General features: G+C 66.7%; 59 protein-coding genes (1 of these 59 running past the window's edge). 33 read left to right on the top strand and 26 right to left on the bottom strand.

Annotated elements, in window-relative coordinates:
• The 3 genes in view from QH168_RS12365 to QH168_RS12355 are tightly spaced (at most 20 nt apart) and all read left to right on the top strand, a layout consistent with a single transcriptional unit that may run on beyond the window.
• Positions 1-398, top strand: the final stretch of a protein-coding gene (locus QH168_RS12365) for a thiolase domain-containing protein (protein WP_280234737.1). It extends 772 nt beyond the left edge of the window; the window shows 398 of its 1,170 coding nt (coding positions 773-1,170); its start codon lies beyond the left edge, outside the window; it ends in the stop codon at positions 396-398.
• Positions 395-1,270 (top strand): TIGR03619 family F420-dependent LLM class oxidoreductase, encoded by an 876-nt coding sequence (locus tag QH168_RS12360; protein WP_280234736.1) that lies wholly within the window; start codon positions 395-397, stop codon positions 1,268-1,270. The genes QH168_RS12365 and QH168_RS12360 overlap by 4 nt, the downstream gene beginning before the upstream one ends.
• Positions 1,271-1,290: 20 nt before the next feature.
• Positions 1,291-1,722, top strand: coding sequence for a nuclear transport factor 2 family protein (locus tag QH168_RS12355; RefSeq protein WP_280234735.1), 432 nt, complete (start codon positions 1,291-1,293; stop codon positions 1,720-1,722).
• Between the two features lie 84 nt (positions 1,723-1,806).
• Here the strand turns inward: QH168_RS12355 and QH168_RS12350 are convergent, their stop codons facing one another.
• Positions 1,807-3,078, bottom strand: a complete 1,272-nt coding sequence (locus tag QH168_RS12350) for a cytochrome P450 (RefSeq protein ID WP_280234734.1) — start codon at positions 3,076-3,078, stop codon at positions 1,807-1,809.
• A gap of 188 nt (positions 3,079-3,266) precedes the next feature.
• Between QH168_RS12350 and QH168_RS12345 the strand changes: the two genes are divergently transcribed.
• Positions 3,267-4,430, top strand: a complete 1,164-nt coding sequence (locus tag QH168_RS12345; RefSeq protein WP_280234733.1) for a steroid 3-ketoacyl-CoA thiolase — start codon at positions 3,267-3,269, stop codon at positions 4,428-4,430.
• A 362-nt stretch (positions 4,431-4,792) separates the two neighbouring features.
• Positions 4,793-5,209 carry a helix-turn-helix domain-containing protein gene (locus QH168_RS12340; protein WP_014348820.1) on the top strand — a complete coding sequence of 139 codons (417 nt, stop codon included), beginning with the start codon at positions 4,793-4,795 and terminating at the stop codon, positions 5,207-5,209.
• A gap of 154 nt (positions 5,210-5,363) precedes the next feature.
• On the opposite strand, the gene QH168_RS12335 is transcribed toward QH168_RS12340, so the two are convergent.
• The 5 genes from QH168_RS12335 to QH168_RS12315 form a co-directional block, all read right to left on the bottom strand.
• Positions 5,364-6,392: a hypothetical protein gene (locus tag QH168_RS12335; RefSeq protein ID WP_280234732.1), complete on the bottom strand. Its 1,029-nt coding sequence runs from the start codon at positions 6,390-6,392 to the stop codon at positions 5,364-5,366.
• The gene (locus QH168_RS12330; protein ID WP_036532694.1) at positions 6,389-6,904 is read right to left on the bottom strand and encodes an ImmA/IrrE family metallo-endopeptidase; all 516 of its coding nucleotides are present in this window, start codon (positions 6,902-6,904) and stop codon (positions 6,389-6,391) included. Before QH168_RS12330 ends, QH168_RS12335 begins: the two co-directional genes overlap by 4 nt.
• A gap of 6 nt (positions 6,905-6,910) precedes the next feature.
• The gene (locus QH168_RS12325; RefSeq protein ID WP_280234731.1) at positions 6,911-7,993 is read right to left on the bottom strand and encodes a hypothetical protein; all 1,083 of its coding nucleotides are present in this window, start codon (positions 7,991-7,993) and stop codon (positions 6,911-6,913) included.
• 1,022 nt (positions 7,994-9,015) lie between these two features.
• Positions 9,016-9,927: an SDR family oxidoreductase gene (locus QH168_RS12320; RefSeq protein ID WP_280234730.1), complete on the bottom strand. Its 912-nt coding sequence runs from the start codon at positions 9,925-9,927 to the stop codon at positions 9,016-9,018.
• Between the two features lie 66 nt (positions 9,928-9,993).
• The gene (locus QH168_RS12315; protein ID WP_280234729.1) at positions 9,994-10,791 is read right to left on the bottom strand and encodes an SDR family oxidoreductase; all 798 of its coding nucleotides are present in this window, start codon (positions 10,789-10,791) and stop codon (positions 9,994-9,996) included.
• Between the two features lie 60 nt (positions 10,792-10,851).
• Between QH168_RS12315 and QH168_RS12310 the strand changes: the two genes are divergently transcribed.
• From QH168_RS12310 to QH168_RS12280, 7 genes are all read left to right on the top strand, one after another.
• Positions 10,852-11,616, top strand: a complete 765-nt coding sequence (locus QH168_RS12310) for an enoyl-CoA hydratase family protein (RefSeq protein ID WP_280234946.1) — start codon at positions 10,852-10,854, stop codon at positions 11,614-11,616.
• Between the two features lie 6 nt (positions 11,617-11,622).
• A complete protein-coding gene (locus tag QH168_RS12305; RefSeq protein ID WP_280234728.1) occupies positions 11,623-12,498 on the top strand; it encodes a CoA transferase subunit A in 876 nt (291 codons plus the stop codon).
• On the top strand, positions 12,498-13,304 hold the full coding sequence (locus tag QH168_RS12300; RefSeq protein ID WP_280234727.1) for a CoA-transferase subunit beta: 807 nt from the start codon (positions 12,498-12,500) through the stop codon (positions 13,302-13,304). The genes QH168_RS12305 and QH168_RS12300 overlap by 1 nt, the downstream gene beginning before the upstream one ends.
• Entirely contained in the window at positions 13,301-14,431 is a 1,131-nt protein-coding gene (locus QH168_RS12295; protein ID WP_280234726.1) for an NAD(P)H-dependent flavin oxidoreductase, read from the top strand. Before QH168_RS12300 ends, QH168_RS12295 begins: the two co-directional genes overlap by 4 nt.
• 377 nt (positions 14,432-14,808) lie before the next feature.
• Positions 14,809-15,864 carry a Gfo/Idh/MocA family protein gene (locus tag QH168_RS12290; RefSeq protein ID WP_280234725.1) on the top strand — a complete coding sequence of 352 codons (1,056 nt, stop codon included), beginning with the start codon at positions 14,809-14,811 and terminating at the stop codon, positions 15,862-15,864.
• Positions 15,865-15,994: 130 nt separating this feature from the next.
• On the top strand, positions 15,995-17,200 hold the full coding sequence (locus QH168_RS12285; RefSeq protein ID WP_280234724.1) for an LLM class flavin-dependent oxidoreductase: 1,206 nt from the start codon (positions 15,995-15,997) through the stop codon (positions 17,198-17,200).
• A gap of 11 nt (positions 17,201-17,211) precedes the next feature.
• Positions 17,212-18,579, top strand: coding sequence for an NtaA/DmoA family FMN-dependent monooxygenase (locus tag QH168_RS12280; RefSeq protein WP_280234723.1), 1,368 nt, complete (start codon positions 17,212-17,214; stop codon positions 18,577-18,579).
• 222 nt (positions 18,580-18,801) lie between these two features.
• Here QH168_RS12280 and QH168_RS12275 read toward each other — a convergent pair whose 3' ends face one another.
• Entirely contained in the window at positions 18,802-19,188 is a 387-nt protein-coding gene (locus tag QH168_RS12275; protein ID WP_280234722.1) for a MerR family transcriptional regulator, read from the bottom strand.
• Positions 19,189-19,253: 65 nt separating this feature from the next.
• Between QH168_RS12275 and QH168_RS12270 the strand changes: the two genes are divergently transcribed.
• Complete coding sequence (locus QH168_RS12270; protein ID WP_280234721.1) at positions 19,254-20,360, top strand: alkene reductase; 1,107 nt, start codon at positions 19,254-19,256, stop codon at positions 20,358-20,360.
• 91 nt (positions 20,361-20,451) lie between these two features.
• Here the strand turns inward: QH168_RS12270 and QH168_RS12265 are convergent, their stop codons facing one another.
• The 6 genes from QH168_RS12265 to QH168_RS12240 form a co-directional block, all read right to left on the bottom strand.
• On the bottom strand, positions 20,452-21,702 hold the full coding sequence (locus tag QH168_RS12265; RefSeq protein WP_280234720.1) for an NtaA/DmoA family FMN-dependent monooxygenase: 1,251 nt from the start codon (positions 21,700-21,702) through the stop codon (positions 20,452-20,454).
• Between the two features lie 113 nt (positions 21,703-21,815).
• Positions 21,816-22,970 (bottom strand): acetyl-CoA C-acetyltransferase, encoded by a 1,155-nt coding sequence (locus QH168_RS12260; protein ID WP_280234945.1) that lies wholly within the window; start codon positions 22,968-22,970, stop codon positions 21,816-21,818.
• A gap of 49 nt (positions 22,971-23,019) precedes the next feature.
• A complete protein-coding gene (locus QH168_RS12255; protein WP_280234719.1) occupies positions 23,020-23,628 on the bottom strand; it encodes a TetR/AcrR family transcriptional regulator in 609 nt (202 codons plus the stop codon).
• 36 nt (positions 23,629-23,664) lie between these two features.
• Positions 23,665-24,411 carry a hypothetical protein gene (locus tag QH168_RS12250; protein WP_280234718.1) on the bottom strand — a complete coding sequence of 249 codons (747 nt, stop codon included), beginning with the start codon at positions 24,409-24,411 and terminating at the stop codon, positions 23,665-23,667.
• A gap of 231 nt (positions 24,412-24,642) precedes the next feature.
• Positions 24,643-25,452 carry an SDR family oxidoreductase gene (locus tag QH168_RS12245; protein WP_280234717.1) on the bottom strand — a complete coding sequence of 270 codons (810 nt, stop codon included), beginning with the start codon at positions 25,450-25,452 and terminating at the stop codon, positions 24,643-24,645.
• Complete coding sequence (locus QH168_RS12240) at positions 25,449-26,624, bottom strand: acyl-CoA dehydrogenase family protein (protein WP_280234944.1); 1,176 nt, start codon at positions 26,622-26,624, stop codon at positions 25,449-25,451. The genes QH168_RS12245 and QH168_RS12240 overlap by 4 nt, the downstream gene beginning before the upstream one ends.
• Before the next feature lie 137 nt (positions 26,625-26,761).
• Here QH168_RS12240 and QH168_RS12235 point away from each other — a divergent pair, with 137 nt between their 5' ends.
• The 5 genes from QH168_RS12235 to QH168_RS12215 are packed head-to-tail and all read left to right on the top strand — an operon-like array spanning position 26,762 to position 32,753.
• Complete coding sequence (locus tag QH168_RS12235; protein ID WP_280234716.1) at positions 26,762-28,333, top strand: FadD3 family acyl-CoA ligase; 1,572 nt, start codon at positions 26,762-26,764, stop codon at positions 28,331-28,333.
• Positions 28,334-29,236: an enoyl-CoA hydratase gene (locus QH168_RS12230; RefSeq protein ID WP_280234715.1), complete on the top strand. Its 903-nt coding sequence runs from the start codon at positions 28,334-28,336 to the stop codon at positions 29,234-29,236. It abuts the gene before it with no gap.
• Positions 29,237-30,376, top strand: a complete 1,140-nt coding sequence (locus QH168_RS12225; protein WP_280234714.1) for an acyl-CoA dehydrogenase family protein — start codon at positions 29,237-29,239, stop codon at positions 30,374-30,376.
• Positions 30,373-31,701, top strand: a complete 1,329-nt coding sequence (locus QH168_RS12220) for an acyl-CoA dehydrogenase (protein WP_280234713.1) — start codon at positions 30,373-30,375, stop codon at positions 31,699-31,701. The genes QH168_RS12225 and QH168_RS12220 overlap by 4 nt, the downstream gene beginning before the upstream one ends.
• Positions 31,698-32,753 (top strand): acyl-CoA dehydrogenase family protein, encoded by a 1,056-nt coding sequence (locus tag QH168_RS12215; RefSeq protein WP_280234712.1) that lies wholly within the window; start codon positions 31,698-31,700, stop codon positions 32,751-32,753. The genes QH168_RS12220 and QH168_RS12215 overlap by 4 nt, the downstream gene beginning before the upstream one ends.
• 73 nt (positions 32,754-32,826) lie before the next feature.
• On the opposite strand, the gene QH168_RS12210 is transcribed toward QH168_RS12215, so the two are convergent.
• Positions 32,827-32,910: a toxin-antitoxin system HicB family antitoxin gene (locus QH168_RS12210; protein ID WP_280234943.1), complete on the bottom strand. Its 84-nt coding sequence runs from the start codon at positions 32,908-32,910 to the stop codon at positions 32,827-32,829.
• A 60-nt stretch (positions 32,911-32,970) separates the two neighbouring features.
• On the opposite strand from QH168_RS12210, the gene QH168_RS12205 reads away from it, so the two are divergent.
• Both QH168_RS12205 and QH168_RS12200 read left to right on the top strand, forming a co-directional pair.
• A complete protein-coding gene (locus tag QH168_RS12205; protein WP_280234711.1) occupies positions 32,971-33,438 on the top strand; it encodes a MarR family winged helix-turn-helix transcriptional regulator in 468 nt (155 codons plus the stop codon).
• A gap of 67 nt (positions 33,439-33,505) precedes the next feature.
• Complete coding sequence (locus QH168_RS12200; RefSeq protein ID WP_280234942.1) at positions 33,506-34,744, top strand: MFS transporter; 1,239 nt, start codon at positions 33,506-33,508, stop codon at positions 34,742-34,744.
• A gap of 95 nt (positions 34,745-34,839) precedes the next feature.
• Here the strand turns inward: QH168_RS12200 and QH168_RS12195 are convergent, their stop codons facing one another.
• Together QH168_RS12195 and QH168_RS12190 are read right to left on the bottom strand one after the other, a co-directional pair.
• Positions 34,840-34,983, bottom strand: coding sequence for a hypothetical protein (locus QH168_RS12195; protein WP_280234710.1), 144 nt, complete (start codon positions 34,981-34,983; stop codon positions 34,840-34,842).
• Complete coding sequence (locus QH168_RS12190; RefSeq protein ID WP_280234709.1) at positions 34,980-35,252, bottom strand: hypothetical protein; 273 nt, start codon at positions 35,250-35,252, stop codon at positions 34,980-34,982. The genes QH168_RS12195 and QH168_RS12190 overlap by 4 nt, the downstream gene beginning before the upstream one ends.
• Before the next feature lie 187 nt (positions 35,253-35,439).
• On the opposite strand from QH168_RS12190, the gene QH168_RS12185 reads away from it, so the two are divergent.
• Positions 35,440-36,633, top strand: coding sequence for a helix-turn-helix domain-containing protein (locus QH168_RS12185; RefSeq protein ID WP_280234708.1), 1,194 nt, complete (start codon positions 35,440-35,442; stop codon positions 36,631-36,633).
• Positions 36,634-36,653: 20 nt separating this feature from the next.
• Here the strand turns inward: QH168_RS12185 and QH168_RS12180 are convergent, their stop codons facing one another.
• Complete coding sequence (locus QH168_RS12180) at positions 36,654-36,968, bottom strand: putative quinol monooxygenase (RefSeq protein WP_280234707.1); 315 nt, start codon at positions 36,966-36,968, stop codon at positions 36,654-36,656.
• Between the two features lie 89 nt (positions 36,969-37,057).
• Here QH168_RS12180 and QH168_RS12175 point away from each other — a divergent pair, with 89 nt between their 5' ends.
• Positions 37,058-37,804, top strand: a complete 747-nt coding sequence (locus QH168_RS12175) for a DUF427 domain-containing protein (protein ID WP_280234706.1) — start codon at positions 37,058-37,060, stop codon at positions 37,802-37,804.
• A gap of 208 nt (positions 37,805-38,012) precedes the next feature.
• Here the strand turns inward: QH168_RS12175 and QH168_RS12170 are convergent, their stop codons facing one another.
• From QH168_RS12170 to QH168_RS12160, 3 genes are all read right to left on the bottom strand, one after another.
• Positions 38,013-38,879, bottom strand: coding sequence for a phosphotransferase family protein (locus QH168_RS12170; RefSeq protein ID WP_280234705.1), 867 nt, complete (start codon positions 38,877-38,879; stop codon positions 38,013-38,015).
• 85 nt (positions 38,880-38,964) lie between these two features.
• Positions 38,965-39,297 (bottom strand): hypothetical protein, encoded by a 333-nt coding sequence (locus QH168_RS12165; protein ID WP_280234704.1) that lies wholly within the window; start codon positions 39,295-39,297, stop codon positions 38,965-38,967.
• Positions 39,297-40,541: a Rieske 2Fe-2S domain-containing protein gene (locus QH168_RS12160; RefSeq protein WP_280234703.1), complete on the bottom strand. Its 1,245-nt coding sequence runs from the start codon at positions 40,539-40,541 to the stop codon at positions 39,297-39,299. Before QH168_RS12160 ends, QH168_RS12165 begins: the two co-directional genes overlap by 1 nt.
• 242 nt (positions 40,542-40,783) lie before the next feature.
• Here QH168_RS12160 and hsaA point away from each other — a divergent pair, with 242 nt between their 5' ends.
• The 7 genes from hsaA to QH168_RS12125 all read left to right on the top strand — a co-directional run bounded on the left by hsaA (position 40,784) and on the right by QH168_RS12125 (position 46,557).
• On the top strand, positions 40,784-41,947 hold the full coding sequence (gene hsaA, locus QH168_RS12155) for a 3-hydroxy-9,10-secoandrosta-1,3,5(10)-triene-9,17-dione monooxygenase oxygenase subunit (protein WP_280234702.1): 1,164 nt from the start codon (positions 40,784-40,786) through the stop codon (positions 41,945-41,947).
• A gap of 1 nt (position 41,948) precedes the next feature.
• Positions 41,949-42,821, top strand: a complete 873-nt coding sequence (gene hsaD / locus QH168_RS12150) for a 4,5:9,10-diseco-3-hydroxy-5,9,17-trioxoandrosta-1(10),2-diene-4-oate hydrolase (protein ID WP_280234701.1) — start codon at positions 41,949-41,951, stop codon at positions 42,819-42,821.
• 2 nt (positions 42,822-42,823) lie between these two features.
• Positions 42,824-43,723, top strand: coding sequence for an iron-dependent extradiol dioxygenase HsaC (hsaC, locus tag QH168_RS12145; protein ID WP_280234700.1), 900 nt, complete (start codon positions 42,824-42,826; stop codon positions 43,721-43,723).
• Positions 43,724-43,725: 2 nt separating this feature from the next.
• Positions 43,726-44,328: a 3-hydroxy-9,10-secoandrosta-1,3,5(10)-triene-9,17-dione monooxygenase reductase subunit gene (hsaB, locus tag QH168_RS12140; RefSeq protein ID WP_280234699.1), complete on the top strand. Its 603-nt coding sequence runs from the start codon at positions 43,726-43,728 to the stop codon at positions 44,326-44,328.
• Between the two features lie 59 nt (positions 44,329-44,387).
• A complete protein-coding gene (locus QH168_RS12135; RefSeq protein WP_280234698.1) occupies positions 44,388-45,659 on the top strand; it encodes a threonine/serine exporter family protein in 1,272 nt (423 codons plus the stop codon).
• Positions 45,660-45,804: 145 nt separating this feature from the next.
• Positions 45,805-46,371, top strand: a complete 567-nt coding sequence (locus QH168_RS12130; protein WP_280234697.1) for a YdeI/OmpD-associated family protein — start codon at positions 45,805-45,807, stop codon at positions 46,369-46,371.
• A gap of 18 nt (positions 46,372-46,389) precedes the next feature.
• Entirely contained in the window at positions 46,390-46,557 is a 168-nt protein-coding gene (locus tag QH168_RS12125) for an N-acetylmuramoyl-L-alanine amidase-like domain-containing protein (RefSeq protein ID WP_348537582.1), read from the top strand.
• Positions 46,558-46,588: 31 nt separating this feature from the next.
• Here QH168_RS12125 and QH168_RS12120 read toward each other — a convergent pair whose 3' ends face one another.
• From QH168_RS12120 to QH168_RS12095, 6 genes are all read right to left on the bottom strand, one after another.
• Positions 46,589-46,780 (bottom strand): hypothetical protein, encoded by a 192-nt coding sequence (locus tag QH168_RS12120; RefSeq protein ID WP_280234696.1) that lies wholly within the window; start codon positions 46,778-46,780, stop codon positions 46,589-46,591.
• A 202-nt stretch (positions 46,781-46,982) separates the two neighbouring features.
• A complete protein-coding gene (locus QH168_RS12115; protein ID WP_280234695.1) occupies positions 46,983-47,453 on the bottom strand; it encodes a hypothetical protein in 471 nt (156 codons plus the stop codon).
• 129 nt (positions 47,454-47,582) lie between these two features.
• A complete protein-coding gene (gene dmpG / locus QH168_RS12110) occupies positions 47,583-48,620 on the bottom strand; it encodes a 4-hydroxy-2-oxovalerate aldolase (RefSeq protein WP_280234694.1) in 1,038 nt (345 codons plus the stop codon).
• 12 nt (positions 48,621-48,632) lie between these two features.
• Positions 48,633-49,541 carry an acetaldehyde dehydrogenase (acetylating) gene (locus QH168_RS12105; RefSeq protein WP_014348785.1) on the bottom strand — a complete coding sequence of 303 codons (909 nt, stop codon included), beginning with the start codon at positions 49,539-49,541 and terminating at the stop codon, positions 48,633-48,635.
• 10 nt (positions 49,542-49,551) lie between these two features.
• Positions 49,552-50,337 carry a 2-keto-4-pentenoate hydratase gene (locus QH168_RS12100; RefSeq protein WP_280234941.1) on the bottom strand — a complete coding sequence of 262 codons (786 nt, stop codon included), beginning with the start codon at positions 50,335-50,337 and terminating at the stop codon, positions 49,552-49,554.
• Positions 50,338-50,409: 72 nt separating this feature from the next.
• Positions 50,410-52,041, bottom strand: coding sequence for an FAD-binding protein (locus QH168_RS12095; RefSeq protein ID WP_280234693.1), 1,632 nt, complete (start codon positions 52,039-52,041; stop codon positions 50,410-50,412).
• A 161-nt stretch (positions 52,042-52,202) separates the two neighbouring features.
• On the opposite strand from QH168_RS12095, the gene kstD reads away from it, so the two are divergent.
• The 4 genes from kstD to QH168_RS12075 all read left to right on the top strand — a co-directional run bounded on the left by kstD (position 52,203) and on the right by QH168_RS12075 (position 56,334).
• Positions 52,203-53,906, top strand: coding sequence for a 3-oxosteroid 1-dehydrogenase (gene kstD, locus QH168_RS12090; protein WP_280234692.1), 1,704 nt, complete (start codon positions 52,203-52,205; stop codon positions 53,904-53,906).
• A gap of 280 nt (positions 53,907-54,186) precedes the next feature.
• Positions 54,187-55,050, top strand: coding sequence for a MaoC family dehydratase (locus tag QH168_RS12085; RefSeq protein WP_280234691.1), 864 nt, complete (start codon positions 54,187-54,189; stop codon positions 55,048-55,050).
• Between the two features lie 241 nt (positions 55,051-55,291).
• The gene (locus QH168_RS27700; RefSeq protein ID WP_432421082.1) at positions 55,292-55,798 is read left to right on the top strand and encodes a hypothetical protein; all 507 of its coding nucleotides are present in this window, start codon (positions 55,292-55,294) and stop codon (positions 55,796-55,798) included.
• A gap of 197 nt (positions 55,799-55,995) precedes the next feature.
• Positions 55,996-56,334: a hypothetical protein gene (locus QH168_RS12075; RefSeq protein ID WP_280234690.1), complete on the top strand. Its 339-nt coding sequence runs from the start codon at positions 55,996-55,998 to the stop codon at positions 56,332-56,334.
• The last annotated feature ends 443 nt before the right edge of the window (positions 56,335-56,777 follow it).

The raw sequence follows: 56,777 nt of genomic DNA, 5'->3' as shown, positions 1-56,777 counted from the left end.
CCGGGCGCGATGCGGCGGCCGCACTGTGGAAGCAGGCCGGTATCACCGATCCGCTCAGTGAGATCGATGCCGCCGAGATCTACGTCCCGTTCTCCTGGTTCGAGCCGATGTGGCTGGAGAATCTCGGCTTCGCCGCACCCGGCGACGGCTGGAAGCTCACCGATAAGGGCGAAACCGAGATCGGTGGCACGCTGCCGGTGAATCCGTCGGGTGGGGTGTTGTCGTCCAATCCGATCGGCGCCTCCGGCATGATCCGTTTCGCCGAGGCAGCCAAGCAGGTGATGGGCCGGGCCGGGGCCTACCAGGTGGACAATGCCCGTAAAGCACTCGGTCACGCCTATGGCGGTGGGTCACAGTACTTCTCGATGTGGGTAGTCGGATCGGAGCGTCCGGAATGAAATTCACCCTCGGTATCGCGCTGAGCCCACTCGAGCAGTTGCCCGAGCTGGCCCGGACCGCGGAAGAATGCGGTTTCTCCTCGATCGCACTGCCCGATTCGCTGTTCTATATGAAGTCGGCGGCGGCGAAATACCCCTACACCCCCGACGGCAGCCGCTTCTGGGGCCCGGAAACACCGTGGGTCGATCCGCTGATCGCCGCGACCGCCATGGCCGCTGTCACCAGCCGCATCCGCTTCTACACCAATGTCCTCAAGCTCGGCTCCCGCAATCCGTTGCTGCTGGCCCGGCAGGTGGGTTCGGTGGCCAATATGTCGGGCAACCGATTCGGGTTCGGCGTCGGCATCGGCTGGGCGCCGGAGGAATTCGAGTGGTGCGGTGTGCCTTTCGCGCGCCGCGGCGCTCGGGTGGACGAGATGATCGAGGTCATCAAGCTGGTACTGAACGGCGGTATGGTCGAATATCACGGCGAGTTCTTCGATTTCGATCCTTTGCAGATGAGCCCGGCGCCCACCGAGCCGGTGCCGTTCTACATCGGCGGCCACACCGATGCGGCTTTGCGCCGGGCGGCCAGGGTCGGCGACGGCTGGACCTCGGCCATGATGAAGTTCGACGAACTGCGCGAAACCATCGACACCCTGGGACGGTTGCGTGCGGAGTGCGACCGCGCCGAGGAACCGTTCGAGATCCAAGCGGTCTGCATCGACAAGTTCGGCCGATCCGGCTATCAGGATCTGGCCGACGCCGGTGTGACCGATGCGATCGTGGTGCCGTGGCTGCTGGAAGGCATCGGATTCGATGGCGAGCTGGCCGCCAAACAGGAATCGCTGCGCAAGTTCGCCGCGGCGAATATCGACGATCCGATTCGCTGAGTCCGACCGGAAGGGCAACTATGACCGTCGACTCCTCCCCCATCACCGACCATCCGGCGCGCGCCGCGGGACTCGCCTCGCAGACGGCGGTGCGGGCACGTGACAAAGAAGCCTGGCTGGATCTGTTCGCGGCCGATGGCATCGTCGAGGATCCGATCGGCCCGTCGGGATTCGATCCGCAGGGCCTCGGCCACCGGGGTCGCGACGCCATCGCGGCCTTTTGGGACAAGGCGATCGCGGCGACCGAGTCGATCGAGTTCCTGTTCGACGATTCCTTCGCCTGCGGTTCGGAAGTCGCGTTCACCGGAACCATTCGTAGTACGGTCGGCGGACACGTGATCGATGCCGAAGGCGTGTTCACCTACCGGGTCGACGAGGCGGGCAAGATCGCCGCGCTGCGCGCGTTCTGGGAGGTCGACCGGGCCATGGCGACCGCGCGCCCGGTCGGCTGACCCGGTACCGCGCCTTCCACCGAACAAACGGCGATGCCCTCGATCCGCGGATCGAGGGCATCGCCGTTCGGCGGGCGGACCGCGTCAGCCAGCGGCGTCGCCGGTGACCGGGCAGGTCCGATAGTCGACCGGGAATTCCTTGATGCCGTTGAGCCACCCCGAACGCAGCCGCTTCGCATCGCCGAGCTTGCTGATATCGGGCAGATGATCGGCGATCGCGTTGAAGATCAGGTCGACTTCGAGGCGGGCCAGGTTCGCGCCGACGCAGAAGTGCGCGCCGGTGCCGCCGAAGGACAGATGCGGATTGTCGGCCCGCATGATGTCGAACTTCTCCGGGTTCTCGAAGACGTCCTCGTCGAAGTTGGCCGAGCGGTACAGCATGACCACCCGCTGCCCCTTCTTGATCTGCACCCCGCCGAGTTCCACATCCTCCAGTGCGGTGCGCTGGAAGGAGGTCACCGGCGTGGCCCAGCGGATGATCTCATCGGCGGCGGTGGCCGGACGCTCCTTCTTGAACAGCTCCCACTGATCGGGGTGGTCAAGGAACGCCATCATGCCGTGGGTGATGGCATTGCGGGTGGTCTCGTTGCCCGCCACCGCGAGCATGATCACGAAGAATCCGAATTCCTCCTCCGAGAGCTTGTCGCCATCGATATCGGCCTCGATCAATGTGGTGACGATGTCATCGGCCGGACACTTCTTGCGGTCGGCGGCCATCTGGTAGGCGTATCCGAGGATTTCCGCGGAGGCCACCACCGGATCGGCATCGCTGTCGGGATCGTCGTAAGAGGTCATCTCGTTCGACCAGTGGAAGACCCGCATGCGGTCTTCCTGCGGGACGCCGATGAGTTCGGCGATGGCCTGCAACGGAAGTTCGCACGCGATCTGGGTGACGAAGTCGCCCGAACCGGATTCCGCGGCCGTCTTCACAATGGCCTCGGCGCGCGCCGACAGCTCGGCCCGCAAGCCGTTGATCGCACGCGGGGTGAATCCACGCGAGATGATCTTGCGCAGTTTGGTGTGCTCGGGTGCGTCCTTGTTGATCAGAACGAACCGCTGCAACTCGATCTGCTCGCGGGTGATGTCGTCGTTGAATCGCGGAATCGCGGTGTTCTCATAGGTGGAGAACACCTCGCTGCGCCGGGAGACCTCCTTGACCTCGGCATGCTTGCTGACGACCCAGAAGCCGTCGTCATGAAACCCGCCGACCTCCGGTGGCTGCGGATTCCACCAGATCGGGGCGGCCCGACGTAGCTCGGCGAACTCCTCGACCGGAATACGGTGGGCATAGATTTCGGGATCGGTGACATCGAATCCGTCCGGCACATCGGGCCGGACCGTCCGAGGGGCTACCACCAGTTGCCTCCTTCGCGATACCGCGACCGCGGACACCACGGACCAGTGAATCCAATCGACCACGGAACTGGAACACGTTCTACAATTATTGAAGCACAGGCGGGAAAACTAGGAAAGAAACCGGACAGATCCGCCCGTGACAAGTGTCAGGAACACGTTTCATTTCTGTCCTCGAGGAAAGGTTGGAGATGGGTACACCCGTCATCGTCGAAGCCGCCCGCACCCCGATCGGCAAGCGCCGCGGCTGGCTGTCCGGCCTACATGCCGCCGAACTCATCGGCCTCGCCCAGCGCGGGCTGCTCGAACGCGCACATCTCGACCCCGCCCTCGTCGAACAGGTCATCGGCGGTTGCGTCACCCAGGCGGGCGAACAGTCCAACAACGTCACCCGGGTGGGCTGGCTGCATGCCGGGCTCCCCTGGCAGGTCGGCTGCACCACCATCGACGCCCAGTGCGGTTCGGCGCAGCAGGCCAACCACCTGATCGCCGGTCTCATCGCCACCGATGCCATCGAGATCGGCATGGCGTGCGGCGTCGAGGCCATGAGCCGGGTTCCGCTCGGCGCCAACGTCGGCGAGAACGCGGGGCCGCGCAGGCCCGCCGCATGGGATATCGACCTGCCCAACCAGTTCGAGGCCGCCGAACGAATCGCCAAGCGGCGCGGCATCACCCGCGACGACATCGACGCACTGGGCGTGCGCTCGCAGCGACTGGCCGCACAGGCATGGGCCGAGGGTCGCTTCGACCGCGAGGTGCTCACCGTGACCGCGCCGGTCGCCGATAAGGAAGGCAACCTCACCGGCGAGAAGATGGATGTCACCCGCGATCAGGGTCTGCGGGAGACCACGACGGAGAGCCTGGCCGGCCTGAAGCCGGTCCTCGAGGGAGGTATCCACACCGCCGGTACGTCCTCGCAGATCTCCGACGGCGCCGCAGCAGTCCTGCTGATGGATGAAAAGGCCGCGCGCCGTGAAGGTTTGACGCCGCGTGCGCGGATCGTCACCCAGTGCCTGGTCGGCTCGGAACCCGAATTCCATCTCGACGGTCCCGTGCAGGCCACCACCCGACTGCTGGAGCGCTCGGGCATGAGCATCGGCGATATCGATCTGTTCGAGATCAACGAGGCATTCGCCTCGGTGCCGCTGTCGTGGGCGGCGGTGCACAAGCCCGATATGGACCGGGTGAACGTCAACGGTGGCGCCATCGCACTCGGCCATCCGGTGGGCTCCACCGGATCCCGCCTCATCACAACGGCTTTGCACGAGCTGGAGCGCTCCGATCGCAGCATCGCAATGGTGCTCATGTGTGCCGGTGGCGCACTCGCGACAGGCACGATCATCGAGCGACTGTAAGCCTTTCAACCAATTCCCCCGTGCAAGTTGAACGTTCATCTCGGAGGCGGCAAAACGTGTCGTACGCCACACAAACTTCGGTACAGACGACTAGATGAAGTGTCAGCTATCTTGCGGCTACCGCCGGTCCGACCGGGAAGAACCCCGCGACGGGCTAGAACTTGCTGGCCGGACGGCTCCACAAGAGCCGTTGGTGTAACCCGCAAACGCCACGCTCGGAGCCTCTGCACTGGATACCGACCTGGAAGCTTCAAGGAAATTCGGAATCAGGCGTAGGTTTTCAGTTACTGAGCCGCTAATATCAATGATACGTATCCGAGATAACGACTGTTAGTACAGCGAAGGGAATTGGGCGGCTCACAATGGCTGATTTCGCGGCGCGGCTGAACAAGCTGTTCGAAACCGTGCATCCCCCGGGGCGTAAGCCGCACACGAACGCGGAGGTCGCAGCTGCGCTGACGGCCTCAGGGCATCCGATCTCCAAACCGTATCTGTCACAGTTGCGGTCCGGGCAGCGGACCAATCCGTCGGATGAGACGGTGGCCGCATTGGCGAAGTTCTTCAAGGTCAAGCCGGACTACTTCTTCAACGACATCTACGCCGCCAAGATCGATCACGACCTGGAACTGCTGTCGCAGTTGCAGGGTTACGGACTGCGTCGGCTGTCGAGCCGGGCATTCGATCTGTCCGAAGAATCCCAGAATCTACTGACGTCCATGGCGGAGAAACTCCGGGCGAGCGAAGGTCTGCCCGAAGTTCCTCCGGACGGGACCGAATAGACTCGCACATAAGGCAACACAGTGCGACCGATCGGTCGCACTGTGTTGCCTTATGTGATCGGCGCCACTCCGCAGCGAATCCGCCTGAAGACGTCCGAAAACCGCTGTCCCGGAGCGTGAGCCGCGCCAGGGCAGCGGAATCGACCCGTCGGGTTCAGCGCTGTGCCTCGGCCGGTTTCCGCTGCTGCTCGCGTGCGGTGGTATCGAAAGCCTGCGCGATCGCATTGACCCAGCCGCGCGGGCTCACCCCCTCGGGCGGTGCGATCCAGCGCGCATCGACCACCACATCACCGAGCGGATGACGTGCCCACCGGGCCACCCGATCGGCACGCAGGGTCACCGAGTCCGGCGGTTCACCGGCCGAGACGATCTCCACACCGCCACCGGACTGGAGGTAGAGCGCATCCATGATCTGCGCGACCCGGTCGGAAGCCTTCAACTGCGTTGACGTTCCGCCCTGCTCATGCGCGACCACCTCGGGGAAGCGCTTCACCAGTACACGGTGCAGCAGCTCGATACGTCGCAGCAGCAGCCGCGCACGCACCCACAGTTCGATCACGATCCACACGGCGCCGAACGCGATCAACAGGCTCGCGATCTGCCACACCGGCCAACCCCAGTCCGCCACACCGGGTTCCGCGCGCGGAGCATCGATGGCGGTGCGACGGGTCTCCAATGCGGCCATCACCGCGACCACCGCGGTGCCCGTGGTGTAGATCGCGATACCGCGCCCGAGCGCGGTCCAGTCCAGGTTGCGCAGACCGGTGACGACGATGAACAGCCCACCGAGCGCGACGATCACCCAACCGACGATATGCGTCCACGCCAGCGCCGTCGCCGCGGCGACGGCACCCACCGCATAGATCGCCAGCGCGATCTGGCGCAGATTACTGCGCGAGACCACCGGCCACGCCGCCGAGGCGACCACCGACGTCGCCGTGGTGAACAGCAGCCAGGCCGCGACGACGACGCCATCGGAGAGCATCCCGGAGCGCAGACCGTCCGGTAGCAGGTTGTCGACCGCGAGCCCCACATCGGGAATCGCGACGGTGGCGGCCATCGCGACCGCGGACACCGCGATCACGATGGCGACACGGGCGGTCGTCGCGGGCTTGACCAGCACGCGCCCCACCCGCGCACCGGCTGCCACCCAGACCAGCATGGCCGTCAACCAGAAGGTCATCCAAGAGCCTCATCGAATCGAAGGACCGAGACGCCCGCGCCCCGGTTGTTGAATACGCGCAGCCGCGTCATCAGCATCGCGGCGAAGGTCTCGGCCTCCCATTCGGCCTGTTCGTCCTCACCGTCGTCGACGATCTGCTGATGAGCGCGCTGGCTCAGCATGTAGGCGATCAGATCGTCACTGGCTTCCAGCGTCACCTCCGGCGCTGGCGCACCCTCGTGGTCGAACACGATGTGCCCCAGCTCATGTGCGAGGGTGTGTTCGCGACTCGGCAGTGCCGTTGCCAGCACGATCACATCTTTGTCCGGGTAGAAGCGGCGCTGACCGCAGACGCCGGGGCCGAGATCGGCATCGGCGATCTCGATCATGCGTTTGCGTTCGGCGGCGATGGCGAGCACCACCTCGTCGAGGGTGGTGGCGTCGAAATCGGCCGCCACCGCGCATACCGCGTCCACCGCCGCGGCAACCCGGCGGTAGGAACGCGAACCACTCTGGGCCTTACTCTGTGTCATCGCCGATCACGCACCCGTTCCGAAGAATTCGGCGCGCGCGGCATCGATCCGCGCCTGCGCCGCCGACGCACTCTGGAAGCTCACCGCACCGGAACCGGCTCCGGCCAGGGTGAGTGCGATCAGACCACCGATCACCGTCAACATCTTCGGTGCGGGCAGACCGTCATCGGAGCTGGTATTGCGCACATCGGGGTCCGCTGGCGCGGCCATCGCGGGCGGTGCCGCCGGAGCCGGGGCCGCGGGAGCCGGTGCTGCGGGCGCGGGCGCTACCGGGGCCGCAGCGGGCCCGGGCGGTGCGATCACCGGCACGACCGGAACCGGCGGAACGACCGGCGCGATCACCGGCGGCGCGGGCACGGGCACCGGCGGAATGGCCAGCGGGGGCAGGGCCGGGGCCGGCGGAACCGGCGGGATGGGCAGCAGCAACAACAGCAGCGGGGAGGCTGAACCGACGGCGGCCGAGCCGACGGCCGCCGAACCCACCGCGGCCGAACCCGTTGCGGCCGAACCGATTCCCGCAGACCCGAGAGCAGCCGAACCGACAGCCGCCGAACCGGTACCGAGGGCGCCGACACCGGCCGAACCAACCGCTGCCGAACCCGTGCCCAGCGCTGCCGAACCGGTGCCGAGTGCCGCCGAGCCGGTGCCGAGCGCGCCTACTCCAGCGGAACCCACTGCGGCCGAACCGGTTCCGAGCGCACCGATACCCGCCGATCCCACTGCCGCTGAACCGGTTCCGAGTGTTGCGCCCAGCCCGGCCGAACCGGTACTGAGAATCACGCCGAGGGCCGAGGATCCGGTCCCGAGGGCCGCGCCGAGTCCGGCCGACCCGGCCGCCGAGCCAGCGGCCGCCGAGCCCGCCGCAGCCGATCCCGCTCCGGCCGAGCCCGTGCCCGGTCCTGCGATGTCGGTCGGTTCGATGCCCGCGTCGACCGGGGTGCGCTGACCCGGGATGGTGAGCGGCTGCCATTCGTCGGCGTCGTCTTTGACAGGGGTAGCGCTGTTCGTCGCGTTCGTGCCTTGGCCGGGGTTGGAGTTGGCGCCGGGGTTCACGCCTGGCGCGGGGTTCACGCCAGGGCCGGGATTCACGCCGGGACCGGAGTTCGCACCGGGGGCAGTACCCACATTCGTGGTCGGGCGGCTACTCGCGTCGGTGCCGTTGCCCGAGTTCGCGGCAGAGCCGCTACCCCCGTCAACACCGTTACCCGAGTTCGCGGCAGGGCCACTGCCCGTACTCACTCCGGGAGCAGGACCCGCACTCGGGCCGGGATTCGCGCCGGGATCGCCGTTTACGTTCACGCGGGGTGCGCTACCCGCGTGTGCGCCGGAACCACCTCCCGAGTCCGCTCCCGCACCATGACCCGCGTTCGCGCCGAGGCGATCGCCCGTGTTTCCACCACCGCTGCCCGAATTCGGCAGGATGCCGTTACCCGGATTCGGAGCGCTGTTGCCACCCTGTCCGGCGCTACTGTCCGGCTGGGCCTCGGCCGCCACCGGCCCGAGTAGCCCGAGGCACCCGACGGCCCCCGCTACCGCGAGCACACGCGTAATGCGACCAATGGCCATGCGACGGCCTTCCCCTCATAGAGACTGCGCAGATCTTCGCCCGGCCACACGCACACCCCGGACTTCAACGACGGTTGCCCATAGTAAACCGTGGGCTCCCGGTGGCGCAGCCGTACCGCCCGCACACAGGCGCCGATAGACGGCACATTCCGTTCGCCTGGACGGCGTAAACCGCGTCTGCCGAGGCCGGAGGCTCGCCGCGAGCACCGGGCCGCGAAGGACCTGACGGTCGGTTTGCTGACACCCTCGATTCGATCCCCTTCGAGGCAAGGTTGTGCAGTCGGTCACAGCACCTCGAAAACCGCTCAGAGAGCGGTGCCCGACCGGCGACGAGTACCAGCGATGAGTCCGATGATCTGATCGGCCGGGCGGCGCTGAGGAATTCCTTCGGCGCCCGAACGGACCGGCGTCGACCGCGGTCACGAACGGCACCAGCGCCGCGAACACCCGCAAAACGGCGTGAAGAAGCGGTGCGCGAGAGGTGCAGGATCGACGAACCCCGCCTCAGTGCAGGTGAGCGGCCGAGGCGGGGTCCGTGAAAGTGGTTACGCCCCGTAGACCGGTTCGGGGTCGTTGGCCTTGGCGAGCAGGTCGGCGACGACCGGGCCCAGTTCGGCCGGATCCCAGCGGGCGCCCCGGTCGACGGGGATGCCGTGGCGCCAGCCTTCGGCGACGGCGATCTTGCCGCCTTCGACCTCGAACATACGTCCGGTCACACCGGCGGATTCGGCACTGCCGAGCCAGACCACCAACGGGGAGACGTTCTCCGGGGCCATGGCGTCGAAGCCTTCTTCGGGCGCCGCCATATCGTCGGCGAAGACGGTCTCGGTCATCCGGGTGCGGGCGGCGGGGGCGATCGCATTGACCGTGACGCCGTAGCGGGCGAATTCGGCCGATGCGGTGAGGGTCAGGCCCGCGATACCGGCCTTGGCGGCGCCGTAGTTGCCCTGGCCGACGCTGCCCTGGAGACCGGCGCCGGAGCTGGTGTTGATGATGCGGGCATCCACCGGTCGACCGTCCTTGGACTCACCGCGCCAGTATTCGATGGCGTGGCGCATGGTGGCGAAATGGCCCTTGAGGTGCACGCGGACGACGGCGTCCCATTCGTCTTCGGACAGGTTCACCAGCATCCGGTCGCGCACGAATCCGGCATTGTTGACCAGCACGTCGAGTCCGCCGAAGGTGTCGACGGCCTGGCGGATGAGTCGGCGCGCACCTTCCCAGTCGGCGATATCGTCGCCATTGGCCACGGCCTCGCCACCGGCCGCGCGGATCTCGGCGACGACCTGTTCGGCCGGGGTCTCGCCGGTGTCGGTTCCGTTGAGCGCGGAGCCGAGGTCGTTGACGACCACCTTCGCGCCCGCCGCGGCGAACGCCAGCGCGTGCGCCCGGCCGATGCCCCGGCCCGCGCCGGTGATGATCACGGTACGTCCGGCGCAGATCCCATCGGTTTCCATGGTGTTCCTATCGTTCTGGTGGGTGGGTGATCGGCCCGCTTCCGAGGTGGAGCGCGGAATGATCGGTCAGGGCTTCGGTGCACCGTTGGGTGTGGCCGCGTTCGCGGCATCGAGGAACGCCGGGCGCTCACCTCCGCCGTGCACCTCGAGCGTCGCCCCGCTGACGTACGCGGCCAGTGGTGAGGCGAGGAAGGCGACGCAGCGGCCGACGTCCTCGGGCCGGGCCAGTCGGCCCAGCGGGATCGTCGCGCCGACCGCGGCCACTCCGTCGGCGTCGCCGTAGTGCAGCTGGCTCAGCTCGGTCTCCACCGGGCCGACGACCAGCGAGTTCACCCGAACTTTCGGCGCCCACTCCACGGCGAGCGAGGCGGTGAGACTGTCGACGCCCGCTTTGGCCGCACCGTAGGCAGCGGTGCCCGGCGAGGCGCGGTGCGCGCTGACGCTGGAGATATTGACGATGGTTCCGCCGTCCGGCTGTGCCTGCATCACCGCATTGGCGAGCTGCGAAACCAGCAGCGGGGCCAGCAGATTCAGTTCGATGATCTTGGCGTGGAAATTCTTGCTCGCATCGGCGGCCAGGGCGAAGGGCGCGCCGCCCGCATTGTTCACCAGATGGTCGAGCCGTCCGTGCCGAGCGATGACGGTGTCGATCATCTCGCGTACCGCGTCACCATCACGTACATCGCAGGGCAGGAATTCGGCCTGCCGCCCCTCGTACTCCACCGGGGCCTCACCGGGGCGGCGAGCGCAGGTCAGCACGGTCGCCCCGGCGGCGAGCAGGGCTCGGCTCACGCCCGCGCCGACGCCGCGAACGCCGCCGGTTACCAGAACGACGCGTCCGGACAGATCGATTTCGAGTGCCACCGTGCTAACCTACCAAGCAATTGCTTGCTTAGCCAAGGTTCGCTCACGATGGGAACTGCGATGGGGATCAACCGTCACACCGAATCAACCGGCATCACCGTCATCACGGTCGACTATCCGCCGGTCAACGCCATACCGTCGGACGGCTGGTTCGCCCTCGCCGATGCGCTGCGCGAGGCAGGCCGCGACCAGGACACCAAGGTGGTGGTGCTGCGCGCGGAGGGCCGCGGATTCAACGCGGGCGTCGATATCAAGGAGATGAACCAGGACACCGGGCACACCGCGCTGATCCGCGCCAACCACGGCTGCTTCGAAGCGTTCGCCGCCGTCTACGACTGCCAGGTGCCGGTGATCTCCGCGGTGAACGGCTTCTGCCTCGGCGGCGGTATCGGCCTGGTCGGCAACTCCGATATCGTCGTGGCCTCCGACGACGCCACCTTCGGACTGCCCGAGGTCGACCGCGGCGCGCTCGGCGCCGCCACGCACCTGGCGCGGTTGATCCCCCAGCACCTGATGCGGGCGATGTTCTACACGGCAGGCACCCTCACCGCGCAGCAGCTCCATCACTACGGTTCCGTGCTCCAGGTCGTGCCGCGCGCCGAACTCGACGCCGCCGCGCTGGAGGTCGCCAAGAACATCGCCGACAAGGACGGCCGGGTCATCCGTGCCGCCAAGCGCGCGCTCAACGGCATCGACGTGCAGGACGTGCATCGCTCCTACCGCTATGAGCAGGGTTTCACCATGGAACTCAACCTCGCCGGTGTGGCCGATGAGATCCGGGCGCGCTTCGACGACGACCTGGCCGCGCAGAAGAAAGGGAAATAGAGACTCATGCGCGACAAGCAAATGACGCTCGACGAGATCGTCGGCGAACTGCGCAGCGGTATGACCATCGGCCTCGGCGGCTGGGGTTCGCGACGCAAGCCGATGGCCCTGGTCCGGGCGCTGCTGCGTTCGGATGTCACCGATCTGACCGTGGTCACCTACGGCGGGCCCGATCTGGGTCTGCTGTGCTCGGCGGGCAAGGTGCGCAAGGCCTACTACGGATTCGTCTCGCTGGACTCCGCACCGTTCTACGACCCGTGGTTCGCCAAGGCGCGCACCGAGGGGGCGATCACCGTGCGCGAGATGGACGAGGGCATGGTGAAATGCGGTCTGCAAGCCGCCGCCGCCCGCCTGCCCTTCCTACCCATTCGGGCCGGATTGGGTTCGGCCGTGGTCGATTTCTGGGAGGGCGAGCTGAAGACGGTGCAATCGCCGTACCCGACCGATGGCAAGACCGAAACCCTCATCGCCATGCCCGCGTTGAACCTGGACGCCGCCTTCGTCCATCTGGATCTGGGCGATAAGCACGGCAATGCCGCCTACACCGGTGTCGACCCCTACTTCGACGACCTCTACTGCCTGTCGGCCGAGCGCCGCTACCTGTCGGTGGATCGCCTGGTCGAAACCGAGGAACTGGTGAAAGCCGTTCCGCAGCAGTCGATCATCCTCAACCGCATGATGGTCGACGGTGTGGTCGAATCCGCCGGTGGCGCGCATTTCACCTTCTCCGGCAGCTACGGCCGCGACGAGAAGTTCCAGCGTCACTATGTGGAGGCCGCCACAACGCCCGAATCGTGGGCCGAGTTCAAGGCGCGCTATCTGGATGTGTCCGAGGACGAATACCAGGCCGCCGTCCGCGCTTTCGCCGAGGAGCAGAAGTAATGAGCAGTACCGCATCGCAGAGCGATTCCGTGAGGGGTGGCGGCCGGGAGACGGGTGGGCCCTCAACCATCACTCGGGCCGAGGTCTGCGTCGTCGCCGCGGCCGAGATCTTCCGTGGCGCGGGCGAGATCATGGCAAGCCCCATGTCCACCGTCACCACCATCGGCGCCCGGCTGGCGCGGCTGACCTTCGCACCGGACCTGCTGCTGTCCGATGGTGAGGCGCTGTTGTTCGCCGAGGTCCCGGCCATCGGCGGTAAGGCTCCCATCGAGGGCTGGATTCCGTTCTCCAGGGTGTTCGATGTGGTCGCGTCCGGTCGCCGCCATGTCGTCATGGGCGCGAATCAGCTGGACCGGTACGGCAATCAGAACCTGTCCGCGTTCGGTCCGCTCCAGCAGCCGACCCGGCAGATGTTCGGTGTGCGCGGCGCTCCGGGCAATACGATCAACCACGCCACCAGCTACTTCGTGCCGAGGCACAACAAGCGGGTGTTCTGCGAGAGTGTCGATGTGGTGTCCGGAATCGGTTACGACAAGATCGATCCCGAGAATCCGGCCTACCGGTTCCATCATCTGCACCGTGTGGTGAGCAACCTCGGCGTCTTCGACTTCGGTGGGCCCGGCCATACGATGCGCGCGCTGTCGCTGCATCCGGGTGTGGCCGCCGATGAGGTCGCCGAGAACACCTCGTTCGAGATCGCCGAGTTGGGCGAGGCGCCGGAGACCCGGCTGCCCACCGAGGAAGAGCTGCGGATCATCCGCACCGTCCTCGACCCGAAGGGATTCCGCGACAAGGAGGTGCAATGAGCACAGCAGCACAGAACGCTTCCGGACAGGGTGATCGGCCCCGGCTGCGGACGCCGCTGACCGAACTGGTCGGCATCGAGCATCCGATCGTGCAGACCGGTATGGGCTGGGTGGCCGGGCCGCGGTTGGTCGCGGCCACCGCGGAGGCGGGTGGACTCGGCATTCTCGCCTCGGCCACCATGACCTACGACGAACTCGAGGCCGCGATCGCCAAGACCAAATCGCATACCTCCAAGCCGTTCGGTGTGAACATCCGCGCCGATGCCTCCGATGCCGGTGAGCGCATCGATCTGCTGATCCGGGAGAAGGTGGCGGTCGCGTCGTTCGCGCTGGCACCCAAGCAGGATCTGATCGCGAAGCTGAAAGACGCCGGTGTCGTGGTGGTTCCGTCGATCGGCGCGGCCAAGCATGCGGTGAAGGTGGCGTCCTGGGGCGCGGACGCGGTGATCGTGCAGGGCGGTGAGGGCGGCGGTCATACCGGTCCGGTGGCGACCACGCTGCTGCTGCCGTCGGTGCTCGACGCGGTCGACATTCCGGTGGTCGCGGCCGGTGGCTTCTTCGACGGTCGCGGTCTGGCCGCCGCGCTCGCCTACGGTGCCGCCGGTATCGCCATGGGTACCCGCTTCCTGCTGACGCAGGAGAGCCAGGTGCCCGATGCCGTGAAACAGGAGTACCTGAACCGGCATCTCCAGGACACGGTGGTGTCGCTCAAGGTCGACGGTATGCCGCACCGCGTGTTGAACACCGAACTGGTGCAGCGCCTGGAACATTCGGGCAATTGGCGCGGTCTCACCGCTGCCGTCTCCAATGCCGCCAAGTTCAAGAGCATGACCGGTATGAAATGGTCGACCATGGTCCGCGACGGCCTCGCCATGCGCAAGGCCAAGGACCTCACCTGGTCGCAGGTCATCATGGCCGCGAACACCCCGATGCTGCTGAAAGCGGGCCTCGTCGAGGGCAATACCGAGGCAGGCGTGCTCGCCGCGGGCCAGGTCACCGGCATCATCGATGACCTGCCCACCTGTCAGGAACTCATCGACCGCATCGTGCGCGATGCGGTCGCGCGGATCGACACGATCGCCGCGCTCACCGACGACGCCGCGGCGATCCCCGGCGCGTCCAAGTAACCGACTCCGCTCGGTCACCGATCAGGCGGCCTCCCTTCCCGGGGAGGCCGCCTGACTTCGCTTCCGAGGCCTCGCGGCCGAATTCCGCAACTCCCGCAACGCTGGATCCGATAGTCGATTCGCACGGGCCACTCCCCGCCGATCCGGGTCGAGAACGTACGCCCGACGCCCATTTACGAACTGCCGCAACGTCCCCGACGGCCACCCGGCGTGACAAATTGCCACACGGTCAGGCAGTTCCAGCCGCGCTTCCGGAACTCGTACGCGCTAGCCAAGCATCCCGAACGATGGTGTCGACCGCGAAGCGCAGGCCACCTTCCCGTGAGTGGAGGCGAAAATTGGTTGAGAGATTTTTGTTGCGGACGTATACCGAAACTATGAGTATCGGAATTGTGGGTTTGGTGCGGGGGATGTACATGGGTGAGTGGGCGGAGCGGGTGGGGTTGGAGGTGGGGGCGATATGTGATCGGGATGTCGAGCAGGTGGCGGCTGCGCGGGTGAAGTTTCCGTCGGCTCGGGTGAGTGGGGATTGGGTCGAGTTGCTCGATGCTGGGCTGGATGGGGTGATCATTGCCAATGATTTCGATGGGCATGCGGAGTTGGCCATCGCGTTTTTGGATCGCGGGGTGCATGTGCTGTCGGAGACGGCGGCCTGTGCTTCCGAGGAGGAGGGGCGCGAGCTGATCGCTGCGGCGGAGCGGTCGACGGCGACCTACTCGTTCGCCGAGAACTATGTCTTCCATCCGCATACGCGGCTGCTGCGGGAGTCGGTCGATTCGGGTGAGCTCGGCGCGCTCGCGATGGTGGAGGCCGATTATCTGCACAGCCTGTCGCCGCAGGACACCGCGGGGCTCATCGGCGATCCGGCACACTGGCGTGGTCGCATCGCGCCGACCGCGTACTGCACGCACACCGTGTCTCCACTGCTGAATCTCACCGGCGCATGGCCGGTCCAGGTCAGCGCCTTCGCCGTCGGTCCAGGCGACGATCGGCCCGCCGCCGTGGCGATGGCCATCCGGCTCTCCGACGGCACGCTGGCCCTGGCCCGCCACGGTTTCCTCGCCGGAGAGGTCGACAGCCATTGGAGCTGGATATCGGTGCGCGGCGCCGACGGACTCGCCGAATCGGGCCGCGCCACCGGCGACAGCGCCTGGTCGGTGCGGGTGCGCAAGGAAGGCTGGGCGCAACCGGACGGGCAGACGCGGGAGGAGGTCCGCGCCCCGCACCCCTATCTGGTGCACGACGAGCCGATCGATCCGATGGCCGAGGGCACGGTGGCGGTGCTGGAGGGATTCCGCGCCACCATCGAGAACGGGGCGCCCCCGTTGATTCCGGTGCGGCCCGCGGTCGCGGCCTCACTGGTCGGCGTGGCGGGTGCGGAATCGCTGGCGCAGGGTTCGGCGCCTGTTCCCGTACCGGATGTGTCGGCCTAGACCCGGCCGGAAATAGCCGACCGAAACCGCACCCGGTTCGGATCACGGTCAGCAGAACCATTGTCCGTGGTAGGCCCGTTTCTTACCTTGGCGAAGTAGGCATTTCGCGCATCCACAGGAACGGGAAACGATGGCATCGAACCCTCTGCATCTCGGCGTCGCGCTGGACGGGGCGGGTTGGCATCCGGCCGCATGGCGGGAGCCGAACTCGCGTCCGGCGGAATTGTTCGCTCCCGGCTACTGGGTGGACCTGGCCCGCACCGCCGAGCGGGGGTTGCTCGATTTCCTCACCATCGATGACAGCCTCACCCTGCCGGGCGAACGCCACGAGTTCGGCGATCGGGTGGACCGGGTGCGGGCCAGACTGGACGCGCATCTGATCGCCGCGCGGCTCGCCCCGGTGACGAAACATATCGGGCTCATCCCGACCGTGACGACAACGCACACCGAGCCCTTCCACGTCTCGAAGGCCCTGGCCACCCTGGACTACACCTCGCGCGGACGGGCCGGATGGCAGGTGAAGGTATCCGGTTCCGCGACCGAAGCCCAGCATTTCGGCCGTCGCGAGATCCGCACACTCACCGCCGATGAACTCGCGCGGGTGCGCAGCGGAGACCCGCTGCCCGATGCCATCGCGGAGTTGTTCGACGAGGCGGGCGACGCGGTGGAAGTGGTGCGCAGGCTGTGGGACAGCTGGGAGGACGACGCCGAGATCCGCGATATCCCCAATCGGCGCTTCATCGACCGCGACAAACTGCACTACATCGACTTCGAAGGCCGATTCTTCCGGGTCCGCGGCCCGTCCATCACGCCGCGGCCACCGCAGGGGCAGCCGGTGGTGACCGCGCTCGCGCATCATCCGACGGTCTACGAATTCGCCGCGTGCGCAGCCGATCTGGTGTTCGTGACACCGGACATCGACAACGGTCCGGCGCCCGTACTCGCCGAAGTCGGCGCGGCCGCGGCGAATAGGACGGAAGCGCCGCTGCGCGTATACGCCGACCTGGTCGTCTTCCTCGATTCGGCCGAAGAGACCGGCGCCGCGAGAATGGCGCGGCTCAACGAGCTGTCCGGCAACGAATTCACCTCCGATGCCGCGATATTCACCGGTAGCGCCGATCAGCTGGCCGACCTGCTGGCGCAGTGGAGCGCGCAGGGCATCGACGGATTCCGCCTGCGACCGGGCGTGGCGGTCGACGATCTGAACGCCATCGCCGATCACCTCGTCCCGGCACTGCGAACGCGGGGACTCGCGCGCACCGAGTACCCCGACGGTTCGCTGCGCGCGCTGCTCGGATTGTCCACAACCGTCCCCAACCGCTACGCCACCGCCTGAACGAGGTCACCATGAGCACTCCACGCAAGCAGGTCATCCTCGGCGCCTACCTCGGTGGCGTCAACCATCACACCTCGTGGTGGCATCCCGAGGCGGGCAGCCAGATCGATTTCGATTCCTTCGAGCACACCGCACGCACCGCCGAACGCGGCAAGTTCGACTTCTTCTTCCTCGCCGAAGGGCTGGCGCTGCGCGAGCGGGCGGGCAAGATCTTCGATCAGGACATCATCGGCAGGCCCGACACCTTCACCGTGCTCGCCTCACTCGCGGCGGTCACCGAACATCTCGGTCTCGCGGGCACCATCAACACCACGTTCAACGAACCGTATGAACTGGCAAGGCAATTCGCAACGCTCGACCATCTGTCCGGCGGCAGGGCCGCATGGAATGTGGTCACCTCGTTCGACTCGTTCACCGGGCAGAACTTCCGGCGCGGCGGCTATCTGGACCGCGCCGATCGGTATGCGCGCGCGGAGGAAACGGTCGCGGCGGTGCGGGCGCTGTGGGATTCGTGGGATGCGGGCGATATCGTCGCCGATCGGGAATCCGGGCGTTTCCTTGCTCGTCCGGACGCGGGTGCGTTCGCCATCGCGAGCAGCCAGTTCGATATCTCCGGCCGGTTCACCGTGCCGCGCAGCCCGCAGGGCAGGCCGGTGACGCTCCAGGCCGGTGTCTCACCGCAGGGCCGCGATTTCGCCGCCGCCAATGCCGACGCCATCTTCTCCCCCTACGGCAAACTGCCCGAGGCCGCCGATTTCTACCGCGACGTCAAGGCCCGCGCGGTGGCGGCTGGCCGCGCACCCGATGACATCAAGATCCTGCCGTCGGCGAGTTTCGTGCTCGGCGACACCGAGGCCGAAGCGCAGGAGAAGTTCCACGCCATCCGCAATGAGCAGGTCACCGGGCAGACCGCGCTGATGCTGCTGGAGCAGATCTGGAACCGTGACCTGTCCGCCTACGACCCCGAGGGGCCGGTGCCGGATATCGACCCGGCCCCGGAGGCGCCGCCGATCATCCAGGGCAAGGCGTTCGTCCACCAGGATCGCTTCGCGACCGTCGCCAAACTGCGCGCGGTGGCGGAGGAGAAGAAGCTGACGTTGCGTGAGGTGGTGATCGATCAGTTCGAACGCGGCCCACTCGTCGGCACACCGGCCCAGATCGCCGAGCGGATCGACAGTTTCGTCCAGAACGATGGTTCCGACGGTTTCATCCTCGGCTCCCACCTGGTGCCCTCGGGTCTCGACGAATTCGTCGACCGGGTCGTTCCCCTGCTCCAGGACCGTGGCGCCCTACGCACCGAATACAGCGGCACCACATTGCGCGACAATCTGGGCCTGCCGAACCTGCACTCGACCAGCAAGGTCTCCGCGGGCGCGTGAACGGTCGCGGGGAGCACGGACGACGATCCGTGCTCCCCGCTCCAGGCTCCGGCAGACTCGATAGCGAACACCGCCCGACCTGGAGAAGCATCCAGCGTGGACCGTCGAACGGCCTGCCGCAGAACGATTACCGATCGTGGCCGTCGCCGCTGCGCTCTGCGCCGATCCGGGCCGCAGCGCGCCCAGGAAAGCCGGTCCCGCCGGGCACGGCGAGCGCCCTGGCTATCCCGCGCCGGTGCCGGCCTTCGTGAGCCCCTCGGCCGCCCGGCCGATCACATCGTCGAGCACCTCGCGGGAACGCAGGAGGTCGGTGATGGTGCGGTCGATGCGAGCGCGTTCGATTTCCAGTTCAGCGACCAGGTCCGGGGTGGCGCGTTCATTGGCGCGACCGTCGGCATCACGCATACAGGGCAGGATCTGGAAGATCTTCTTGCTGGACAGGCCCGCCGCGTACAGTTCCTGGATGTGGATGACCCGATCCACCGCCGTCTCCGGGTAATCGCGGTGGCCGCCGCGCGTTCGGCCCGAGACGAGCAGACCCTGCTCCTCGTAGTAGCGCAACGAGCGTTCGCTGACGCCGGTGCGCTTCGCCAGTTCACCGATTCGCATCTGTGACCTCGCCTTTTCACGTTCGACTTGAATCTCACATTGATGTGAAGTTTTATCGTACCCGCATGACGAACACAGCCCGCCCCAACAGCCTCTTCGATTCCGCTGCACTCGGTGCGCTCGAACTCCCGAATCGACTGGTGATGGCACCGATGTCGCGACAGCGCGCCGACGCCGACGGCACCCCGAACGAACTCATGGCCACCTATTACGGGCAGCGCGCGAGCGCGGGGCTGATCGTCGCCGAGGCCGCCACGCCGAATCTCATCGGCAAGACCTTCGCCGGAATCCCGGCCATCTACACCCACGCCCATATCGCGGGGTGGCGGCAGATCACCGACGCGGTGCGTACGCGAGGCGGACGGATGTTCCTGCAAGTGCAGCACGGCGGGCGGATCGGCCATCCCGACAACACCGGCCTCACCCCCATCGCGCCGTCACCACTACCGCTACCCGGCACCGTCCACACCGCCGATGGGTCACGCGATGCGGTGGTGCCCCGGCAGATGACGGTCGAGGAGATCCGCGCGACCATCGACGATTTCGCGACCGCCGCGCGCAATGCCGTCGCCGCCGGATTCGACGGGGTCGAAGTGCACAGCGCGAACGGCTTCCTGCTGCATCAGTTCCTGTCCGACAACACCAACCACCGCACCGATGAGTACGGCGGGTCGATCGCCAACCGCATCCGGTTCACCGTCGAGGTGGTCGAAGCGGTGGTCGCCGCGATCGGACCGGAGCGGGTCGGTGTGCGCATTGCTCCCGGCGTCACCGCCAACGGCATCGCCGAAAGCGATACCGCCGAGCTGTATCCCGAGTTGCTCGCCGCCCTCGGCGGCCGCGACCTCGCCTATCTGCACGTCGTCTTCGCCGACCCCGATTCGCCGGTGTTCCAGCGCATCAGGGCCGACTGGGCGGGCACCCTCATCGCCAACCCCTACCTCGGCTGGGGTGAACCGCTACCCGAAGACGGCGGCCGCGCCAAGGCCGACGAGCTGCTCGCGGCCGGTGCCGATCTGATCTCCTTGGGCCGCCCTTTCCTCGCCAACCCTGACCTCGTCACCCGCCTGCGCACCGGAGCGCCGATCAACCCGGTCCGGGACGAGCACTTCTACGGTGGCGACGGTGTGGGTTACACCGATTACCCGGTACTCGAACCGGCGACGGTCTGAACACCCATGGCACGCCCTGCCCTGCCCGCGACTCGCTGTGGCCGGGCAGCGCGCGACCGGGAGTCGGGGCGGCCCGCGACACTCGGTGCACTCAATCCGGCAGTGCCGGTAGTTCGAGGTTCTCGCGGAAGGTTCCGCCCACGTAGTCGGTGCCGAGGATGCCGCGGCGGCGGAGTTCGGGGAGCAGTCCGTTGGTGAGGAAATCGCCGGTGCGGGGGTCGGTGAGGCCGCCAAGGGCGAGCACGTCGAGCACTCCGGCGTCGTAGCGTTCTTGGATGGCGTCGGCGAGCTGTTCCGGGGTGCCCGCGGCGGCCCAGTGGCCGGTGTCCTTGGCGGCGACGATCAGTTCGCGCAGGGTGCGGCCGGAGGCGGCGAGCCGGGTGAAGATCTCGACCCGGCCGCGGCGGCGGTTCACCGATTCGAGTTCCGGGAGCAGCGATTCCGGGAGCGGTTTGTCGAGCGGCAGGTCGGTGAGGTCGACACCGCCGCCGAGCATATCGGCGAGCTGATGGCGTCCGGCCTCGAAATCGGTGGCTTCCGCGCGTTCGCGCACCAGCCGCGCCGCCTCGGCCTCGGTGGCGCCGAAGGTGGCGTGCAGGGAGCTGAAGATCAGTGGCAGACCGGCGGGGCGGCCGAGTTCGGCGGCACGGGCGCGGATGCGTTTGGTGTAGGTGACGGCATCTTCGAAGGTCGCCAGGGAGGTGAAGACGACCTCGGCGAACCGGGCACCCAGCTCGATACCACCCGCGGACTGCCCGGCCTGGAACTGCACCGGCCTGCGCTGCGGCAGCGGTGGAATGTTCAGCGGCCCTTTGACGGTGAAGTAGCGGCCCGCGTAATCGATCGGGTGGACCAGCGTGGGATCGAGTTCCGCACCGCCGCGGCCGTCGGGTGTGAGCGCACCCGGCCGCCAGGAATCGAACAGCGCATTGACCACCTCGAGCGATTCGGCGGCACGGGCATACCGTTCCTCCGGGCTGGGCAGCTCCTGATCGCCGTAGTTCTCCTCCCCGATCGAGGAGGTCACCGCGTTCCAGGCCGCGCGCCCGTTGCTCACATGATCGAGGGTGCCGAACAGCCGGGCGAGGTTGTAGGGGTGGTGGAAGGTCGTGGTGACGGTCGCGATCAGCCCGACATCCGAGGTGACCGCGCTCAGGGCCGCCAGATAGATCAACGGCTCCTGCGCGCCGATCGCCCCCTGCCCGCCGAAGCTGAGCAGATCGGCCGCGAACAGCGCGTCGAACTTGTGCGCCTCGGCGAGTTTCGCGACCTCGACCGCCGCCGCGAGCGTCGAACGGCCGGGGTCCACCGCCGCCGCGTAGACGTCTTCGCCGCCACTCACGCCGGTCACGGTCTTCAAGGGCCGACGTCGCCCGCTGTGTTGTCCCACCCGGTGACGGTAGGTCGATCCCGGCCTGGGACAACAGGTTTACGGTCCGGCCGATTCCAATCGGATCAGCGATCCAAACGCTCGATGATGGTCACGTTGGCGGTTCCACCACCCTCGCAGATGGTGAGCAGCCCGTAGCGCCCGTTGATCCGCTCCAGCTCGTTGAGCAGGGTGGCGAACAGTTTCGCGCCCGTCGCGCCGAGCGGATGGCCGAGTGCGATGGCGCCGCCGTTGACGTTGACCTTCTCCGGGTCGGCGCCGGTCTCCTTCAACCAGGCCAGCACCACCGGCGCGAAGGCCTCGTTGATCTCGACCACGTCGATATCGTCGATGGTCAGCCCGGCCTTCTCCAACGCCCACTTGGTGGCGGGGATCGGCGCGCTGAGCATGAAGATCGGGTCGGCGCCGCGGGCGCTGACGTGATGGATGCGCGCACGCGGGGTGAGGCCGTATTCCTGTACCGCCCATTCCGAGGCGAGCAGGGTGGCGCTGGCGCCGTCGGAGATCTGCGAGGCGACGGCCGCGGTGAGCGGGCTGCCCTCGGCCAGCGCGGGCAGCGAGGCCATCTTCTCCAGACTGGTCTCGCGCGGCCCCTGATCGATCCAGAAATCACCCACCGGCACGATCTCGCGATCGAAGCGGCCGTCCTTGATGGCCTGGCGGGCGCGTTCATGGCTGCGCAGCGCCCAGCGCTCCATGTCCTCGCGGCTGATGCCCCATTTCTCGGCGATCAGCTGCGCGCCGTGGAACTGTGAGACCTCGCCGGTGCCGTAGCGGTGGTCCCAGCCCTGCGCGCCGACGAACGGCGATTCGTAGCCGTACTCCTTGCCCGCGAGCATGGCCGCCGAGATCGGGATGGCGCTCATGTTCTGCACCCCACCGGCGACGATCACCTCGGCGGTGCCGCTCATGATGGCCTGCGCGCCGAAGTTGATGGCCTGCTGGCTGGAACCGCACTGACGGTCGACGGTGACGCCGGGAACTTCCTCCGGATATCCGGCCACCAGCCAGGCGGTGCGGCCGATATTGCCCGCCTGCGGGCCGATGTTGTCGACACAACCGACGATGACGTCATCGACGACGCCGGGATCGATCGGGTTGCGGTCGAGCAGACCACGCAGCGCCGCGGCGCCGAGATCGGCCGGATGCACACCGGCCAGCGCGCCACCGCGCTTGCCGACCGGGGTGCGTACCGCGTCGATCACGTACGCCTCGCGCACCGGGGTGTACGGGCGACGCGAACCGGAAGGTGTTGACATGTTCAGACTCCTACGTGGTGTGCCCGGGCACGGTCAGCCCGTCGAGCACGATGGTCAGATATTGCTTGGCGAGGTTGTCCACGGTGACCGGGCCGCCCGGCTGGTACCAGCGCACGGCGACCCACACGGTGTCGCGCAGGAATCGGTAGGCCAGTTCGATATCGAGTTCGGCCCGGAAGCTGCCGTCGCGGACGCCGTTGGTCAGCACCTGATGCCAGAGGGCGCGGAACTCTTTGTTGTATTCATCGATGTAGGTGAAGCGGTCGACGCCGCGCAGCCGTTTGGCTTCGGCCTGGTAGATGGCGACCGCGGCATGTGAGCGGTCGAACGATTCGTAGGAGGCCAGGACCAGGGCCTCCAGGGTGTCGCGGGAACTCAGCCCCGACGCGACGATTTCGCGGTAGCGACCGAACAGGTCGTCGAGGAAGCCGCGCAGGATTTCGTCGACCATCGATTCCTTGGAATCGAAATGGTGATACAGGCTGCCCGATAGGATTCCGGCCGCATCCGCGATATCGCGCACGGTGGTGGCGCGCAGACCCCGCTCGGCGAACAGATCGGCCGCCAATCCGAGCAGTTCGTTGCGCCGGGCTGATTTGGAGGGGTCTGGTGCGGTCACCCGGCCATGATACAACCAAGCGTTTGCTTGGGGAAGTTAGCGGGCGGAATATCGCAGGGGCGAGGACATCGACAGATCGGCCAGCAGCCGATCACAGATGACGATCGGCGAGATCCCGGCGCGCATCATGCGCATCACCAAGGCCAGTCTGCGTTCACAGCTGTCCCATTCGACGGTCAGGGGTTTGCGGCCGGGACCTGCGTCGACGGTCGCCATGACCCGCGGCGGGCCATAGCGGGTCGGTTCCTCGATCAACTTCAACACCATCCCCCGCTGCCAGGCCTGATAGGTGTCCATATCAGCGCCGACCACCAGTTTGTCGGTGGCGGCGCACAGGCCTTGGGCGATCTCGTCGGAGAAGGTGACGCGGTCGAAACGGAATTTGCGTGACCGGCGCACCACGTCGAGCAGATCGGCGCGCACCTCGTAGAGCCGTTCGATCTGGTGAGTTCTGTGCTGTTCGTCCGCACCGTTCCCGCCGCTGCCCGCTCCGATGCGTCGCGCACGCGCACGCTCGCGCGCCATATCGGCGCGCAGGGCGCCGCGCGGATCGCGGGCGATATCGTTCTCGTCGACGGCGAAGGATTCGAGAATGCGCACCGCTCGCGCGGCGACAGCCGGTCGGCGCTGACGATCCAGCAGCTCGGCGCCGAAGGTCAACGCGGCCAGGACCAGGCTCTCCTGTCTGCGCCTCGCGAGCACGACATCCCGCACCAACTCGAGTTCGAGTTGTTCGCGTGTGGGCTGTTCTCGGGCAAATCGGCGGTCCTGGCCCATAGCCATCGCCCCTCCGGGTGTGCGATCCCGACCTCCACCAGCATCGCACAAGCGGCCGAATGAGACCCGTCCTTTTCGGCCAGCACACCAGCATTCCCACGCTATGCCTGATTTCGCACGGTCCGGGTAACTCACCGGGCACGGGCCCGACCCGACCACACCCCACCGACACTCGCCAGCGCTACCGATCCCACACCTGAGTCCGGCCGAGAAACGCGGAGAGGCGGGACAGCCCGTTCAGGCGCGCTGGCTGCTGATGGAGACGATCTCCCCGGTCAGGTACGTGGTGTAGTCGCTGGCCAGCATGGCGATCGTGGCCGCGACCTCCCACGGTTCGGCGGCCCGACCGAAGGCCTCGCCCTCGGAGAGCCGGTCGAGCAGTTCGGTGGAGCTGACCTTGTCCAGGAACGCGTGCCTGGCGATGCTCGGCGCGACGGCATTGATCCGCACCCCAAGCTCGGCGGCCTCGATGGCGCTGCACCTGGTCAACGCCATCACGCCCGCCTTGGCGGCGGCGTAATGGGCCTGTCCGTACTGGGCGCGCCAGCCGAGCACGCTGGCGTTGTTGACCACGACACCGCCGTGGCCCGCCGCGCGGAAATAGGCGAGTTCGGCGCGGGTGCAACGGAAGGTGCCGTTGAGGGTCACGTCGAGCACCCGGTTCCACTGTTCGTCGGTCATATCGACCACCGGCGTCTCACCGCCGAGGCCCGCGTTGTTGACGAAGATATCGACCCGGCCCAAGGCTGCGGCGGCGCCGCGCACCAGTTCATCGACCTGTTCTGTGCTGCACACATCGCAGACGATGGCCTCGATCTTGCGATCGGGGAATTCGGCGCTCAACTCGGCGCGGGTCTCCCCCAGCCTGCGTTCATGCCAGTCCGAGACGACGACGTCGGCGCCCTCCGACAGCAGTCTGCGCGCGGTCGCCGAACCGATACCGGTGCCAGCGGCGGCGGTGACCACCGCTTTCCGATCGGTCAGCAGACCGTGTCCGGCCACCGCGGCGGGCGCGACCGACAACGAAACGCCATTGCTTTCACTCATGACGGACGAGCCTCCCGCGGCAGGCCGAGCACACGCTCGGAGATGATGTTGCGCTGCACTTCGTTCGAACCTCCGTAGATGGTGTCGGCGCGGGTGAACAGATACAACCGCTGCCATTCGTCGAGATCGGCATCGGCGGCCACCAGACCGGCGGCACCGCGTACGGCCATGGCGAGTTCGCCGAGCCCGCGATGCCAGTTGGCCCACAGCAGTTTCGCCACCGACGCCTGGCCGCCGTCGTCATCGGCGCCCGCGTTCGCCATGGTCCGCATGGCGTGGGCACGCAGTACGCGCAACCCGACCCAGGCGCGGTCGATCTGATCGGCGACCAGCGGGTCGTCAAGGGCGCCGGTCGCATGAGCCAGTTCCTCGACTCCGGCGAGTTCGCGCTCGAAACGGATCTGCTGGCCGAGGGTGGAGATGCCGCGTTCGAAGGTGAGCGTGCCCATGGCGATGCGCCAACCGTCACCGGGTTCGCCGACCACCAGATCGGCGGTGGTGCGGGCGTCGTCGAAGAAGACCTCGTTGAATTCGGAGGTGCCGGTGAGCTGATTGATCGGACGCACGGTGACGCCCGGTTGATCCATCGGAACCAGCAGATAGGACAGGCCCTTGTGCCGTTTGGAGCCGGGCTCGGTGCGCGCGACCACGAAACACCAGTCGGCCACATGCGCCAGCGAGGTCCAGATCTTCTGACCGTTGATCGACCATTCGTCGCCGTCGAGCCGGGCCGAGGTGGTGACGGCGGCCAGATCGGAGCCCGCGCCGGGTTCGGAATAGCCCTGACACCACAGTTCACCGACCGTGCGGATGCCGGGCAGGAAGCGCTGCTTTTGTGCTTCGGTGCCGAAGGCGAGCACGGTGGGCCCGAGCAGTTCCTCACCGACATGCGAGACCCGCGCGGGTGCATCGGCCTTGGCGTATTCCTCATGGAAGATGATCTGCTGCCGCACGCTGGCCTCGCGGCCGCCGTATTCCTTCGGCCAGCCCAGGCACGTCCACCCGGACGCGGCCAGATGGCGATCCCAGGCCAGCCGTTCGTCGAACGCTTCGTGCTCGCGGCCGGGCCCGCCGAGGCCGCGCAGGTGCCGGAACTCACCGTTGAGGTTCTCGTTCAGCCATGCCCGGATCTCGGCGCGGAAGGCGGCATCGTCGCCGGTGACGGCCGATATCGCCGAAGTCGGCCCGCCGTCGCGGCCGGTGTCGGATTCTGAGGTCTGGATCGCACCCACGCCGGTAGGATAACCTACCAAGCACTTGCTTTGTAAGACTCCGGTCTTACCGACCGCACCGACGGTGAGGACAACCCGTGACAACCCCTGCACAGACCACTCCGATGGCGCTGCACGACGCCGCGCACACCTTCGGCACCGCACCGGCCGTTGCCGACGGCGAAACCCGCCTGGACTGGACACAGCTGCTGGAAGCGGTGCAGGACGTGGCGCGGGCGCTCATCGCACGCGGGGTCGAACGCGGCGACCGGATCGCGATGTGGGCGCCGAACACCCATCACTGGATCACCGCCGCACTCGCCGCGCACTACTGCGGCGCGGCGCTTGTCCCGCTCAACACCCGCTACACCGCCGACGAGGCGGCCGATGTGTTGCGGCGGGTGGACGCCGAGGCGTTGTTCATCTCCGGGCCGTTTCTGCGGCGCGAGCGGCTCACCGAACTGCTTGCCGCCGCGCCCGACCTCGAGATCCCGACGATCGTGGTCATCCCGGTCGAGGCGCCGACGACGGTCGAGTCGTCGTCGGCCGCAGCGGATCCGCGCGTGCTGGAATGGTCGGAACTGCCGCGGGTCGCCGAAGCGGCGACCCGTGAACAAGCCCGCGAGCGGGCGGAATCGGTGACCCCGGACGACGTCGCCGACATCCTGTTCACCTCGGGCACCACCGGACGCAGCAAGGGCACGCTGGTCGCGCATCGGCAGGCGCTGTCGGTGGTGCGCGCATGGGTCGACTGCGCGACGCTGAACAGCTCGGACCGGTACCTGATCGTCAACCCGTTCTTCCACAACTTCGGTTACAAGGCGGGCATCCTCGCCTGCCTCGTCGCGGGCGCGACGATCGTGCCGCAGGTGGTGTTCGACGTGCCACGGACCATGCGGATGATCGGCGAGGAGCAGATCACCGTGCTGCCAGGACCGCCGACGATCTACCAGACCATCCTCGAATTCCCCGACCGGCAGCAGTACGACCTGAGTTCGCTGCGCGTCGCGGTCACCGGTGCGGCGACGGTGCCGGTGGTGCTGATCGAACGGATGCGTTCCGAACTCGCCTTCGATGTGGTCATCACCGCATACGGGCTGTCGGAATCGGCGGGCTTCGGCACCATGTGCCGCGCCGAGGACGATGCCGAGACCATCGCCAACACCTGCGGTCGACCCATCGCCGGATACGAGTTGCGCATCGACACCACCGGCGAGGTGCTGTTGCGCGGACCCAACGTCATGCTCGGCTACCTCGACGATCCCGTGGCCACCGCCGAGACCATCGATGGCGACGGTTGGCTGCACACCGGCGATATCGGCACCGTCGACGAACGCGGCTATCTGAAGATCACCGACCGACTCAAGGACATGTACATCAGCGGCGGATTCAACGTCTATCCGGCCGAGGTCGAACAGGCCATCGCCCGGCTCGACGGCGTCGCCGAATCCGCCGTCATCGGAGTGCCCGACACCCGTATGGGCGAGGTCGGCAAGGCCTATGTCGTGCGCAGGCCGGGATCAACGCTCACCGAGGAGCAGGTGATCGCCCACGCCACCACCGTGCTGGCCAATTTCAAGGTGCCGCGCGTCGTCGAATTCCGCGACCAGCTGCCCTACAGCGCCGCCGGAAAGGTGCTCAAACGTCAACTACGTGAGGAGAAGTCGTAAATGCCTGCCGAGGAAGCAGCGGTGCCGTTCGAACCGGACGTGGTGACCTATGAGCGCCGCGGCGCGGTCGCGGTCGTCACCATGAACCGCCCGGATTACCGCAATGCCCAGAATTCGGTGATGACCTACGCGCTCGATGCCGCGTTCGAGCGGGCGGTGCAGGATCCGGAGGTCGGGGTGATCGTGCTGGCCGGTAACGGTAAGCATTTCAGCGCCGGACACGATATCGGCACGCCCGGCCGCGACCATCACGTGCGCTACCCGAACAAGGCCGCCCTGTGGTGGGACCATGTGGATCGGGCGGGCGGCGATCAGCGGTTCGCACGTGAACTCGAGGTGTATCTCGGGATGTGCCGTCGCTGGCGCGAGATCCCCAAGCCGACCATCGCCATGGTGCAGGGCGCCTGCATCGCGGGCGGTCTCATGCTGGCCTGGGTGTGCGATCTCATCGTCGCCTCCGAGGATTCGTTCTTCTCCGATCCTGTTGTCCGAATGGGTATTCCGGGTGTCGAGTACTTCGCGCATCCGTGGGTGCTCGGCCCGCGGGCGGCCAAGGAGTTCCTGTTCACCGGTGATCGGTTCAGTGCCGAGCAGGCCAAGGAGTGGGGCATGGTGAACCGGGTGGTACCGCGCGAGGAGCTGGCGGCCGAGACCTTCGCGCTGGCCGACAAGATCGCGACCATGCCGCAGTTCGGCCTCGCACTCACCAAGAAGGCCGTCAACCAGGCCGAGGATCTGATGGGTATGCGCGCGGGCATGGATTCGGTCTTCGGCCTGCACCATTTCGCACACGCCCACAATGCCGAGGTCGGTGCGGATTCCCTCGGCGGTATGAACGCCAAAACGATGAAGGCCACGGCGAGTACGGCACAGTCCGGCGCCGCGCAGAACGGGGCGATGTAAGTGGATCTGGATCTGGATCAAGCCACCCGCGACTTCCAGCTGGAGGTCCGCGATTTCCTGGCCGCCAACAAACCGGCCGGGCCGTTGCCCTCGATGGACACCAAGGCCGGGTTCGAGGCACATCGGGAGTGGGAGCACACCCTCGCCGAGGCCAGGTACTCGGTGGTGTCGTGGCCGGAAGAGTTCGGCGGACGCGATGCGTCACTGCTGGAATGGGTGCTGTTCGAGCAGGAGTACTACGCGGCGGCCGCGCCCGGCCGGGTGAGCCAGAACGGCATCTTCCTGCTGGCACCCACCCTGTTCGAACACGGCACACCCGAACAGCTGGCGCGGATCATGCCGCGCATGGCCCGCGGCGACGATATCTGGGCGCAGGCCTGGTCGGAGCCGGAGGCGGGCAGCGATCTGGCCGGTATCCGCTCCACCGCGCGCCGCACCGACGGCGGCTGGCTGCTGAGCGGACAGAAGACGTGGAGTTCGCGGGCGGCCTACGCGGATCGGGCCTTCGGTCTGTTCCGCAGCGACCCGGAGGCCGAACGGCATCGCGGACTCACCTATGTGATGTTCGCGCTCGACGCCGACGGCGTGACGGTGCGCCCGATCCCGCAGCTCGACGGTGAGCCCGGTTTCGCGGAGATCTTCCTCGACGAGGTGTTCGTCCCGGACTCCGACGTCATCGGTGCGCCCAACGAGGGCTGGCGGGTCGCCATGAGCACCTCGAGCAATGAACGCGGACTCTCACTGCGCAGCCCCGGCCGCTTCAGCGCCACCGCACAACGGCTGATCGACCTGTGGGCGAACACCGAGGACACGGGCACCGCCGCACGCGACGCCGTGGTGGATGCCTGGATCGGCAGCGAGGCCTACCGGCTGCATACCTTCGGCACCGTCACCCGGTTGAACGAGGGCGGCAAGCTCGGCGCGGAATCCTCGATCACCAAGGTGTTCTGGTCCGAACTCGATATCGCCATGCACGAATCGGCGCTCGATCTGCTCGGCGACACCGCCGAACAGGCCGGGCCGTGGACCGACGGCTACCTGTTCTCGCTATCGGGCCCGATCTACGCCGGTACCAACGAGATCCAACGCAATATCATCGCCGAGCGGCTCCTCGGCCTACCGAGAGGAGGCGGCCGATGAGGTTCGCGCTCAGCCCGGAACACGTCGACTTCGCCGCCAGTGTGCGCAAGCTGCTCGACGCCGGTAAGACACCCGCCGCCGTCCGCGCCTGGTCCGCCGGTGAGCACGCCGCCGGGCGCACGCTGCTCGAACAGCTGGCCGGTGCGGGGGTCTTCGGGCTCGCCGTCGCCGAAGAGTACGACGGGATCGGCGCCGAACCGATCGATCTGGTGGTGGCGTTCGGTGAAGTGGGGCGCGCGGCGGTTCCCGGTCCGGTGGTGGAGTCGGCGGCCGCGATTCCCGCACTGCTGCAAGCGCTTACCGGTACAGGTGCCGGGGCTGCTGCGGACGGTGCCGCGACCATTGCGGACGGGACCGGGGACGCTGCGGGCGGCGCAGCGGACACGGCGAGCGGCGCAGGGGACACTGGGAGCGGCACCGAGGACACTGCGGGCGGCGCAGGGACGACTGCGGACGGTGCCGGAACCACTGCGAGCGGCGCCGGAACGACTGCGAGCGGCGCCGCTGAGCGTCCGTCGGTTGCCGCCACGAGCGAGGACGGCGCGTCGATCGCTCCGAATGCCGACGATGTCGCGGACCATTCCTCGACTGCGTCCACCGCTGCTAACGCATCTGCCGTCGCGACGCAGTGGCTGCCGCAGATCGCGGCGGGTGCTGCGCTCGGCACCATTGCCTTCGCAGCCCCGGGACGGACCGCACTCGCACTGGACGCCGATATCGCCGACCTCGTGCTGATCGCGGACGGCGACCGCCTGCTCACCGGCAAGGTCGACGAACAGGTGCGCTCGGTCGATCCGGCGCGGCGGCTGTTCACCGTCGTGCCGGATGAGCTGATTGCCGCCGGTGAACCGGTGACCGAGGCCATCGCCGCCGGGTTCGACGCCGGTGCCCTGGCCTGCGCCGCGCAACTGCTCGGCGCCGGTCGCGGCCTGCTCGACGCGGCGACCGAATATGCCAAGCAGCGCAAGCAGTTCGGCCGCCCCATCGGCGAGTTCCAGGCCGTGAAGCAGAAGCTGGCCGATGTGCTCATCGCCCTCGACCTGGCCGAACCGCTGTTGCACCGCGCCGCCTTGACCGCCGGTGGTCCCGACCGAGCCCGCGACGTCTCCGCCGCCCTCGTGGCCTGCGGTGACGCCGCCCACCTGGCCGCACGCACCGGCCTCCAGGTGCACGGCGCGATCGGCTACACCGCCGAATACGATCTGTCGCTGCTGCTCACCAAGGTCACCGCCCTGCGCTCGGCCTGGGGCACACCCGACTTCCATCGGGCGCGAATCGCCGAGGCGCTGCGCGCCCGTACCGTCCGGAACGGAGAGATCGCGTGATCACCGAGGAGCAGCAGGAACTCGTCGCCGCAGTGCGCGGAGCCGTCGCCCGCAGCGGCGGACCGGCGGTCGACCGGGGCGCGTTGGAAAGCGAACTCGGCTACGACGCCGCGCTGTGGCGGACGCTGTGCGAGCAGGTCGGGGTGGCGGCGTTGGCCATCCCCGAGGAGTACGGCGGGTTCGGGGCAAGTCTGGTCGAATCTCTGCTGGTGGTCGGAGAATTGGGCCGCTCGCTGGCCGGTGTGCCGATGCTCGGTTCAGCGGTGCTCGGCGCACAGGCGGTGCTGTTGTCCGGGGACTCGGAGGCTTGTGACCGGCTGCTTCCCGAAGTGGCCGAAGGTGTCAGGACGATCGCCCTCTGCTGGGCCGGACCGGGCGGCTGGGACGGTTTCGGGGTGCGCGCGGAGAGGGAAACCCTCAACGGCACAGCGCACTACGTCCTCGACGCCGTCGACGCCGAGACGTTGATCGTCGTCACCGCGACCGGTCTGTTCGAGGTCGATCCGTCCGCATCGGGCGTCGAACGCCGCGCATCCGCCACCATGGACCCCACCCGCAAGCTCGGTGAGATCACCTTCACCGACGTCACCGGACGCAAGCTCGGCACCGCCGATCCGGCACCGATCATCGCCCGACTCCGCGAAATCGCTTGGGCGGCACTGGCTGCCGAACAGGTCGGCGCGGCGGAACAATGCCTGGAGATGACGGTCGAATACGCCAAATCCCGAGTGCAGTTCGGCAGACCGATCGGCAGCTTCCAGGCGCTCAAACACCGCATGGCCGATATGTACGTCCTGGTCGAATCCGCCAAGTCCACCTCCTACGCCGCGACCATCGCCGTCGGCACCGAAAGCCCGTCCTCCGCCGAAGACGTCTGGGTAGCCCGCCGCCACTGCTCGCAGGCCTACTCGACCGTGGCCGCCGAAATGATCCAGCTCCACGGTGGCATCGCCATCACCTGGGAACACGACGCCCACCTGCACTTCAAGCGCGCTCACGGAGATGCGCTGCTGTTCGGGACGCCGCACCGCCCACTAGGCCGCTCGGCCTGACGATGCGGTCGGTCCGTCGATCACAATCGGCGGACCGACCTACCGCCTCAATGACGCCACCCGAGGCGCAAGATCATCGAGCAGCCAGCCGCTGATTGGCGAGCTGGTTGAGCGACACCTTCATCTCGGCCGCCTCGCGGACGAGCCGGGCATGCAGCTCACGCGAGGTGACTCAATTCACCACAGATAAATAGTTAGCTTATGTAATAATATCGGGGTGCAGCAGAGCAACGTCACGTCCGCGGAGGACATCGTCGTCGATCTCGTGGTCAACGCCGCTCGGCTGACTCGGCTGGCCGGGGTGATCAGTGGTGATGAACTCCCACCGCGCGCGGAGTTGCGGGCACTGTCGGTGCTCGACGAGCACGGTGAACTACGGGTCAGCGAATTCGCCCGCATCGATCGATGTTCTCAACCGGCGGCAACGGCGCTGATCGGCAGGCTGGTCGCGGACGGATACGCCACCCGGCACAAAGACCCGGACGATGCCAGGGCGGTTGTCGTCGCCCTCACCCCGGCCGGACGAAACCGGCTGGTCGAATCGCGCCGCGCCTTCGGCACCGCGCTCGCCGCGCGCCTGCCCGGCTACGACACCGACCGGCTGATCCGGCTCGACGCCGAGCTCACCGAATTGCTGGATGCGCTCAGGACGAACGACGCGCGCCTCCGGCACCAACCGAGGTAACGCATCGCCATGAGCGGGCCACCACCCGGAAGGCCCGCTCATGACAGAAAGAGCACAGATGACAACCATGGCCAGGACGACGACCGCCGCGTCCGCAACATCAGAGCAGACCAAACAACCCAAGGCGGTCTGGGCCGTCGCCTTCGCGAGCGTCATCGCGTTCATGGGCATCGGACTCGTCGACCCGATTCTCAAACCGATCGGTGAGCAACTCAACGCCTCGCCGTCGCAGGTATCGCTGCTGTTCACCAGCTACATGCTGGTCACCGGCGTGGCGATGCTGATCACGGGTGTGGTGTCGAGCCGGTTCGGTGCGAAGAAGACGCTGCTGGCCGGTCTGGCGATCATCGTGGTGTTCGCGGCGTTGGCCGGTATGTCGAACACCGTCGAGCAGATCGTCGGCTTCCGCGCGGGCTGGGGCCTCGGCAATGCCCTGTTCATCGCGACGGCGCTGGCCACTATCGTCGGCGCGGCCAGCGGTGGTGTCGCTCGCGCCATCATCCTGTACGAAGCGGCACTCGGTATCGGCATCGCGACCGGCCCACTGGTCGGCGGTGTGCTTGGCGGAATCAGCTGGCGGGGACCGTTCTTCGGTGTTTCCGTGCTGATGGCCATCGCGTTCATCTGCCTCGTGGTCCTGCTGCCCGAAACCCCGAAACCCGCCAAGCCGACCTCCATCACCGCACCGTTCAAGGCGCTGCGCCACCGCGGCCTGCTGGTGGTCAGCCTGACCGCGCTGTTCTACAACTTCGGCTTCTTCACCCTGCTCGCCTACACCCCGTTCCCGCTGGATATGGGCACCTACGCGATCGGCTTCATCTTCTTCGGCTGGGGCCTGATGCTCGCGGTGGCGTCGGTGTACTTCGCCCCCGCCCTCCAGCGCCGCTTCGGCACCCTGCCGATGATGGGCCTCGCCCTCGCCCTGTTCGCCGCCGACCTCGCCATGATGGCCGCGTTCGCAGAGAACAAGACCGTGCTGATCGTCGGCGTGGTGATCGCGGGCCTGTTCCTCGGCGTGAACAACACCCTCATCACCGAGGCCGTGATGATCTCCGCCCCCGTCGAACGTTCGACCGCTTCCGCCGCCTACAGCTTCGTCCGCTTCGCCGGCGGCGCCGCAGCCCCTTGGCTGGCAGGCAAACTCGGCGAACACAACACCGCCCTCCCCTTCTGGGTAGGCGCAGCCTGCACCGCCGTCGCCGTACTCGTCCTACTCGGCGGACGCACCGCCCTGGCTCATATCGACGATCACGATCCCGAGCCGCACAGCATCGAGGAAGCGCAAGCGATCACTGTGGGTGACTGAGGCTCCTCGTTCGATCAACAGGCCCCGCCACCCGGCGGGGCCTGTTCGTTTCCACCAGCGATCCTCACCAACCGCGCCCGGAGCGATTCGCCGTCTCACCCATGCTCGTCTCGACGCCAGTCCTGCAATAGCTCATCGAGGGTGCGGCGTTCGCTGGGCATCCCGTACGCATCCAGCGTCGACCAGGTGCCGTCATCCCACTGCACCCACCCTCGCGGTTCCTCTTCGGAGGTGGTCACCGCATGTGCCGCTCGGCGCGCTGGTCCGGGGTGATCGCGCCGACCGCGACGAGGGTTCGGTACGCATCGCGCTTGTGCGGGCAGCTATCGATGCTGCACCTTCGATGCGCCTGCATCACGGTGTGCGCCATCCGCGCCGACATACGCGGGGCACGCTCCGTGATCGGAGGTTCATCCTCGCCGAATGTGTACGGAAGTATGTAAACAAGGCCGAGCAGTAGCACGGCGATCGAACCGGCCACGGCGAACGCGGCGATGTAGTCCGACATCGAATCCCCTGTGTTGTTGTTGGTTTGGGTCCCACCCGGCGCCGAGGAAGGGGCCGACACCCGGCGCCGGGCTTGGCTGTGACGCTAATTACGGTCGCCCCCAGACCGGGTACCACAAGACGTATTACTTTCCGGCGCGATTCCCGGTACCGTCGGTTGGACGAGGGCACTGAGAGGGACGGTCAATATGGAAGAGGAAACCATCGGCGATCGCATCCGCCGATTCCGCGGAAAAGCCCTGACTCAACGTGAGCTCGCCGAGCGGTCGACTGTGAGTCTCGCGTTGATCCGTGCGCTCGAGCAGGGCGCCAGGACCGGAGCGAGTATCGCGTCGCTCCAGAAGATCGCCCGCGCCCTCGACGTCGATATCGCCGACCTCGTCGGCAAGCGATACGGCATTCCGAACTCGGATCCTGATGCGGGTGTCGTCGCGATCCGCCGGGCCCTGACCTCGGTCGATGACCTGATCGATGGTGCCGACGCCGAACGCGCCGTCTCCCTGGATGAAGCCCGCCGCGCAGTCGACTACGCCTGGGGTGCGTATTGGAACGGCCGATACGAAGTGCTGACATCTGTCTTGCCACCCGGCATCGGACAGCTGCGGGCAACAGCACACGCGGCGCAGGCGGCCGAGCTCCCGACCGCTCATGAACTGCTTGCCCGTATGTACTGGGTGACCGGCTGCACTCTGGTCCACATGGGTCAAACCGATCCCGCGTTCATGGCGATCCGGCACGCTCTCGACGCGGCTCACAAAGGCAACGATCCGCTACTCGCCGCGACGCTGCGCGGATCGGTGGCATGGCAGCTGCTGGTGCAGGGCCGCTACGAGGAGTCACACGCTGTCGCACTCAAGGCTGCCGCAGGCGTCGAGCCGACCGGCGACGTAGCGAACCCGCACCTGTCCGTTTACGGGTCGCTGGTCCTACAGGGCGCCACCGCCGCAGGCCGCGATCAACGCACCGGTGAGGCACTCACCCTGGCCGACGCCGCTGGCGAGATCGCCGGGAGGATGGACGGAGACCGCAAGGACTACGAAACCAACTTCGGCCCCTCGCAAGTGATCATGCAAACCGTCGACATCAATGTTTCCAGCGAGCGGTACCCGGAAGCACTGACCGCCGCGAAAGAGATGCCGAACCACGCCGCCGGGCTCACCCAGGTCTCCCAAGCCCGTCATCTACTCGACAAGGCCGCAGCGCTGGCCCGGACCGGTCAGCGAGAGCGGGCACTCGACATGCTGCTCACCGCCGAGCGGGTCGGCGGCCAGGAATGGGTGCGGTATCAGACATTGCTGCGACAGATCGTCGGCGAACTACTCGACCACGACCGGCAAGCACCTTTGCGAGCATTCGCCGATCGCGTCGGCATTCGTGGATAGCCCGATCGCTGTCGTTGTCATCATCGAATTCCGTTGATCCCCTTCGCAACTATCGGAGACAAGAACTCGACCCGGAAGTCTGCGATGAACTCACTCCGCCGCTCGAGGAACCTCCGCGTGTGCGGCTGACGCTCATGCTCGTCGAACGCATCACGATCGCGGTACAGCTCGTAGAAGACCCGCGATAGCGGCTCGCCCTCGACGGCGTGCGTGGCGTAGACCAGCGTTCCCGGTTCGTGCTCGATGATTTCCCGCACGGTCTCCGCAACCAGCTGATCGAAGGCATCGGCCTTGTCCGCGTCCCGGAGTTCGAATTTCACGACGAGTGCAAACACCTGCTCACTGTAGTGTGCGAATCTCGACGCCCAACTATTTACGACCACCCCTACCTGCGCGGATCCCGCTGGGCGTAACGTCGGGAGGTATGACCGAAGCGCAGCGGGGACAGGTCAGGGTCGAGCCGTGTCAGAAGCGGGTGCGGGCGTATTTCGGGGGGAAGCTCGTTGCCGATACCACTCGACCGGCCTTGGTCTGGGAGATCCCCTACTACCCCACGTACTACATCCCGGTTGCCGATCTGCGCGCGAAACTCGAGCCCAATGGCAGTGTGCGCGAGTCCATCCACCGTGGTGAGGGCACCGGGTACGACCTTGTTGTCGACGGTGCCATCATGCCCGGTGCTGCGGTGCGCTATCTGGAGGCGCCCGAGTTGAGTGAGCTGGTGCGGCTGGATTGGAATGCGATGGACGAGTGGTTCGAGGAGGACGAGCCGATCTACGTGCATCCGCGCGATCCGTACTCGCGGGTCGACATCCTCAACAGCTCCCGGAATGTGCGCGTCGAACTCGACGGCGTCACTGTCGCCGATTCGAATGCGCCGCGCATTCTGTTCGAAACCGGCTTGCCCGCACGGTATTACCTGCCGCTGACCGATGTTCGGATGGATCTGTTGCATCCCTCCGCCACGCACAGCAGTTGCCCGTACAAAGGCAATGCCGACTACTGGAATATCCGGATCGGCGAGACCGAGCATGCCGACCTGGCGTGGATCTACCGCACGCCGGTCGCGGAGAGCCAGAAGATCGCGGGCCTGGCCTGCTTCTACAACGAGAAGGTCGATATCTACATCGACGGTGAACTACAGGAGCGTCCGCAGACGCCGTTCAGTTGATGCCGGTGACGGCGGTTTGTGCCCGCCTGAACGGTCCCGCTCGGTGACGGACGAGCAGCAGGTCTCCCCGCCGGGCGCCCCGCGCACAACGCCAGCAAGAACCGGATAGCCCGTCGGCGAGTCCGAACGCGCCGGGCACTCGACGATCACGACGTCCGGCGGTAACCGAACAGCCTGATACCTGCCGATCAGTCCGCGCTGACAACACTCAGCGGTAACCGGACAACCCGTCGGCGAGTTCGTCCGCATCCTCGTCGCGGTAGGCGGCGAGTGCCTGCTGGAGCGCGAAAGTGGCTCGGATGGTGGATATCCGGTCGGGCAGGGTGGCGTCGACCGGGTCGGCGCGAGTGAGAAGCGCCTCGAGTAGCTCATCGCCGAATCCCGCGGCGAGCGCGGCGTAATCCTCGGCGGGATCACCGAGGCTCACATCGTCCCAATCTACGACACCGCGCAGTGTCGGTCCGTCCTCGGTTGTCTCCCATAGAAGGTTCTCGCCACCGAGGTCACCGTGGACGACGGCGTCGGCGGGCGTGGCCAGCTGATCGAGCGCCGATAGTTCGCGCTCCGCGTGAGCTCGGCCCGGCCCGCTCATCAGCGGATACAGCTCGGCGCGCACATCAGCGGCGAATTCCATCCACCGCGTGGCGGCCGCAACCGGCAGCTCCGCCCGTATCGCGGTGTCGGCACCGGCGGCAGCCAAACCCGCGAGCAGGTCATGGCATTGGCGCGCAACGGCTTCGACCGACCCACCCAGTGACTCCGGGTCCAGCGGTACGCCCGGAATCCGCGTCAGCACCAGATAGGGCAGACGACCCTCGCCCCCGACCGCCAGCGGTTGTGGAACCGCGACGCCGAGCCCGAGCCTGCCGAGCGTCCGCAATCGAGCCGCACGGCCCGGCAACCGCTCCCCTGCCGCCGGGGTGCGCGGCAGGCACACGACGGCGTCCGCACCGAGCACCACATGATGGAATTGCCCCTCGCGCACTTCTAGTTCCGCGATCCGCTCGCCGGGCAGCAGCTCCCGCAACAAGTCGTCGTACTCGGTGAACCGGACATCTGCCGGGCGAACATCCACGCCTCGTTCATACCGCACATCGAGCAGCCGCTGCTCCCCCGGGGCGAGGAATCGAACTTCCTCGCCCCGCCCTCATCGCCGACCACTACTCGGCGACGTCGACCACCCCTTCGTCGACCGCCCATTTGATGGTCCGATCGAGGTCCGCGCACGATTCGGGTCGTCCCGGTTCGGCGCCCTGCTCGGCGAGCCTGGCATAGACCGGGCAGCGGGCGGCGGGGTTACCGGTCCACTGGATCGAGGTCTGATGCGAACTGCTCTTGCGCACCAGCACCTCGCTCTGACAGCTCAGGCACCGCAGTGGAGTCAACCCCTCATCGAGGTACCTGGCCTTGTCGACGACCGTTTGGGCAGCAACCGCCGCACGCCGAGCGGGCTGATCGGCGAAATCGGGTGCTTTCGCCCACGTCGCGGTCATCACACACCAGCCTCCGTGGCAGCCGAATCGGCCTCGGCCGCCTCGGCCTCACGTTTGCGGCGCAGATTCTCGGCGACCTCCGCCTCCCATGCCTCATTGGCCTTGGTGGTGTCCACCTCGAACTCGAAGCGCTGAGTCATCTTCTCGGTCACATCGGCGACGTCGACGTAGAACTGGTCGTACCAGCGACGCAGCTGGTAGACCGGGCCGTCTTCCTCGCACAGCAGCGGATTGTCGACCTTGGACTTGTGCTTCCAGATCTCCACGTCCTGCAAGAAACCGTCACCGAAGAAGGTGGTCATACTCTTGGCGAGCTTCGCCGCCGTGGCGTCGTCGAGACCCTTGGGCTTCTCGACGCTGAGCCCCCACTGCAACACGAAAGAGTCCTGGTCGACCGGATAATGGCAGTTGATCAGGTTGACCGTGATCTCATATCCGCCATAGATGTTGACCAGCGGGTTGATCATATAGGACGGGCCGAAGTACGACGCCTCCGACTTCAACAGGTTGTCGCCGCCGTACTTGGCCGCGATTCCCACATCCGGGCGGCCCTTGGTCTCCAGGAACTGCGTCGCGACGTGACCTTCGAAAACGTTCTTGAAGTAGGTCGGGAAGGCGAAATGGATGTAGAAGAAGTGCGCCATATCGACCACGTTGTCGATGATCTCGCGGCAGTTCGCGCCCTCGATCAGCAGCGAGTTCCAGGTCCACTCGGTCCAGTCGTTGTTGAGTTCCTCGACCGGATTGCCGTCGGCGTCGGTGTAGGGGCCCTTGATGTAGGGGATCGTGATCTCGGGCGGCGGCGGGTTGCCCTCATGGTCATGCCAGACGAACAGCTGACCGTTGCGCTCGAGGGTGGTCCACTTCCTGGTCCGCGCCAGCGGCGGGACACGGCGCGCGTACGGGATCGACGTGCATTTGCCGCTCGCACCCCAGCGCCAGTCATGGAAGGGGCAGGCGATGTCGTCGCCCTTGACCTCGCCCATGCTCAGGTCGCCGCCCATATGCCGACAGTAGGCATCGAGCACCCGCAATTCGCCCGCCGTATCGGCCCAGACCACGAGTTTGGTGCCGAACGCGTTGACCGAATGCGGTTTGCCGTCGCGGTAGGTCTCGGCCAGACCCAGACAATGCCATCCCCGCGCATAGCGGGTGGGTGCCGAGCCGACATCCAGCTCTCGAACCTTCGCACCGCTGCGCGGCGCTGGATCTGCGGACTCCCGGGGCCCTCCGTGGTTACGCACGCTGCCGCCTCCAGGCCCGTCGCTCGCCCGCGCTGGGGTAACTGCCATCGCGAATCCTCCTCCTTCTGTACTAGAACACGTTACAAAAATGTCGCGTTCCACGCCAGCGATAGCCCTTACTTCCTGCACATGCCGTGTCGAACCCGGCAATGAACACCTGTTCTCGACATAAATAAGAACGTGTTCTAGTCTCAAAGACAAATGAGTACCGGTTACCAACCAAGGCAGGAGCAGGTCCGGAAATGACGCAAGAAGTGACCGAACGGGTCGAAGCGCTGTTGCCGATGCTGCGCGAACGCGCACAAGAGGCCGAGGACCTGCGGCGCATCCCCGACGAAACCATGAAGGCGCTCCAGGAGACCGGCTTCTTCAAGCTGCTCCAGCCCAAGCAGTGGGGTGGGCTCGCTGCCGATCCGGTGATCTTCTACGACACCGTCCGCAAGCTCGCCAGCGCGTGCGGTTCCACCGGCTGGGTGGCGGGCATCATCGGCGTGCACAACTGGCACCTCGCGCTGTTCTCCCAGCAGGCGCAGGAAGAAGTGTGGGGTGCGGACACCGATGTCCGCATCTCCTCGTCCTATGCGCCGATGGGTGCGGGCACCGTCGTCGAGGGCGGCTACCGGGTCAGCGGCTCATGGGCGTGGTCCTCGGGCTCCGACCACGCCGACTGGACCTTCGTCGGCGGGCCGGTGATCAAGGACGGCCGCCCGGTCGACTTCGGCAGCTTCCTGATTCCCCGCTCCGAATACCGCATCGATGACGTGTGGAACGTCGTCGGTCTGCGCGGCACCGGCTCCAACACCCTGGTGGTCGAGGACGTGTTCGTGCCGCGGCACCGGTTCCTCAGCTACAAGACGATGAACGATCTGGCCTCGCCCGGTCTGGAGCGCAACACCGACCCGGTGTACAAGATGCCGTGGGGCACCATCCATCCCACCACCATCTCCGCCCCGATCGTCGGCATGGCCTACGGCGCCTACGCCGCCCATGTCGAGCATCAGGGCAAGCGGGTGCGCGCGGCCTACGCCGGGGAGAAGTCCAAGGAGGATCCGTTCACCAAGATCCGCATCGCCGAGGCCTCCAGCGATATCGACGCCGCCTGGCGTCAGCTGGCGGGCAATGTCGCCGATGAGTACGCGCTGCTGCTCGAGGGCAAGGAGATCCCGTTCGATCTGCGGGTGCGCGCCCGGCGCGATCAGGTCCGCGCCACCGGTAGGGCCATCGCCTCGATCGACAAACTGTTCGAAAGCTCCGGCGCCACCGCACTCGCCAACGGCACACCGCTGCAACGCTTCTGGCGCGATGCGCATGCGGGCCGAGTGCACGCCTCCAACGATCCCGAGCGGGCCTACCTGATGTACGGCGCGCATGAATTCGGCCTGCCGGTCACCGACGGGATGGTGTGACGTGACCTCGACCGCCGAGCTCACCTACGAATCCACCTCCCGGTTCGCGCAGGTGCGACCGGACCTGAAACTGCACTACCACGAGGCCGGTGTGGGAAACGGCCCCACGATCGTGCTGCTGCACGGTGGCGGGCCCGGCGCGTCCTCGTGGTCGAACTTCTCCCGCAATATCCCGGTACTGGCGCAGGACTTCCATGTCATCGCCGTCGACCAGCCCGGCTACGGCAGGTCCGATAAGCCGACCGAACATCCGCAGTACTTCGTGCACAGCTCCTCCGCGCTGAAGGATCTGCTCGACACCCTCGGCATCACCGATCGAGTACATCTGCTGGGCAATTCGCTCGGCGGCGGCACCTCGGTGCGGTTCGCGCTCGACTATCCGGACCGCGCGGGCAAACTCATCCTGATGGGTCCGGGCGGTTTGAGCACCAACCTGTTCGCACCCGACCCCACCGAGGGTGTGCGACTGCTGTCGAAATTCACCTATGAGCCGACGCGCGAGAACATCGAGGCGTTCATCAGGATCATGGTGTTCGACCAGTCGCTGGTCACCGACGAGCTGATCGATGAGCGGTTCGCCGCCGCGGGCACACCGGAGTCGCTCGCCGCGATGAAGGCGATGGGCAAGTCCTTCGCGAGTGCCGATTTCGAGAAGGGCATGCTCTGGCGTGACGCCTACAAGCTGCGTCAGCCGGTACTGCTGATCTGGGGCCGTGAGGACCGGGTCAACCCGCTCGACGGCGCGCTGGTGGCGTTGAAGCAGATCCCGCGCGCGCAGCTGCACGTCTTCGGTGGCTGCGGGCATTGGGCCCAGCTGGAGAAATTCGCCGAATTCAACCGGCTGGCCACCGATTTCTTGAACGGGGTGAAATAGCGATGGGGATTCGCGCGCTCGGCTACATGCGCATCGAGGCCACCGATATGGCGGCCTGGCGCGAATACGGCCTCAAGGTGCTCGGCATGATGGAGGCTCCCGGCCCCGATTCCGACAACCTCTACCTGCGGATGGACGATTTCCCGGCGCGCCTGGTGATCGTTCCCGGTGAGAAGGATCGGTTGCAGGTCTCCGGCTGGGAGGTCACCGACGCGCCCGCGTTGCAGGAACTCCGGGAAACCCTCGCCCGTGCCGGGGTCGCCTTCAAGGAGGCCACCAAAGAGGAACTCGCCGAACGCCGCGTCGAGAACATGATCCGGTTCGAGGACCCCTCCGGCAACACTCTCGAAGCGTTCCACGGGGCCCAGTATCTGGCGCGTCGGTTCGTCAGCCCCTACGGGCACAAGTTCGTAACCGAAGAGCAGGGCTTGGGACATGTGGTGCTGACCTGCACCGACGACGCCGCAGCGCAGGCATTCTACCAGGACGTCCTCGGGTTCCGGTTGCGTGACTCGATGCGGCTGCCCCCGCAGATGGTGGGCAGGCCCGCCGACGGCGATCCGGCGTGGCTGCGGTTCTACGGCTGCAACCCGCGCCACCATTCGCTGGCATTCCTGCCGCTGCCCAATTCGACCGGCATCGTGCATCTCATGCTCGAGGTGGAGAATTCCGACGATGTCGGGCTCTGCCTCGACCGCGCGGCACGCAAGAAGGTGAAGATGTCGGCCACCCTCGGCCGCCATATCAACGACAAGATGCTGTCGTTCTATATGAAGACCCCGGGCGGATTCGATATCGAATTCGGTTGTGAAGGCCTGGAAGTCGACGATCACGCGTGGATCGCGCGGGAATCCACCGCGGTATCGCTGTGGGGTCACGACTTCACCGTTGGGATGAAATAACGATGAGCGACGGGGTGGACGTGACCACTGAGGAGTATCCGGCCATCGACGGCCGCGCCTTCCGTAATGTGCTCGGGCAGTTCTGCACCGGCATCACCGTCATCACCACCTTCGACGGTGCGGAGGCGGAGAAGACGCCGATCGGCTTCGCCTGCCAGTCCTTCGCCGCCCTGTCGCTCGACCCGCCGCTGGTGCTGTTCTGCCCGACCAAGGGCTCGCGCTCCTGGGCCGCGATCGAACGCAACGGACGCTTCTGTGCGAACGTCCTCGCCGAGGAACAGCAGCAGCTGTGCGCCCGCTTCGGTTCCCGCGAACCCGATAAGTTCGCCGAAACCAGCTGGCACACCTCAGAACTGGAGCTACCGCTCCTCGACGACGCCCTCGCCACCATCCAGTGCTCGGTGGACCGCGTCGTCGACGGCGGCGATCACCACATCGTGATCGGCCGTGTGCTGGCCCTGTCGGAGTCGACCACCTCCGGCAGGCCGCTGTTGTTCTACCGCGGTCAGTACACGGCCATCGAACCGGACAAGACGGTACCGGCGCCGTGGCGGGCGGATCTGGAGCACTTCCTCACCACGACAACTCTCGATACCTGGTTGTAGAGCGGCATGCTCCGGCGTGGTTGGGCCGGGTTCGGGGAGTGCGCGCCTAGATTCGGCTCATGTCGACGCGGGAGTCCGAGGAGCAGCGGGTACTGGCGACGCTCGACTTCCTGAGCAGACTCGCGGTATCGCTGCTCGAAGCCGGGTTCGCGACGGGCATGATGCTGCAAACGGTGAGCGCCTGCGCTGCCGCAATGCGACTCGACGGCTGCACGGTGACGGGTATGGGGCGCATCGTCACGCTCGAATACGTCGGTGCCGACGACAAGCCGGTCACCCGGACCGTCGTCGCCGACACCCTGGACGCCTTCGACTGCGACCGGATGAAGCGGTTGAAGGACGTGGCGCGTGAGGTCGTGGTCGACGGCCTCGATGCGGGCACTGCCGCCGGGAAACTCGCCGCCGCGAATCGTGGCCCGCAACCGTGGCCGCAATGGTTCGTACCGATCGGTGGCGGACTGCTCGCGCTGTGTATCGCCGTGCAGGTCGGCGGTTCGGCAGCGGCGTCTGTCCTGGCCGGAGTGGTCTTCGTCGTGGTGAATGTGACCGGCCTCGGCCTCGGACGGCTGCTCGTTCCGAAGCTGTACGCGGTCGCGCTCCAGACGCTCCTGGCCGCGACCTTCGCGGGTGTGCTGCACGGTCTCGGCGTGCTGTCGGTGACCGAGGCGGCGGTGCTGCTCGCCACCAACGCGGTGCTACTGGTGCCGATGCCGCAGCTGGTGTCGACCGCCATCGACGCGGTGAACGCCGACAGCCTCACCGCGCTGGCGCGCGCATCGTCGGCGCTGCTCGCCATCGGCGGTATCGCACTCGGCGCGACCGGGGTTCTCGCGCTGTCGGAACGGCTGTCGATCGGCCCGCCGGTCGATCCGCAATTGCCGACGCTGCCGATCTGGCTCGGTATCGTTTTCGCGATCCTCGGGTCGCTGTGCAATGCGGTACTCAACCGGGGTGGGCGCGATCTGCTGCTACCCGCCGCCGTCGCCGGACTGCTGACGGCGGCCGTCAACCAAACGCTGTTGCACGCCGGGAATCTGTCCCCGGTGTGGTCGACTCCGCTCGCCGCCGTCGTGCTCGGCTTCGCCTCCGCCGCGGTATCCGAACGCCTGCGCCTACCCATATCGGCGCTGGCACTGGTGGGCATCACCGGTGCGCTGCTGCCTGGCCTCACCCTCTATCAGGGCCTGATCTCGGAACTGGACGGACAATCCGGCGGCGGATACTTCGGTCAGGTCTTCGCCATCCTCATCGGTATCGGCGTCGGCGTTTCCCTCGGTATCCTCATCTACCTGCTCATCAGCCGCAGGCCGCTGGTTCCGAGCGCGGAGTGACGGTGTACTGCTGATCGCTCGGATTCGACGTATCGCAGCGACCTTCCGACTCATCCGGCAACTCCGTCGGATAAGTGCTCAATTGTTGAGCACTTATCCGCGTTGAATAGATGTGCAACAGCGAAACCGACACCGGGAGACGACCATGAGCCAGATCGAAGGCACCCTCCTCACCTGCACCGACGTCGCGGAGTGGGAGGAGTGGTTGGCAGCCAATCATGATCGGGCGGACGAGGTGTGGGTGAAGATCGCCAAGAAGGGGGCGGCGGACCCCACGATCACACTCCCCGAAGCGCTCCACGGGGCGCTCTGCTACGGATGGATCGACAGCGTTCGGCGCAAGTGCGACGCCGAGCACTATGTGCAGCGATACTCGCCGCGGCGGGCGCGTAGCCCCTGGTCGCAAGTCAATGTGGCGAAGGTCGAGGCACTGCTGGCGGCGGGACGGATGCGGGCTCCCGGGCTGGCGGCGGTCGAGGCCGCGCGGGCCGATGGACGGTGGGATGCGGCGTACCTCTCGCAGCGCGAAGCGACGGTTCCGGACGATCTCGCGGCGGCGCTGGACCGGAACCCCGCCGCGCGAGCACGGTTCGACGCACTGGATCGCACCGGGCAGTACGCGCTGTTTCTGCGCTTGATGAAGGCCACGACGCAATCGCGGCGGGCGAATCAGTTGCACCGAATCATGACCGAACTCGGCGGAGATCGGTAACCCAGCACACCATCTCCGATGCGGGTCGCCGATCACCTCGGTGAGTCGAACTCCCCGGATGCCCTCGCCCCACGGCCGGTGTTCCGCAATGCGTCATCGCTGTCCGCCGACAGCAAGGTCGTGGACGCTCCGTTCCTCGACTACGTCCGCTCCACACCCGGCATACTCGTGCTGCGCCCGGAGTGACGTTCGATGTACAGCCTCGGGTGACCAGACATCAGTGGCTACCGAGATCGATCATCAGAATCTTGACGACGTGGTGCGGATCGCCCACATCACCTTCGCGGGTGTTGTTGCAGTACTGATAGTCGATGCGTCCGGCCCCGCTGATCTCGTAGTGAATCGTCCGTGAGTACCCGACCCACTTCGGGCCGTGGTTCTTACCGCGCAACACAGTCGACGATCCCACCGCAGGTGGGGATCCAGGAGTGAACGACACGTGGTCCCAGAACTGCCGTGCAGATGTCAGACCGACCCGGTCCGCAAGCCCATTCCACACATCGAGCAGTTGACGGTGCACCAGAACCCGGTAGACGGGTTTCTGAGCGGGCCTACCGCCCGGGGAGCGCGCCGCGACGAATGGCCGGTACGCACCTGGCCTCGGATCGCGGTCAGTCATCGTTGCTCAACTGCGGAGCATCCACCTCAACGTAATCGGACTCGTCGGACGAGCCGGTGAGCGCGGCACGACGCAGGGGGTCTCGCATCACCGACGCAGTTGTCACCCAGGCGTGCAACGCTTCTCGCAGTGGGCCGGGATCTTCCGATGTCAGCGTCAACACCACAGCATTTCGGATCTCCGCCAGCGCCTCTGCCCTGTCGTCCGGATCGAATTCGGACAGCCACGCCAACCCACCGAGTTCAACCGGAGTCGGTGTGTCGGTACGGGCGAGTACGGCTTCGGCCGTGAACAGCTGCTGCGTCACAGCGGACGCCTCATGCAGCGCCGCAATGCGCTGAGCTGCGAGCATGACAAGTACCGACCCATCGGTGTCACGCAGCGAAGCCGACGAGCGTTTCGCCTCGTCCAGGAACTCGCGGCGCCGCGACCCCGCAAGATCACTGACCTGGAACATCGTCATGCCATGATCCTAGCAAAATTATGGCATGACGATTCTCCAGCAGGCTCGGACATCCACCCACGTGGTACATCCGGAACACAACGGGGCCGCGAACGGAGGGGTTCGTTCGCGGCCCGTTGCGGGAAGGGATCAGGCGGTGACTGGTGCCTGTTCCCGCTGAAGTTCCAGCGCAATGTCGATGAGCTGGTCTTCCTGTCCGCCGACAAGCTTGCGCTTGCCCGCGCGGACGAGCATTTCCGCCGCCGAGACTCCGTAGCGTTCGGCCTGGCGTTCGGCGTGGCGCAGGAAACTGGAGTAGACGCCCGCGTAGCCCATCATCAGGGACTGGCGGTCGAGCAGGCATTCGGCGGGCATCGCGGGGCGGACGACGTCTTCGGCGGCGTCGGCCATGGCGAAGAAGTCGATGCCGGTCTTGATGCCGAGCTTGTCGCAGACTCCGACCAGCGCCTCCACCGGTGTATTGCCCGCGCCCGCGCCGAATCGGCGGGCGCTGCCGTCGATCTGGGTGGCGCCCGCGCGGATGGCGTAGATCGAGTTCGCGACGGCGAGGTCCATGTTCTCGTGGCCGTGGAAGCCGACCTGGGCGTCGTTGCCCAGTTCGGCGACCAGCGCGGCGACCCGGTCGGAGACCTGCTCGAGCACGAGCGCACCGGCCGAATCCACCACGTACACGCACTGGCAGCCCGCATCGGCCATGATCCTGGCCTGTGCGGCCAGCGCCTCCGGCGGCTGGGTGTGCGACATCATCAGGAAGCCGACAGTTTCCAGACCGAGTTCCCGGGCCAGACCGAAATGCTGGATGGAGACATCGGCCTCGGTGCAGTGGGTGGCGATGCGGCAGATGCTCGCGCCGTTGTCCTGGGAGATCTTGATGTCTTCCTTGACGCCGACGCCGGGCAGCATGAGCACCGCGATCTTGGCCTGCTTCGCGGTTTCGGCCGCGATGGTGATCAGTTCCTGCTCGGGGGTTTTGGAGAACCCGTAGTTGAACGAGGAACCGCCGAGACCGTCACCGTGGGTGACCTCGATGACCGGCACACCGGCGCCGTCGAGCGCGGTGACGATGTCACGCACCTCGGTCGCGGTGAACTGGTGCCGCTTGTGATGGGAACCGTCGCGCAGCGAGGTGTCGGTGACGCGAATATCGAGTTCAGCTGAAAAAGCCATGGGGAACGCTCCTTACACCCGTGCCGAGGCGATCTGCTTGGCCATGACCTCGCCGACCCTGGTGGCGGCGGCGGTCATGATGTCGAGGTTGCCCGCATAGGGCGGCAGGAAATCGCCCGCGCCTTCGACCTCGACGAAGACCGACACCTTCGCCATGCCGCCGGACACCACCGACGGCTCGTCGAACTGGGGCTCGTTGAGCAGCCGATATCCGGGCACGTACTGCTGGATGTCGGCGACCATCCGGTGGATGGAGTCGGCGATCGCGTCGGTGTCGGCGTCGTCGGGGATGGCGCAGAAGATGGTGTCGCGCATGATCATCGGCGGCTCGGCCGGGTTCAGGATGATGATGGCCTTACCGCGTTCGGCGCCACCGATGGTCTGCACGCCACGGCTGGTGGTCTTGGTGAATTCGTCGATATTGGCGCGGGTGCCGGGCCCGGCCGATACCGAGGACACCGACGCGACGATTTCGGCGTAGGGCACCGGAACCACACGCGACACGGCCGCGACGATCGGAATGGTCGCCTGACCACCACAGGTGATCATGTTGACGTTCGGCGCGTCGATATTGGCCCCGAGGTTCACCGGCGGCACCACAGCGGGCCCGACGGCGGCGGGCGTGAGGTCGACGGCGCGAATCCCCTTCTCCGCGTACTTCGGCGCCGCATCGCGGTGCACATACGCCGACGTGGCCTCGAAGACCATATCCGGCAGTTCGGATTGCCCGAGCAGCCAGTCGACACCCTCGTGCGAGGTCTCCAGACCGAGCCCGCGGGCCCGCTTCAAACCTTCGCTGTCGGGATCGATGCCGATCATCCAGCGCGGTTCGATGTGCTCGGAGCGGAGCAGTTTGTACAGCAGATCTGTGCTGATATTGCCGGACCCGACGATCGCGGCGGTGACGGTCCCTTCGGACACGGCATACCTCCTACGTGAATTGCAAACGGACAGAACCGAGTCCGGCGAACTCGGCATGGAAAGAATCTCCGGGACGCGCATCGATGGCGCGTGTGCAGGAACCGGGCAGGACCACATCGCCCGCCTTCAACCGGACCCCGAAGCTCGCGACCTTGCGGGCCAGCCACGCCACCGCGATGACCGGATCACCGAGCACCGCATCGCTGCGGCCCTCGGCGACGATCTCGTCGTTGCGGGTGAGCACGGCATCGATCGCCTTGATATCGATGTCCTTCGGCGCCACCCGCTCCTTGCCGAGTACGAAACCGGCCGAGGAGGCGTTATCGGAGATGGTGTCGGCCAGGCCGATGTTCCAGTCCTTGATCCGCGAATCGATGAGTTCGATCGACGGCGCGAAGGCGACGGTGGCGGCGAGCACGTCTTCCTCGGTGCAGTCCGCGCCGGGCAGATCGGCGCCGAGCACGAACCCGACCTCCACCTCGACCCGAGGAAACAGGTAACGATCGGCTTCGACCGGAACGTCTTCGTAGACTTCCATTTCCGCGAGCAGATGACCGTAGTCCGGTTCGTCGACACCCATCATCTGCTGCATCGCCTTCGAGGACAGGCCCACTTTGTGCCCGACCACCCTGGCGCCGCTGTCGAGCCTGCGCCGGATATTGATCAGCTGGATCTCGTAGGCGTCGACGACATCGATATCGGGATGCCTGGCGACCAGTGGATCGATGGCGACCCGGTCGCGTTCGGCGCGCTCGAGTTCGTCGGCCAGTTCGATTCGTACCGCATCGGACAGCACGTCAGTGTTCCTTTCTCTCATGAGCGGACCCCTCCGCGCTTACACTTCGCTGCCGCCCCCGAGACCGACCACTCATGAGGGGCTCCTCTCCACCGTCGCCGGATCGCGCTGGAGGCTGTGCACGCCAGCCGCCGAACGTCCCGCGCGACGTCCGGAGAACACGCAGTCGGCCAGCGACAACCCGCTGACGTAGGAGTCCGAGCAGATGCCGACGGCGGTGCGCCCCGCCGCGTACAGGCCCGGAATATCGGTTCCGTTCTGCGATTTCACCGCGCCGGTGTCTTCGTCGACGACCACACCGCCGAGAGTGAGCATCGGGCAGGGGTTGATCACGCTCGGCCGGACGGAGACATCGAGCAACCAGAACGGGCCGGTGCGCAGCGGGGTGCAGTACTCGGCCGGTTTGCCCATCGGGTCGGGTACGCCCTCGTCGATGGCGCGGTTGTAGGCGTCGACGGTCGCGCGCAGACCGCCAGGGTCGATCCTCGCCTTGGCCGCGACCTGTTCGAGCGTGGTCCCACGCTTGGCACTGCGCCGCATGGCCTCGAACTGGGCGCGCTGGAACCAGGTGCCCTGGACGCCGATCTGGTCGATGGCGGTGCGCATCATGGTGGCGTCGGCCAGCAGCCAGCCGGTACCGCTGTGCTCGGTGACCAGCGCGTGCCCGACGGCGGCGCCGTAGCGGGTTTCGTCGATGACGCGGCGGCCCTCTCCGTCGACCAGGACGGCGCCGGTGAACACACTCGGCGGCAGCAGGAACCGCCAGGCCGAGACGTTGCCCATCCGGTCGGTCGCCGCGCCGACGCTGCGCGCCAGCTCGATTCCGCTGCCATCGTCGCCGGTGGTGCCCAACGCCATCCCGCCCTTGTAGGCGGGTGCGTGCTCGGCGATCATCGCGCGATTGGCGATGAAACCGCCCGCGCTGACCACGACGCCGCGCCGCGCGAGCACCCGGATAGTGGTGCGGTAGCGCTCGTCCATCTTCGCCAGCCGCTTCTCCAGCGCCTTGCGCAGCGGCGGGTAGTAGATGCCGGGTTTGGCCGCGAGCTTCGCCATGCGGGTGTAGCGGTCCCGGATCCGGCCGGGTGCCTCACGCAGGGTTCGGCATTCGACGCCGATGACGGTGCCGGTGTCGTCGGTGATGAGTCGGGTGACCTGGGTCAGGGTCTCCACCCGGACCCCGGCCCGCGAGGTAGCCGCCGACAGCGGCCCGGACAACTGTTTGCCGGATACCCCGCGCCCGTGCACGCGATGGCCGCGCTGAGCAGCGGGGATATCGGCGAAGGCGCCGGAGATCTCACTGCCGGAGTAGTAGAGGTAGTAGTCGTCGTTCGGATACGAGGTCTTGTACGGACACAGCGACGCCTCGAACGGGACGCCGTGCCCCTTCAGCCAATCGATCATGGCGGGACTCTGGTCCACGAAGCGCCGCAGCGTCTCGGGGCGGACCGCGTCACCGACCTCGCGTTCGAGGTAGGCCAGCATCGCCTCGGGGGTATCGGCCACACCGGCCTCACGCTGCACCGATGTGCCCCCACCGGCGTAGATGATTCCGCCCGACAGCGCGGTCGCGCCGCCGCCGGTGAACCGCTCGAGGACAAGCACCTGGGCGCCGTCGCCCGCCGCTTCCAGCGCCGCGCAGGCACCCGCTGCCCCATAACCGACGACGACTACGTCGGCGGTCAGGTCCCAATCGAGGCTCATGTACTCCACTCCGGATCGACTCTAGGTCGAAACTCGGTTACAAACTGAAACGAGTTTCCTTGACGATAAGACTGCTGCGTTCTCCCATGATTCGCAAGTCATCACCGCTGATAGGGCGAAGACAATAGAAAAACAACCAACTTCTCTATAACGTGTTCTACATGACTGATCGGGAATACGATGTGGTGGTGGTCGGGAGTGGCGCCGCCGGAATGACCGCCGCTCTGACAGCTGCCCACCACGGGCTCAGCGTGGTGGTCATCGAGAAGGCCGCACACTACGGTGGATCGACCGCTCGCTCCGGTGGTGGCGTATGGGTTCCCGGCAACAAGGCACTGCTGGCCTCGGGACGTCCCGACGACCGGGAGGTCGCGCGGAAGTACCTGCACAGCATCATCGGGGACGCGGTGCCGAAGGAGCGGATCGACACCTACATCGACCGTGGGCCGGAAGCGCTGAACTTCGTGCTCGACCACACGCCGCTGAAGCTCAAATGGGTTCCCGGCTACTCCGACTACTACCCCGAGGCTCCGGGCGGTAAGGGCGACGGCCGCTCGTGCGAGCCCAAACCGTTCGACGCGATGGTCCTCGGCGAGGAACGGTTCAACCTCGAACCGCCGTACGCCAAGGCGCCGCTGAACGTCGCCGTCATGCAGGAGGACTTCGTCCGGCTCAACCTGATCAAACGCCATCCCAAGGGCATGATGCGCGCCATGCGGGTCGGCGCACGCACCTACTGGGCGAAGTTCACGCGCAAGCATCTGCTGGTCATGGGCCAGGCGATCATGGCGGCCATGCGCAAGGGGCTCATGGACGCGAACGTTCCCTTGCTGCTCAACACTCCGATGACCAAGCTCATCGTGACCGACGGCGTGGTCACCGGCGTCGAGGCGCTCGAGGACGGCAAGCCCGTCACCTTCACTGCGCGCCACGGCGTCGTCCTCGGCAGCGGTGGTTTCGAGCACAACGCCGAGATGCGCGCGAAGTATCAGCGCCAGCCCATCACCACCGAGTGGACGACGGGTGCGGCGGCCAATACCGGTGACGGCATCGTCGCGGGCATGGACGCGGGCGCCGCGATCGGCTTCATGGAAGACGCCTGGTGGGGTCCGACCGTGTTCAAGGGCGAGGGCAGGCCGTGGTTCGCCCTGGCCGAGCGCAATCTGCCCGGCTCGATCATGATCAACACCGACGGTAAGCGTTTCGGTAATGAGTCCGCTCCTTACGTCGAGGCTGTGCACACCATGTACGGCGGCGAATACGGTCAGGGTGAGGGTCCGGGCGAGAACATTCCCGCCTGGCTGGTGTTCGACCAGCGTTATCGGAACCGCTACATCTTCGCCGGGCTACAGCCTGGTCAGCGGTTCCCGTCCCGCTGGATGGAAAACGATTTCATCGTCAAGGCCGACACCCTCGAAGAACTGGCCGATAGGCTCGGCGTGCCCGCCGACAATCTCGCCGCCACCGTCACCCGGTTCAACGGTTTCGCCGAAACCGGCAAGGACGCGGACTTCGGCCGCGGCGACAGCCACTACGACCGCTACTACGGCGACCCGACCGTCAAGCCGAACCCGTGCCTGGCCGCGCTGGTCCAGGGGCCGTTCTACGCGGCCAAGATCGTGCCGGGCGATCTCGGCACCAAGGGTGGGCTCGTCGCCGATACCGCCGGGCGTGTACTGAAGGAGGACGGCACCCCGATCGGCGGTCTGTACGCCTCGGGCAACTGCTCGACACCCGTCATGGGCCACACCTACGCCGGTCCCGGCGCGACCATCGGACCCGCGATCGCGTTCGGCTATCTGGCGGTGCTGGATATCGCCGAGCGGAAGAAGGCGGAGCCGGTGGAGGCTTCGGCCGAGGTTTAGCGGTGTCGCACGCGGGTGGTCGCCGGTTGCCACTGGCGATCGACGACCACCCGCGCTCGGTCCACATCAGCGTCCACGCTCGGCGTTCGACGCTCCTCCACCGGCCGCACGCTCTGGGCCGGTATCGCCGCGACATTCTGGCGAGTCGTCATCGGCCTCGGTGCCGAATAGAGTGACCGTCCCACGAGGCGGGCGATCCGGCGCCGCGCAGGGCTCGCGATCGGCAGGATGACGAAGACGGCGGCACCGATTTGTCCACACTCATGCACAAGGAGAACTGATGCCCATCGACCCGAAGATCGCGCTCGGCGCCGAACTGCCGAGCCGGGAGTTCGCGTGGACGGCGTCCGACGTCCAGCTGTATCAGCTCGGCCTCGGCGCGGGTGCGCGCTGGACCGACGCCGCCGAACTGCGTTACCTCGACGACCGCACCCCACAGGTGCTGCCGACGTTCGCGACGGTCGCGCAGACCCTGCACGAAACCGAGCCGCCGAAGGTCAGCTTCCCCGGCATCGACATCGATCTGGCCAAGGTGGTGCACGGCTCACAGGAGATCGTGGTGCACCGGCCGATCCCCGCCTCTGGTAAGGCGACGAGCACGGGCCGGATCAGCGAGATCTGGGACAAGGGTTCGGCCGCGGTCGTGGTGCAGGAGAACACCATCACCGGCTCCGACGGCGCCCCGCTGTGGACGGCTCGCTCCTCCATCTTCGCCAAGGGCGAAGGCGGTTTCGGCGGCGAACGCGGACCGAGCACGAAGTCCGAATTACCCGACCGCGCACCAGATTTCGACGTCACCACCCCGACCCTCCCCCAGCAGGCGCTGCTCTACCGCATGCTCGGCGACCGCAACCCCCTGCACTCCGACCCCGAATTCGCCCGCGCCGCAGGCTTCCCCAACCCCATCCTGCACGGCCTGTGCACCTACGGCATCGTCTGCAAAACCGCCACCGACACCGCGCTCGACTCCGACGCCTCCCGCGTCACCGGTTTCCGGGCGCGCTTCGCCGGTGTGCTGTACCCGGGCGAAACCATCCGCACCCGGATCTGGAAGAGCGACGGTGAACTGACCATCGCGGCAAGCGTGGTGGACCGCGACGATGCCCCGGTACTCGCCGACGTCCGATTGACCTTCAGCAACTAACCAACCATCGCACCCATCGGCGTCTCGCGATCCACGCGAGGCGCCGATGGTGCGTCCACCACCCGGAATCACCGACCGTCGCGCTCCAGCCCGGCCCACACCTCGATGGGGGGTGCGTGGACCACCCCGGCGGCCGTTCAGATGCCGTCGCGACCTGCGCGCCGATAGGTGGCGTGACTTCATGACTTGACCTTGACACTGTGGCAAGGACTTGGGTGGGTCGACGAAGGAGGTGGTTGCTGTGAATACAACCAACCATGAGGTAGATGCCCGCCTCGTCGACGCTCTTGGCGGCGCCGAGGCGTCGGCCCGGCTGCGGACGGCGCTTTCGGCAGGCACGCTTGGCGATCCGCGCCTTGCCGAGACGCCGGACATGCCCCGCTCATCGCCTCGACTACGTGGCTGCTCACCCCGGGGCAGCCAATCAATGACCGATAGCAAGGAACCCCGCCCGGACAAATACGTCCACCGCCGATGTCGTGGCGGCAAACGCGAAGTCGTCCAGCGAATCACTCGGCTCGCCATCGGCGCCCTGATGGCCGGCGCCCTCCTGTCCCCCGCCGCGCTCGCACAAGCGGAGGCGCCGCGGGTCGCGATGGCCGAGGTCGCCGACACCGGCTCGGCAGGCACCGGCTCCGCAGGCGAAGCCGCATCCGCCTCGATCTCCTTCCTCATGCGGTCGGCCTGCGTGATCCTGCGGCTCGTGAAGGATCCGACGATGTGCCCGATGGTTCCCGCCCCGTTCTGAGCGCCCGAGTCCATGACCTGACATGACGCGACGACGTCGGTTGGTCCCGCCGAATTCGGCACCCGATATCCGGGATGAAAGATTCCGGAAACATGCACAAGGAGATTCATACAATGACACGAACTCTACGGTCGCCCAAAGCGATTCGTCTCGCCGTCGGCGCAGCCGCTCTCGGAGTGGTTGCGAGCGTTACCGCTGTGGTGGCACCACCCGCGTCCGCGACCGTCAAGAGCATCGGCATCCACCCGTCGGCCACTGTCGGCACCCATCAGTACGCAACGACCTGCTCCTATACCGTGGCAGTGACGGTAGACGACAACACCAAGCCGGTCTACTTCTTCGAGGAAGGCCAGGGCCCCACCGGCTTCGCCGAGGCGATGCCGTCCGGTAATGCAGCCCGGGTGACGTGGACCCCGTCCAGGACGGGCATCACCTACATCTATGCCATCCAGGCGGGGTCGACGCTTCAAGTGAAACAGGTGATCGGCGGCGTCGGCAACGGCATCAACACCGGTTCTGCCTGTATCGCAATCTGAGTCCCCACCAGAAACCGGCAGCGGGCCCGGCCGCGGTCACCACCGCGGAACTGTCGCCGGGCCCGCGCGCTACCACTCGCCCGGCGCCTGATCCGCCGGTGAACGGCTCGGGGCCGAAGCGGCCCCACGCCAACGGAGACGCGCACCATCACGGGCCGACTCCACTCGAGGACGTCTTCGCCTTGCTGCGACGTGCCGTACCTCGCGCCTGCCATTCGTGCCCGATCCACATCCAGTGGAACCGCTGCCCGGGTCGTTACGTCTAAGAAGGCGTAGGTATGTTGTGGCCGCCGGGCGGAGTGGAGGGTTCTGGGGTGGGTATCGAGATTCCCGAGGCGTTGCAGTGGGCGGCGAAGTATGTGGTGGGGGCCGGTGATTGGCCCGAGGGTGATGAGACCGCGATGCGGCGTATCGCCGACGCCTACACCACCGCAGCCACGACT

Origin of the sequence: Nocardia cyriacigeorgica (assembly GCF_029868385.1) — a bacterium.
GTDB classification, from domain to species: domain Bacteria; phylum Actinomycetota; class Actinomycetes; order Mycobacteriales; family Mycobacteriaceae; genus Nocardia; species Nocardia cyriacigeorgica_F.
The sequence above is the reverse complement of the archived record's forward strand: the minus strand, read 5'-3'. Positions and strand labels throughout refer to the sequence as shown.

Excerpts from the sequence above, each read along its gene's own strand:
- QH168_RS12305 (WP_280234728.1), top strand. The coding sequence starts at position 11,623 with ATGCGCGACAAGCAAATGACGCTCGACGAGATCGTCGGCGAACTGCGC.
- QH168_RS12330 (WP_036532694.1), bottom strand. The coding sequence starts at position 6,904 with ATGACACAGAGTAAGGCCCAGAGTGGTTCGCGTTCCTACCGCCGGGTT.
- hsaB (WP_280234699.1), top strand. The coding sequence starts at position 43,726 with ATGAGCGACGGGGTGGACGTGACCACTGAGGAGTATCCGGCCATCGAC.
- QH168_RS12230 (WP_280234715.1), top strand. The coding sequence starts at position 28,334 with ATGCCTGCCGAGGAAGCAGCGGTGCCGTTCGAACCGGACGTGGTGACC.
- QH168_RS12190 (WP_280234709.1), bottom strand. The coding sequence starts at position 35,252 with ATGTCGGACTACATCGCCGCGTTCGCCGTGGCCGGTTCGATCGCCGTG.
- QH168_RS12295 (WP_280234726.1), top strand. The coding sequence starts at position 13,301 with ATGAGCACAGCAGCACAGAACGCTTCCGGACAGGGTGATCGGCCCCGG.
- QH168_RS12130 (WP_280234697.1), top strand. The coding sequence starts at position 45,805 with ATGAGCCAGATCGAAGGCACCCTCCTCACCTGCACCGACGTCGCGGAG.
- QH168_RS12085 (WP_280234691.1), top strand. The coding sequence starts at position 54,187 with ATGCCCATCGACCCGAAGATCGCGCTCGGCGCCGAACTGCCGAGCCGG.
- QH168_RS12285 (WP_280234724.1), top strand. The coding sequence starts at position 15,995 with ATGGCATCGAACCCTCTGCATCTCGGCGTCGCGCTGGACGGGGCGGGT.
- QH168_RS12280 (WP_280234723.1), top strand. The coding sequence starts at position 17,212 with ATGAGCACTCCACGCAAGCAGGTCATCCTCGGCGCCTACCTCGGTGGC.
- QH168_RS12340 (WP_014348820.1), top strand. The coding sequence starts at position 4,793 with ATGGCTGATTTCGCGGCGCGGCTGAACAAGCTGTTCGAAACCGTGCAT.
- QH168_RS12115 (WP_280234695.1), bottom strand. The coding sequence starts at position 47,453 with ATGACGATGTTCCAGGTCAGTGATCTTGCGGGGTCGCGGCGCCGCGAG.
- QH168_RS12275 (WP_280234722.1), bottom strand. The coding sequence starts at position 19,188 with ATGCGAATCGGTGAACTGGCGAAGCGCACCGGCGTCAGCGAACGCTCG.
- QH168_RS12290 (WP_280234725.1), top strand. The coding sequence starts at position 14,809 with ATGAGTATCGGAATTGTGGGTTTGGTGCGGGGGATGTACATGGGTGAG.
- QH168_RS12310 (WP_280234946.1), top strand. The coding sequence starts at position 10,852 with ATGGGGATCAACCGTCACACCGAATCAACCGGCATCACCGTCATCACG.
- QH168_RS12165 (WP_280234704.1), bottom strand. The coding sequence starts at position 39,297 with ATGACCGCGACGTGGGCGAAAGCACCCGATTTCGCCGATCAGCCCGCT.
- QH168_RS12095 (WP_280234693.1), bottom strand. The coding sequence starts at position 52,041 with ATGAGCCTCGATTGGGACCTGACCGCCGACGTAGTCGTCGTCGGTTAT.
- QH168_RS12355 (WP_280234735.1), top strand. The coding sequence starts at position 1,291 with ATGACCGTCGACTCCTCCCCCATCACCGACCATCCGGCGCGCGCCGCG.
- hsaC (WP_280234700.1), top strand. The coding sequence starts at position 42,824 with ATGGGGATTCGCGCGCTCGGCTACATGCGCATCGAGGCCACCGATATG.
- QH168_RS12185 (WP_280234708.1), top strand. The coding sequence starts at position 35,440 with ATGGAAGAGGAAACCATCGGCGATCGCATCCGCCGATTCCGCGGAAAA.
- QH168_RS12250 (WP_280234718.1), bottom strand. The coding sequence starts at position 24,411 with ATGGCTATGGGCCAGGACCGCCGATTTGCCCGAGAACAGCCCACACGC.
- QH168_RS12335 (WP_280234732.1), bottom strand. The coding sequence starts at position 6,392 with ATGACCTTCTGGTTGACGGCCATGCTGGTCTGGGTGGCAGCCGGTGCG.
- QH168_RS12360 (WP_280234736.1), top strand. The coding sequence starts at position 395 with ATGAAATTCACCCTCGGTATCGCGCTGAGCCCACTCGAGCAGTTGCCC.
- QH168_RS12200 (WP_280234942.1), top strand. The coding sequence starts at position 33,506 with ATGGCCAGGACGACGACCGCCGCGTCCGCAACATCAGAGCAGACCAAA.
- QH168_RS12175 (WP_280234706.1), top strand. The coding sequence starts at position 37,058 with ATGACCGAAGCGCAGCGGGGACAGGTCAGGGTCGAGCCGTGTCAGAAG.
- hsaA (WP_280234702.1), top strand. The coding sequence starts at position 40,784 with ATGACGCAAGAAGTGACCGAACGGGTCGAAGCGCTGTTGCCGATGCTG.
- QH168_RS12135 (WP_280234698.1), top strand. The coding sequence starts at position 44,388 with ATGTCGACGCGGGAGTCCGAGGAGCAGCGGGTACTGGCGACGCTCGAC.
- QH168_RS12345 (WP_280234733.1), top strand. The coding sequence starts at position 3,267 with ATGGGTACACCCGTCATCGTCGAAGCCGCCCGCACCCCGATCGGCAAG.
- QH168_RS12320 (WP_280234730.1), bottom strand. The coding sequence starts at position 9,927 with ATGGAAACCGATGGGATCTGCGCCGGACGTACCGTGATCATCACCGGC.
- QH168_RS12245 (WP_280234717.1), bottom strand. The coding sequence starts at position 25,452 with ATGAGTGAAAGCAATGGCGTTTCGTTGTCGGTCGCGCCCGCCGCGGTG.
- dmpG (WP_280234694.1), bottom strand. The coding sequence starts at position 48,620 with ATGGCTTTTTCAGCTGAACTCGATATTCGCGTCACCGACACCTCGCTG.
- QH168_RS12125 (WP_348537582.1), top strand. The coding sequence starts at position 46,390 with ATGCGGGTCGCCGATCACCTCGGTGAGTCGAACTCCCCGGATGCCCTC.
- QH168_RS12300 (WP_280234727.1), top strand. The coding sequence starts at position 12,498 with ATGAGCAGTACCGCATCGCAGAGCGATTCCGTGAGGGGTGGCGGCCGG.
- QH168_RS12220 (WP_280234713.1), top strand. The coding sequence starts at position 30,373 with ATGAGGTTCGCGCTCAGCCCGGAACACGTCGACTTCGCCGCCAGTGTG.
- QH168_RS12270 (WP_280234721.1), top strand. The coding sequence starts at position 19,254 with ATGACGAACACAGCCCGCCCCAACAGCCTCTTCGATTCCGCTGCACTC.
- kstD (WP_280234692.1), top strand. The coding sequence starts at position 52,203 with ATGACTGATCGGGAATACGATGTGGTGGTGGTCGGGAGTGGCGCCGCC.